This window comes from Sphingobacterium sp. UBA865 (genome assembly GCF_002295765.1).
Lineage (GTDB): Bacteria > Bacteroidota > Bacteroidia > Sphingobacteriales > Sphingobacteriaceae > Sphingobacterium > Sphingobacterium multivorum.
The window spans coordinates 1-57,213 of record NZ_DBGB01000041.1 but is presented as its reverse complement, the minus strand read 5'-3'; the positions used below and the strand labels follow the sequence as shown (position 1 = coordinate 57,213).

58 protein-coding genes (1 of these 58 only partly in view) are annotated in these 57,213 nt (G+C 39.2%); 24 read left to right on the top strand and 34 right to left on the bottom strand.

Going from position 1 to position 57,213, the window contains the following annotated elements; all coding sequences use genetic code 11:
* From B2O97_RS22245 to B2O97_RS22195, 11 genes are all read right to left on the bottom strand, one after another.
* Positions 1-73, bottom strand: partial view of a hypothetical protein gene (locus B2O97_RS22245; protein WP_286768161.1) — the beginning only. The gene continues 170 nt to the left of window position 1, outside the view; only the first 73 of its 243 coding nucleotides appear in the window; its start codon is at positions 71-73; the stop codon falls past the left edge of the window.
* A gap of 1 nt (position 74) precedes the next feature.
* A complete protein-coding gene (locus tag B2O97_RS22240) occupies positions 75-299 on the bottom strand; it encodes a hypothetical protein (protein WP_286768160.1) in 225 nt (74 codons plus the stop codon).
* Positions 299-949: a DUF3164 family protein gene (locus B2O97_RS22235; protein ID WP_286768159.1), complete on the bottom strand. Its 651-nt coding sequence runs from the start codon at positions 947-949 to the stop codon at positions 299-301. The genes B2O97_RS22240 and B2O97_RS22235 overlap by 1 nt, the downstream gene beginning before the upstream one ends.
* 205 nt (positions 950-1,154) lie before the next feature.
* On the bottom strand, positions 1,155-1,439 hold the full coding sequence (locus B2O97_RS22230; protein ID WP_286768157.1) for a hypothetical protein: 285 nt from the start codon (positions 1,437-1,439) through the stop codon (positions 1,155-1,157).
* A gap of 1 nt (position 1,440) precedes the next feature.
* Positions 1,441-1,764, bottom strand: coding sequence for a hypothetical protein (locus B2O97_RS22225; RefSeq protein ID WP_286768156.1), 324 nt, complete (start codon positions 1,762-1,764; stop codon positions 1,441-1,443).
* Positions 1,739-1,900 carry a hypothetical protein gene (locus tag B2O97_RS22220; RefSeq protein ID WP_286768155.1) on the bottom strand — a complete coding sequence of 54 codons (162 nt, stop codon included), beginning with the start codon at positions 1,898-1,900 and terminating at the stop codon, positions 1,739-1,741. Before B2O97_RS22220 ends, B2O97_RS22225 begins: the two co-directional genes overlap by 26 nt.
* Positions 1,897-2,373: a hypothetical protein gene (locus B2O97_RS22215; RefSeq protein ID WP_286768153.1), complete on the bottom strand. Its 477-nt coding sequence runs from the start codon at positions 2,371-2,373 to the stop codon at positions 1,897-1,899. Before B2O97_RS22215 ends, B2O97_RS22220 begins: the two co-directional genes overlap by 4 nt.
* Positions 2,374-2,385: 12 nt before the next feature.
* On the bottom strand, positions 2,386-3,063 hold the full coding sequence (locus B2O97_RS22210; protein ID WP_286768152.1) for a hypothetical protein: 678 nt from the start codon (positions 3,061-3,063) through the stop codon (positions 2,386-2,388).
* A complete protein-coding gene (locus B2O97_RS22205; protein WP_286768151.1) occupies positions 3,056-3,958 on the bottom strand; it encodes an AAA family ATPase in 903 nt (300 codons plus the stop codon). Before B2O97_RS22205 ends, B2O97_RS22210 begins: the two co-directional genes overlap by 8 nt.
* A 1-nt stretch (position 3,959) precedes the next feature.
* The gene (locus tag B2O97_RS22200) at positions 3,960-5,993 is read right to left on the bottom strand and encodes a hypothetical protein (RefSeq protein ID WP_286768150.1); all 2,034 of its coding nucleotides are present in this window, start codon (positions 5,991-5,993) and stop codon (positions 3,960-3,962) included.
* 122 nt (positions 5,994-6,115) lie between these two features.
* Positions 6,116-6,610, bottom strand: coding sequence for a hypothetical protein (locus B2O97_RS22195; RefSeq protein ID WP_286768149.1), 495 nt, complete (start codon positions 6,608-6,610; stop codon positions 6,116-6,118).
* 289 nt (positions 6,611-6,899) lie between these two features.
* Between B2O97_RS22195 and B2O97_RS22190 the strand changes: the two genes are divergently transcribed.
* The 5 genes from B2O97_RS22190 (at position 6,900) to B2O97_RS22170 (ending at position 10,477) form a co-directional block, all read left to right on the top strand.
* Positions 6,900-7,844, top strand: coding sequence for a S24 family peptidase (locus B2O97_RS22190; RefSeq protein ID WP_286768148.1), 945 nt, complete (start codon positions 6,900-6,902; stop codon positions 7,842-7,844).
* A 502-nt stretch (positions 7,845-8,346) separates the two neighbouring features.
* A complete protein-coding gene (locus B2O97_RS22185; protein WP_286768146.1) occupies positions 8,347-8,829 on the top strand; it encodes a Pr6Pr family membrane protein in 483 nt (160 codons plus the stop codon).
* A 71-nt stretch (positions 8,830-8,900) separates the two neighbouring features.
* Entirely contained in the window at positions 8,901-9,422 is a 522-nt protein-coding gene (locus B2O97_RS22180) for a hypothetical protein (protein ID WP_286753346.1), read from the top strand.
* Between the two features lie 128 nt (positions 9,423-9,550).
* Positions 9,551-9,958 carry a VOC family protein gene (locus B2O97_RS22175; protein ID WP_046675059.1) on the top strand — a complete coding sequence of 136 codons (408 nt, stop codon included), beginning with the start codon at positions 9,551-9,553 and terminating at the stop codon, positions 9,956-9,958.
* A gap of 255 nt (positions 9,959-10,213) precedes the next feature.
* Positions 10,214-10,477 carry a hypothetical protein gene (locus tag B2O97_RS22170; RefSeq protein ID WP_112375837.1) on the top strand — a complete coding sequence of 88 codons (264 nt, stop codon included), beginning with the start codon at positions 10,214-10,216 and terminating at the stop codon, positions 10,475-10,477.
* An 81-nt stretch (positions 10,478-10,558) separates the two neighbouring features.
* On the opposite strand, the gene B2O97_RS22165 is transcribed toward B2O97_RS22170, so the two are convergent.
* On the bottom strand, positions 10,559-11,182 hold the full coding sequence (locus tag B2O97_RS22165; RefSeq protein ID WP_046675061.1) for an HPP family protein: 624 nt from the start codon (positions 11,180-11,182) through the stop codon (positions 10,559-10,561).
* 382 nt (positions 11,183-11,564) lie between these two features.
* On the opposite strand from B2O97_RS22165, the gene B2O97_RS22160 reads away from it, so the two are divergent.
* The gene (locus B2O97_RS22160) at positions 11,565-12,023 is read left to right on the top strand and encodes a VOC family protein (protein WP_201638853.1); all 459 of its coding nucleotides are present in this window, start codon (positions 11,565-11,567) and stop codon (positions 12,021-12,023) included.
* Positions 12,024-12,025: 2 nt separating this feature from the next.
* On the opposite strand, the gene B2O97_RS22155 is transcribed toward B2O97_RS22160, so the two are convergent.
* The 4 genes from B2O97_RS22155 to B2O97_RS22140 all read right to left on the bottom strand — a co-directional run bounded on the left by B2O97_RS22155 (position 12,026) and on the right by B2O97_RS22140 (position 14,928).
* Positions 12,026-12,358 (bottom strand): winged helix-turn-helix transcriptional regulator, encoded by a 333-nt coding sequence (locus tag B2O97_RS22155; RefSeq protein ID WP_046675064.1) that lies wholly within the window; start codon positions 12,356-12,358, stop codon positions 12,026-12,028.
* Positions 12,359-12,451: 93 nt separating this feature from the next.
* Complete coding sequence (locus tag B2O97_RS22150; RefSeq protein WP_201638854.1) at positions 12,452-13,615, bottom strand: PepSY-associated TM helix domain-containing protein; 1,164 nt, start codon at positions 13,613-13,615, stop codon at positions 12,452-12,454.
* 85 nt (positions 13,616-13,700) lie between these two features.
* On the bottom strand, positions 13,701-14,180 hold the full coding sequence (locus B2O97_RS22145) for a hypothetical protein (RefSeq protein WP_046675066.1): 480 nt from the start codon (positions 14,178-14,180) through the stop codon (positions 13,701-13,703).
* Between the two features lie 172 nt (positions 14,181-14,352).
* Entirely contained in the window at positions 14,353-14,928 is a 576-nt protein-coding gene (locus B2O97_RS22140) for a GNAT family N-acetyltransferase (RefSeq protein ID WP_204990989.1), read from the bottom strand.
* Positions 14,929-15,294: 366 nt separating this feature from the next.
* Here B2O97_RS22140 and B2O97_RS22135 point away from each other — a divergent pair, with 366 nt between their 5' ends.
* Positions 15,295-16,824, top strand: a complete 1,530-nt coding sequence (locus tag B2O97_RS22135) for a DUF2931 family protein (RefSeq protein WP_286768145.1) — start codon at positions 15,295-15,297, stop codon at positions 16,822-16,824.
* Between the two features lie 15 nt (positions 16,825-16,839).
* On the opposite strand, the gene B2O97_RS22130 is transcribed toward B2O97_RS22135, so the two are convergent.
* Both B2O97_RS22130 and B2O97_RS22125 read right to left on the bottom strand, forming a co-directional pair.
* Entirely contained in the window at positions 16,840-17,121 is a 282-nt protein-coding gene (locus B2O97_RS22130; RefSeq protein ID WP_286768144.1) for a GNAT family N-acetyltransferase, read from the bottom strand.
* A 2-nt stretch (positions 17,122-17,123) separates the two neighbouring features.
* Positions 17,124-17,330 carry a hypothetical protein gene (locus B2O97_RS22125; RefSeq protein ID WP_286768143.1) on the bottom strand — a complete coding sequence of 69 codons (207 nt, stop codon included), beginning with the start codon at positions 17,328-17,330 and terminating at the stop codon, positions 17,124-17,126.
* A gap of 277 nt (positions 17,331-17,607) precedes the next feature.
* On the opposite strand from B2O97_RS22125, the gene B2O97_RS22120 reads away from it, so the two are divergent.
* Positions 17,608-19,335 carry a tetratricopeptide repeat protein gene (locus B2O97_RS22120; RefSeq protein WP_204990991.1) on the top strand — a complete coding sequence of 576 codons (1,728 nt, stop codon included), beginning with the start codon at positions 17,608-17,610 and terminating at the stop codon, positions 19,333-19,335.
* Between the two features lie 134 nt (positions 19,336-19,469).
* Here the strand turns inward: B2O97_RS22120 and B2O97_RS22115 are convergent, their stop codons facing one another.
* Positions 19,470-20,153, bottom strand: a complete 684-nt coding sequence (locus B2O97_RS22115) for a YceI family protein (RefSeq protein WP_070566941.1) — start codon at positions 20,151-20,153, stop codon at positions 19,470-19,472.
* Positions 20,154-20,464: 311 nt separating this feature from the next.
* Between B2O97_RS22115 and B2O97_RS22110 the strand changes: the two genes are divergently transcribed.
* The 3 genes from B2O97_RS22110 to B2O97_RS22100 all read left to right on the top strand — a co-directional run bounded on the left by B2O97_RS22110 (position 20,465) and on the right by B2O97_RS22100 (position 24,220).
* Positions 20,465-20,848 carry a winged helix-turn-helix transcriptional regulator gene (locus B2O97_RS22110; RefSeq protein WP_046675072.1) on the top strand — a complete coding sequence of 128 codons (384 nt, stop codon included), beginning with the start codon at positions 20,465-20,467 and terminating at the stop codon, positions 20,846-20,848.
* 158 nt (positions 20,849-21,006) lie between these two features.
* Positions 21,007-22,353 carry an acid phosphatase gene (gene acpA, locus B2O97_RS22105; RefSeq protein WP_204990992.1) on the top strand — a complete coding sequence of 449 codons (1,347 nt, stop codon included), beginning with the start codon at positions 21,007-21,009 and terminating at the stop codon, positions 22,351-22,353.
* A gap of 34 nt (positions 22,354-22,387) precedes the next feature.
* Positions 22,388-24,220 (top strand): cytochrome-c peroxidase, encoded by a 1,833-nt coding sequence (locus B2O97_RS22100; protein WP_286768142.1) that lies wholly within the window; start codon positions 22,388-22,390, stop codon positions 24,218-24,220.
* A gap of 105 nt (positions 24,221-24,325) precedes the next feature.
* Here B2O97_RS22100 and B2O97_RS22095 read toward each other — a convergent pair whose 3' ends face one another.
* Together B2O97_RS22095 and B2O97_RS22090 are read right to left on the bottom strand one after the other, a co-directional pair.
* Positions 24,326-24,838 (bottom strand): GNAT family N-acetyltransferase, encoded by a 513-nt coding sequence (locus tag B2O97_RS22095; protein WP_286768141.1) that lies wholly within the window; start codon positions 24,836-24,838, stop codon positions 24,326-24,328.
* 306 nt (positions 24,839-25,144) lie between these two features.
* Positions 25,145-25,504 carry a response regulator gene (locus B2O97_RS22090; protein WP_046675074.1) on the bottom strand — a complete coding sequence of 120 codons (360 nt, stop codon included), beginning with the start codon at positions 25,502-25,504 and terminating at the stop codon, positions 25,145-25,147.
* 210 nt (positions 25,505-25,714) lie between these two features.
* Here B2O97_RS22090 and B2O97_RS22085 point away from each other — a divergent pair, with 210 nt between their 5' ends.
* Complete coding sequence (locus tag B2O97_RS22085) at positions 25,715-26,506, top strand: NIPSNAP family protein (RefSeq protein ID WP_286768140.1); 792 nt, start codon at positions 25,715-25,717, stop codon at positions 26,504-26,506.
* A 13-nt stretch (positions 26,507-26,519) separates the two neighbouring features.
* On the opposite strand, the gene B2O97_RS22080 is transcribed toward B2O97_RS22085, so the two are convergent.
* The 4 genes from B2O97_RS22080 to B2O97_RS22065 all read right to left on the bottom strand — a co-directional run bounded on the left by B2O97_RS22080 (position 26,520) and on the right by B2O97_RS22065 (position 30,252).
* The gene (locus B2O97_RS22080) at positions 26,520-26,921 is read right to left on the bottom strand and encodes a hypothetical protein (protein ID WP_286768139.1); all 402 of its coding nucleotides are present in this window, start codon (positions 26,919-26,921) and stop codon (positions 26,520-26,522) included.
* A gap of 190 nt (positions 26,922-27,111) precedes the next feature.
* Positions 27,112-27,978: an AraC family transcriptional regulator gene (locus B2O97_RS22075; protein WP_236560262.1), complete on the bottom strand. Its 867-nt coding sequence runs from the start codon at positions 27,976-27,978 to the stop codon at positions 27,112-27,114.
* Positions 27,979-27,986: 8 nt separating this feature from the next.
* Positions 27,987-28,544 (bottom strand): hypothetical protein, encoded by a 558-nt coding sequence (locus B2O97_RS22070; RefSeq protein WP_046675076.1) that lies wholly within the window; start codon positions 28,542-28,544, stop codon positions 27,987-27,989.
* A 169-nt stretch (positions 28,545-28,713) separates the two neighbouring features.
* Positions 28,714-30,252, bottom strand: coding sequence for an ArnT family glycosyltransferase (locus B2O97_RS22065; protein ID WP_286768138.1), 1,539 nt, complete (start codon positions 30,250-30,252; stop codon positions 28,714-28,716).
* A gap of 232 nt (positions 30,253-30,484) precedes the next feature.
* Between B2O97_RS22065 and B2O97_RS22060 the strand changes: the two genes are divergently transcribed.
* From B2O97_RS22060 to B2O97_RS22050, 3 genes are all read left to right on the top strand, one after another.
* Positions 30,485-31,411, top strand: coding sequence for a 2-hydroxyacid dehydrogenase (locus B2O97_RS22060; RefSeq protein ID WP_286768137.1), 927 nt, complete (start codon positions 30,485-30,487; stop codon positions 31,409-31,411).
* A gap of 151 nt (positions 31,412-31,562) precedes the next feature.
* A complete protein-coding gene (locus B2O97_RS22055; RefSeq protein ID WP_286768136.1) occupies positions 31,563-33,632 on the top strand; it encodes a M48 family metallopeptidase in 2,070 nt (689 codons plus the stop codon).
* Between the two features lie 118 nt (positions 33,633-33,750).
* A complete protein-coding gene (locus tag B2O97_RS22050; protein WP_046675080.1) occupies positions 33,751-34,341 on the top strand; it encodes a dihydrofolate reductase family protein in 591 nt (196 codons plus the stop codon).
* A 51-nt stretch (positions 34,342-34,392) separates the two neighbouring features.
* On the opposite strand, the gene B2O97_RS22045 is transcribed toward B2O97_RS22050, so the two are convergent.
* On the bottom strand, positions 34,393-34,890 hold the full coding sequence (locus B2O97_RS22045) for a DinB family protein (protein WP_286768135.1): 498 nt from the start codon (positions 34,888-34,890) through the stop codon (positions 34,393-34,395).
* Positions 34,891-35,254: 364 nt separating this feature from the next.
* On the opposite strand from B2O97_RS22045, the gene B2O97_RS22040 reads away from it, so the two are divergent.
* Positions 35,255-35,827 carry a hypothetical protein gene (locus tag B2O97_RS22040; RefSeq protein ID WP_112375851.1) on the top strand — a complete coding sequence of 191 codons (573 nt, stop codon included), beginning with the start codon at positions 35,255-35,257 and terminating at the stop codon, positions 35,825-35,827.
* Between the two features lie 136 nt (positions 35,828-35,963).
* Positions 35,964-41,963: an alpha-2-macroglobulin family protein gene (locus B2O97_RS22035; RefSeq protein ID WP_286768134.1), complete on the top strand. Its 6,000-nt coding sequence runs from the start codon at positions 35,964-35,966 to the stop codon at positions 41,961-41,963.
* Positions 41,964-42,040: 77 nt separating this feature from the next.
* Here the strand turns inward: B2O97_RS22035 and B2O97_RS22030 are convergent, their stop codons facing one another.
* From B2O97_RS22030 to B2O97_RS22010, 5 genes are all read right to left on the bottom strand, one after another.
* Positions 42,041-43,477 (bottom strand): TolC family protein, encoded by a 1,437-nt coding sequence (locus tag B2O97_RS22030; protein WP_286768133.1) that lies wholly within the window; start codon positions 43,475-43,477, stop codon positions 42,041-42,043.
* Positions 43,470-46,631, bottom strand: a complete 3,162-nt coding sequence (locus B2O97_RS22025) for an efflux RND transporter permease subunit (protein WP_286768132.1) — start codon at positions 46,629-46,631, stop codon at positions 43,470-43,472. Before B2O97_RS22025 ends, B2O97_RS22030 begins: the two co-directional genes overlap by 8 nt.
* Before the next feature lie 16 nt (positions 46,632-46,647).
* Positions 46,648-47,733: an efflux RND transporter periplasmic adaptor subunit gene (locus B2O97_RS22020; protein ID WP_046675087.1), complete on the bottom strand. Its 1,086-nt coding sequence runs from the start codon at positions 47,731-47,733 to the stop codon at positions 46,648-46,650.
* A gap of 105 nt (positions 47,734-47,838) precedes the next feature.
* Complete coding sequence (locus tag B2O97_RS22015) at positions 47,839-48,261, bottom strand: hypothetical protein (protein ID WP_046675088.1); 423 nt, start codon at positions 48,259-48,261, stop codon at positions 47,839-47,841.
* A gap of 209 nt (positions 48,262-48,470) precedes the next feature.
* On the bottom strand, positions 48,471-48,695 hold the full coding sequence (locus B2O97_RS22010; protein WP_112375855.1) for a YdeI/OmpD-associated family protein: 225 nt from the start codon (positions 48,693-48,695) through the stop codon (positions 48,471-48,473).
* Between the two features lie 218 nt (positions 48,696-48,913).
* Between B2O97_RS22010 and B2O97_RS22005 the strand changes: the two genes are divergently transcribed.
* From B2O97_RS22005 to B2O97_RS21975, 7 genes are all read left to right on the top strand, one after another.
* A complete protein-coding gene (locus B2O97_RS22005; RefSeq protein ID WP_070566904.1) occupies positions 48,914-49,939 on the top strand; it encodes an NAD(P)-dependent alcohol dehydrogenase in 1,026 nt (341 codons plus the stop codon).
* A gap of 226 nt (positions 49,940-50,165) precedes the next feature.
* On the top strand, positions 50,166-51,017 hold the full coding sequence (locus tag B2O97_RS22000) for a universal stress protein (RefSeq protein ID WP_070566902.1): 852 nt from the start codon (positions 50,166-50,168) through the stop codon (positions 51,015-51,017).
* Positions 51,018-51,214: 197 nt separating this feature from the next.
* Entirely contained in the window at positions 51,215-52,027 is an 813-nt protein-coding gene (locus B2O97_RS21995) for a glycoside hydrolase family 16 protein (protein ID WP_112375860.1), read from the top strand.
* Between the two features lie 49 nt (positions 52,028-52,076).
* Positions 52,077-52,811: a YoaK family protein gene (locus B2O97_RS21990; protein WP_070566898.1), complete on the top strand. Its 735-nt coding sequence runs from the start codon at positions 52,077-52,079 to the stop codon at positions 52,809-52,811.
* Between the two features lie 32 nt (positions 52,812-52,843).
* Positions 52,844-53,683, top strand: a complete 840-nt coding sequence (locus B2O97_RS21985; protein WP_286768131.1) for a helix-turn-helix domain-containing protein — start codon at positions 52,844-52,846, stop codon at positions 53,681-53,683.
* 67 nt (positions 53,684-53,750) lie between these two features.
* Positions 53,751-54,365, top strand: a complete 615-nt coding sequence (locus B2O97_RS21980) for a DUF417 family protein (protein ID WP_046675093.1) — start codon at positions 53,751-53,753, stop codon at positions 54,363-54,365.
* Positions 54,366-54,531: 166 nt separating this feature from the next.
* Positions 54,532-54,939: a hypothetical protein gene (locus tag B2O97_RS21975; protein ID WP_139145018.1), complete on the top strand. Its 408-nt coding sequence runs from the start codon at positions 54,532-54,534 to the stop codon at positions 54,937-54,939.
* Positions 54,940-54,997: 58 nt separating this feature from the next.
* Here B2O97_RS21975 and B2O97_RS21970 read toward each other — a convergent pair whose 3' ends face one another.
* The 3 genes from B2O97_RS21970 to B2O97_RS21960 form a co-directional block, all read right to left on the bottom strand.
* Positions 54,998-55,174 (bottom strand): DUF6496 domain-containing protein, encoded by a 177-nt coding sequence (locus B2O97_RS21970; protein ID WP_167450483.1) that lies wholly within the window; start codon positions 55,172-55,174, stop codon positions 54,998-55,000.
* Between the two features lie 110 nt (positions 55,175-55,284).
* Positions 55,285-55,470, bottom strand: a complete 186-nt coding sequence (locus B2O97_RS21965) for a hypothetical protein (RefSeq protein ID WP_286768130.1) — start codon at positions 55,468-55,470, stop codon at positions 55,285-55,287.
* Positions 55,471-55,499: 29 nt separating this feature from the next.
* The gene (locus tag B2O97_RS21960; protein WP_286768129.1) at positions 55,500-57,092 is read right to left on the bottom strand and encodes a glycoside hydrolase family 2 protein; all 1,593 of its coding nucleotides are present in this window, start codon (positions 57,090-57,092) and stop codon (positions 55,500-55,502) included.
* Between the last annotated feature and the right edge of the window lie 121 nt (positions 57,093-57,213).

Sequence of the window (57,213 nt, the reverse complement as noted above, 5' to 3'; positions counted from 1 at the left end):
CGACGGAAGGGATGGACACCTTAGTGTCCTTATTCCATCCGATTCTGTGTGATATATCGCTATAAATGCTCATTTTACTGATTTTCTACTATTAATATTTTGTGAATTAATGTCAATTTTTTACCCTGATTACTGATAAAGTACACTGGGCCACCAACTCTCAGGCGTAGATGGTTGATGACCGTACTACCGACCCAAACTTTATGTTGAAAAGGTCCACAGCCAACCACCACGCCATCTGGGTCAATTTCCCACCATAAGAAATCCTGGCCGTTGTCTTCGAAATGGATTTTTTTCATCACAGACTACTAAAATTCATCTCGAGGCGAACCCATTTACCGGCTTTGTTCTTCTCCTTGAACTCGTAACCAAACTTCTTGAAGGTGATGCTATAGCCCTCCTTAATCAGTTCTAGACCTTTCACCCAGCGGGGATCCTGAAAGGTGTCCTCGTGTTGCAAAAGTTCCATAACCTTGGCATATTCTAGATCACCATCCTGATTTCGCTCTATGAAACCCATCAGAATTCCATGTATACGCCCGGCTGTTTTTTTGATACCTTCAGACAGTAAAAACTCTTTAATAAGTTCTACAGCCTTATTGGCACGTTCATCCCACGATGGATCAGTATCCCGTCGTCTAGTGACTCTAAGGTCATTCCGGGAATTAGTCATTGTAAACCCTCCCTGACTATTCGATCGGATACCGCCATATTGGTTCAGTGACTCACGATGCCCCTCCATTACGGTATGCAACTTTGTTTTGAAGCGAGCAACAGCGAGAGAGACCTCTCTCGCTTCGTCCATCAGTTCCTCTATTGATGCATCTTTTTTGGCTTCGTACTTCTTTTTCTCTTTTGCACGCTTCACTTTCTCGGCCTTTTCTTCCTTGGCCAGCTCAGCCATTAGCGCCTTGCGCTCATCTGCTGAAAGTTTTGAAATATCTGTCATCTCAGTCTGTTTATTCGATTTTGTCTGATTATCTCTTCAATTATGGCTATCAGGATAGCAAAGGCTATGGATATCCATATCGGGGCTAGCACCCACCACCAGGACCAGTCTATTTTACCGATGAGTTTGAGCACTATGAACACCAAAGTGAGAAGTGCAGGGAAGCCTATTTTGCCTCCATTTGAATTGTTGTTTGTTGACATATTTAATTTGAGTTTTGGATTAAACAATTCCTCATAATAGCCAAATCGGCTTCCGTTGGCTGTGGACCATTACTATAGCCATCAGCAGCAACCTTAATAACCATAGCCAATGCATCGTTTTGGTGCATCTCCATAATGAGCTTTGATATCAAATTCATGGGATCATTAAATGCTAAAGTGGCCGAACATTTATGGCCTTGTGTAGCAATTACGAGCATATCGACACTTTCATCCATTGCAGTTACTAGCTGATGAAATTGCTCGATTGTATTTTTTTCTTTGTTCATTTTACTTTGTTTTATGATCTATAATTCCAATTATTTTGTTGATTGCAAGATTAGTTTCAGATGGCCATGCAATAGCTTTGAGCTTGTCGATATGGATCAGAAATGCCAGCCCCTGTTCCGTTGGTATATCGATCTTGTTGACCTGCTCCACAGTGGCCCATTTGACCCGGAGCGTTTCATTTAACTTTGATAATAGCAAGCCGGTGATCCTTTCGTGTGGTCCCTGCTTTCTATAATGCAGGGGATTGAAGGTTTTTTCCATGATGCCGCCCCATTCCTTGAGTTCGTCCCAGCTCAGTTTAAACTTGATTTTCCTTGGTTCCATGTTCGTCTGTTGTTTCCTTGTTATCGTGTTTTATTTCAAACTGCAGTTCGATCGGGGCGCCGATCAGGTTCTCGACCATCTTTTGAGCCTCGACTAGGATCAATGCGGCCTTGGTAAATTTGTTGATGCTTCTCATTGCTTATAGATTAAGTTTAGAACGTGTCCAAATTTGACCATCATATCGGCATCAGCATAAAGCCGTTTGCCATTATGAAGTGTATAATATTCCTCTGAAGTGCAAATCAGGGTTTCTTCATCTGGAGCCACTGAGCATAGTATTCCTTTTTCGTTTACTTCCATACCCTCAAACATATTATAGCGTGCCAACGGAATAAAGCTATCCTCATTTCTTCTCATCCATTCATTGATCCAAAGGCCACGCATGAGGGGTGAAAACCTGATCTTATTGAATACATTTATATGTGCACCGAACAATGCCCGCTTTAGAAAAATTTCATATTGTTCAAATTGATGATCACAATATTCTTGCTCAGTCCAGTTCATAAGACCGCATATTTCTTGGATTTGCTCCTGACAGAGGATCCTGGTCTGTTCGACTAGGCTAGGCACTTTTTTCTTCTTTTCTCCTGTTAATACTGATGTTTTCATAACCGTTATTTGTTAGGATGCTTTTTCATTTGCTTGTTCTATTGCTTTGTGTCCGAAGTAGAGCTCTGCGCCATCTTGATCAAGATCAAACTCCCCACCGGGGACACGGCCACCTACTTCTACACGCAGGCCCTTTACAATAAAAAAGACCTTGCATAATTTTTTGAGCAATTTGGCCGTTGCTCCGGCTGGTTCACCTTTTTCTTCATGGATAAGTACTACCCAAAGAATATCAGGATACAGCTTCATTAGGCGTCGTACCCCACCATTCTTTAATTCGTCACGATAAATCAGCTCGTTATCCAAAAACACTACTTTAAATCGGTTTTTGTTCCTGCTGACATAATGTTCAATTTCTTCTATTGGCATGTATTCGTCATAGAAGAGTTTTCTATTTGTTGGACTCGCTCCAACACGCCTTAAAGTGTCCTGAAACCATTTACTGATACCTTCCTCAGCCGAGATGTACAAAGTGCGCACAAACATGGAGAAGTAAACCGCTAGCATTACCGCTGCCCATGTTTTACCATTCTTTTCCATTCCCTGGATCACCCAAAAACCGCCGATTTCAGGTTCTCCGAGTCTTTCCTTCAGAACACCGGTGAAATGGGTGTACTCCCGAAATTCCTTCTCATAGACATTCCTGGTATTCTTCAGCCTTCGACGCGGTGCTTTTTTTTTCTCAGCCATTTCGGTGCAGGATTAATAGCTGTTCCAGTCGTCTAAGTCCGCCTATCTTGTTATTATCGTCCTTTATAAGACACTTTTTCATAATTGCACCAGCATCATTACGGTCAGGATCATTCGCCTGAAGCACCTCAGAAACCAGCTTCTGATAAAAGCCTATCTTTTGATTTATCTCCACTGGCACTACAGATGAGAACTTACTACTGAATCGGGAAAACAGTTCCCTGAAGCCTACTTTTTTGCTCCGCATGCCTTTGATCATTTTTTCTTTACCACCTTCAGCCGCGACCAGGTACCAGCCGCAGCCATTTTCCGTTCCGTTCCAGTATTCTTTTAGGTCCATCATGGTCGGAACTTCCAGATCGCCGAACTCATCTATCATTACTATAGGCGGTGGCATCAGGGTATTGAGACAATACTTAATATTTTCCTTCAGATCAGCATATCTACTGGAAGAGTCAAGGCCGATTGTTTTTGCCAGTGTACGCGTAAATAATTGGCGGGTTTTACATTGACTAGCATCCACATAAAAGCAATTTTGACGTTTTTGAGAAAGGTATTTTAGCGCCCGGGTCTTTCCGATTTCCGGTTCGTCGATGAACATCATTGACTTGCTGTACGCCTGACAGAATTCTACTTCTTCCTGTATCTGAAGAAAAACCTCTGTAACAGTAAATTTTAGATTTTCTTTGTGCGTGACAACTCCAAGGTCTCTTCCGATGATCATCCATTGGGCGTCACGGAGAACATTATCGCGCTCGCCATTTTTGATCCGGGAATAGACAGCTCCATTAATACCCCATTTTTTTGCAAAGGCAGCATCTGAACCGCTAAAAGTGTGTCGTACGCTTATAAGTGCCTCAGCTACCTGATTTCTAAATTGTGGTGATATATTCATCTTATATTCTGTCTTTAAGTGATTTTCTGTTTGATACATATTCCATGATTTCTTCTTCAGGTTCCTCATTGCTGAAATCCCCGAAATCGACAGGTTTTCGCCTTGTCAGCTGCTCAATTTTGAATTTGCGTTCAGGTTTTGGCGTGTTGTCGATAATCGTCAATGAGTCCAAAGAGCTCATCACACGTTTTGCATAGCTTTCTACAGTGTTCGTATACGCTGCCAGTTCCTGATCCGCAAGCTTGTCTTTATCCGTGCGTTCGATCCGTGCTCTATTGGGACGGGGCTTTTGAACAAGCTCGCAGGCATATTCACCGTTTACATAGGCGATAGCCTTAAATACCTTACCCTCGTTATCATCCAACCAATAGACTTCCAGATCCTTGCCTTCGATCAAATTCATGTACCTGATCAGGGTTTCGCCTTTGGCGACTTTACCATTGTCAGCAATCAGGAACAGTCCGTAGTTCAACTGAATATTTCCGACGTTACAGCTGGTCTCGGTCCGTTTTCCGATAAATTTCATGAATGCCAGATAATTGGTCGGTAGTACATCCGGGTGCTGATTGAGTTGGAAATATTCCCATCTGCTCAGGCTTTCCTCCTCTGGATGCCCTTCGTTGTTCCATTCCTCTATATCATAAAGACATTGCTCAATGATGGTGCTATAGGGCAGTTTTTTAATCTTTTCCGTTTCGATTCCGGGTTGATTGGACTCTTTATTCGCTTTAGGCCGTGCGATCCAGCCTTCATGCTTCTTTTCCTTGCTGTATCGAAGTTCTTTATTGATACGTTCAATATATTTTCCACGCGGGTTATTTGCTTCCATTTTCACATACTGGAACATGGCCCCCTCTTTCAGAAATGTTTCAGTAAAACTACTGTTAAGGGACATTTCACATTCCAGTTCAGCAGGGATATTGATGCCCCAACTGTGATAGTTACGTACCAATTGACGATAGAATTCGAGGATTATTCCTTCTTTGGTTTCGCCATATACCTGACAGATAATGGCCCTGCTCGCAATATCAACACCAAGATAGAACCACACCCGTTTGCCATCCTCCAAAGTTTTAAACGGTGGCTGACGGTCATCAATGGAGATAATGGATCCCGAATATTTTGGCATATCAAAACTCCAGTAAGGTTTGAACTTGCCCATTTTCAGTTCACGGTTCGATGATCTTCGCTGCATTGTACCGACTGCGCTCTTCCATTCGTTCAGGTAATTGTTGACTGTAGCGAAACTTAATGCCTTATAACCGGATGGATCGTAGACTTCCCCAGTACTGTTATTGATCACCTCGATATAGCCGGACAGAAAGCCTTCGTACATCTTATGTACTTCGGTGGCTGTGGGTTTCCTCTGCCTATCGGCAAACATATCGTTCAACAGCTTCAGTGTATGGTCGAAAACCTTCCGTGAATTGCTATTTTTATGCTTGCCGCTGATCACCGAAGCATAATTTAACTTGCCATCCACCAGTTTTTCAAAAGCGTTTAAAGCATCTTTAAAATGTCTTGCTGAAACAGGGAGCGTATGCTCCATGTGGTGCTTGATCAGCATAAATTTTTTGTATGAATGCGCATCGGACAGAAGGGTTGGAAAGATATTCTTTGGTTTTCCGTTTTTGCGCAGGATCTCGGAAATACGAGCTTCACGCAGACGCAACACAGCTTTTAATGTCGAAGCATTAACCGTGTATTTTTGCTGGTGCTCTTCGGACAGATAGGTGCCGTCCTGAAACTGGTACATACTGTAAAAGCGAACAGCATCGCTGTCGATTTCAAAGAACGGTGCCAAAGGATGACCGTTTTTCCTAGGATCTTCAATCTTTTCCTGAGCGGTTTTAGGTAAAGTATCATAATCAATCAAAAGAAATCTGCCGTTCCCACCTTTCATAAAGCGTTTGGGGCCAAACTTCTTATCCTTGTACCGGCTCAGTGCTTTTTTTAGGCTGTCGTAAGTAGGATAACAGGATGGGACAAGCTCTTCCTTGGTCACGACCACAGTATTATCTATTAGATATGCCATTTTTATTTATAATTTTGTGTGTATTAACTAATCGTTGGTTATGAAGAAAACTTCAAAGACATTCAGGGTAAACTTTATAGTCTCCTATATGCTGGCTGACGAAGCAGACGAAATAAGGATACCTATTCAGCATATTTTAAGGTCTTTAGCGTATTTACATGCTTTGGAATATTGGATTGATGAAAGCACCAGAATATTCGATCATTTACCAACAGAAACCGAATCTGATTCAGATATAATTTATTTTCGCTCGACAGAGAACACTCGGATAACTGAGAAACGATTAGTGAAGGTACTTGAAGATATATTCTCATTTTCGAATCTCTCATCAAGTGGAGTGGACTGCTTTTGTCAAACAGCTGAGGGGCTACAGCTATACCCGTTCCCAGATCAATACTTAAAGCATATTTCTCCTGTTTACATTGAATACCACCATAAGGACGGACGGGTTCAAAAACTATCGGCCGCACAAGATCAAATGCCGATATCTCCCGGAATCGTGGGACTGAATTGATCGAATCCAATGTGGCTACATTTTGAGGCTTCCAGTTCGGATGCCTATGAAATCCATTATCAGCACCCTTACCGGTGCTTTTTTTCTGATACATATTAGACATAGCTCAACTTGTTATTGTAGTACAGACTGGACGGCTGCTACTTGTGCGTAATAGTCTTTCTTAATTGTGTCGCAAGAAATTCCCTTCTTGGTTCCATCGATACATTGTCTGATATATGACTTAGAAAAGCCATACTTTTTAACCAGGTGATCTATGACCACGGGGTTGTAGCTGTTCCTTTTTTTGTTATTTTTGTCCATTGTCATTTTGGTTGCGTTTTTGAAAACTGTTTTGCGTTTTGTTTTCGATAACACAAATATATAGACAAAATTTCAACATAAACAATAAAATGGACGAAATTTCAACATCAATCAAAGATAGGATACTTCAAATAGCTGATATAAAAGGAATTAGCAAGGAAAAATTTATTGAGAATTTGAATCAAAAATATTCCAATTATCGAGGTGTTTCGAAAAAATCGGCTCCTTCAGCGGAAGTTATAGCCGAAATTTCAACCAAATACCCTGATGTAAGTATCGAATGGGTGTTGACTGGTCGAGGCCAAAAATTACGGACAACTATGCAAGATAATCACTCTTTAGAGCCGAAAAATTGGATAGTTGAGAATGAAAAATCGGAACATGACAGCCCAAAGCATTCTAAAGAGTCATTGGAGCGCGTAGGACTGCGTATAGATGAAATAGCGCGACTTTTAAAGATGGATCCGCAGGATATAGCTGATGCAATAGGCTTTGACCGAATTGACTTTATGCAAATAATAACAGGTATGAAGCCTGCACCATCAAAATTGCTAGACGATATCGCAGAGTATTTCCCAGAAATTGACAAAACTTGGTTATATACCGGCCACGGCCAACCAATCAATGAAAACCGTTCAATACCTCTGATACCGGTTGATGCAATGGCTGGTTTTGGTTCCGGCGTAGCCACCCAGGTAATGACCTATGACATGGAAAGGTACATTATCCCGGAATTCACCGAACTGGGTGTCGAGTTCCTGATCCGGGTCAAGGGAAATTCGATGCAACCCAAATACAATTCGGGCGATGTCCTGGGTTGCAGACGTCTTACAATGGATACATTCTTCCAATGGGGGAAAGTCTATGTCCTGGACACAACGCAAGGCGGCCTGGTGAAACGTGTGTTTAAAAGCGAGACACCAGGATATATCAAATGTGTTTCAGACAATGAATCTTATCCGCCATTTGATCTGGAATTTGATAAACATATCAATGCGATTGGTTTGGTATGTGGTGTCATAAGATTGGAGTAATACACAACTTTTATTTTGCCTACTCCTTAAAACACACTTAATAATACTGATAAACAGCTTGTTATATATCGAAAATAAAATATATTGGAAGGCATTAAAGGGGGCCAATAATGCAAAAAGTACGCCTTTAGCGCATATTTTGAGCACTTAAAGGGGTGTAATACCGCACATTTGAAACGGGGTGAGTTCCCCCCAACTGTCCCCCCAACTGTCCCCGCAAAGATTTTTGATCAATTTCATAAAGCAGACATAAGCCAATAAAAAAGGCCAGAAATCGTTTTGGATCACTGGCCAATATTGTTTAGAAAACAGGCTTTTTGAGGTATTTAAGGCATTTTAGCTACTCATCACTACATTCCAGGGCGTTAATATCCAGCCCTGTTTATATATTGGGAAATTAAAGGGTATTTAAAGGGTAATTAAGGGAAGTATTTTACCTTTCGTTTATTCAGCCTTTGGCTGGTGTTTTTTAGGAAAAACACCGTTTTTTGTATCATTAACAATGATTTTAGCCGTTTTTGCCGTTTTCTATTTTGTTACTTTTCGATTTATGCCCTATACTAGACCTGAAACAATTACTGCCGTAACATTATATATTCTTATTGTCGGAATTATCTATAATACCATACTTCGCTTTCTGTCGCATCCGCAGGGTTTATCAATGGTGGTTGACGAATTATTGCATGTACTCGCTCCTTCGAGTTTTTTCCTTTTTTGGTGGCGTTTTTTGGACAAGGGAACAATCCGGTGGAGTCATATTTTTTATTGGTTGATCTTCCCATTAGTCTATCTTTTTTATACGTTGTGGCATGGTTCGTTTTCTGGATTTTATCCCTATCCTTTTGTCAATGTTTCCGAATTGGGGATGGACAGGGTTATTTTGAACAGCTTTGGAGTAACGTTGGTTTTCATCGTCATTGGTGTATTGCTCATTGTATTGGGAAGGTGGCAAAACAAACAGCGTTCTCAACGGATTAAAAAATAAGAAAACTCAAAGCTCTTCGATATTGTTATATCACAAAACAGCGTTTATTTTTTACTTTAATTGAATTGAAAATGGTTATACGATTTTTTATCTGTGTCTCTTTGGTATTATGTGGGATTTGTTGTTTTGGTCAAGTGGATGTTGATAAAATGAGAGCCGAGTACGCGACTGCTGTTCAAAACAAAAAGCTCTGTGAAACGAATCTGAAACTATTGGAAAAAGCTGCCAATTCCGCCACAGAAAAGGGTTATCTCGCGGCTTATGAGATATTATGGGCAAAACATATGGGCAACCCGTTTACAAAATTGGGGCAATTCAAGAAAGGAAAAAAGCTCCTCGAAGAAATGATCATGAAATACCCTGACAATATCGATTTACGTTTTATACGTTGGAGCGTGCAGACGCATGCACCATCTTTTTTAAGCTATGGTAAAGATAGATTGCGTGATAAAGATTTCTTGGTCAAAAATTTACATAAATTGCCCAATCCAAAGGGCCGAGATGTAATATATACCTATCTGAAAGAAGCGAATGGTTATCTAAAAGGCGAGCATGTGTTTTCGCAGGCCGAATTGAATGAGCTCTCCAAGTAAGGAGTTTTCCAAACAAGATTTAGCTATTCCACCAGTTCATTGATGCTGAATAAAAATCTTCGCATAGGCCAAGTTTTTTTTGGATGGAAATTTTCATCTTTGTTAGATCAGTAGCAATTAAACTTTAAATGATGAAACAGATATTTATAAATCTCGCAGTAGCAGATGTGAATAAGTCAATGGATTTTTATACACAATTGGGCTTTACGAACAATCCTCAGTTTTCGGATGAGCAAGGTAAATGTATGGTTTGGAGTGAGCATATTTTTGTTATGCTTTTATCTCCGGATAAGTTTAAAACATTTACGGAAAAACCGCTTGCAGATACAAAAAAACAGATCGCAGGACTATTTTCACTTGCTGTCTCTGGTCTGGATCGTGTGAACGAAATTGTTGATAAAGGACTGAAAGCTGGCGGTATAGAACCCACGCCAATGAAAGACTATGGTTTTATGCAACAGCGAAGTATTGAAGATTTTGATGGGCATACCTGGGAGATATTTTACATGGATATGAGCAAATTTCCAACCGCATAAAAATCACAACGGAATAATCGGTGAAAGCAAGGTCCCTGCAGTAATGTAAGGGACTTTTTCTTTTGATTTTAACGTAGCGAAGCAAGTGTATGCCGACCATTGCCGCGGGCGATTTTTTATAGGAAGTACGAATATTAAATCATGGTAAGCGAATTATAGTTATGGCTTGTCAAAAACGGATGTGCACCCTACATTTGACGAAATGCTCGTTCGTGTTAGATAAGCGGATCAGCATTAGATCATAAAACTTGACATATGTTTAAAAATAGAAAGCTCAGCAAAAATCCGCTTCATTATGTTTATGCGATAATATGGATTCTTTTATTTGGTTCCATCGCTTATTACGTTTATTCAGGTGCCGCATTTAAACCGGAGAATGGTAAAATCCATTTGGTCGCCATACTTATTGCTTGGGTGGTGGAGTATTTGGGGCTTACAATTACAAGTTTACTATTCCTTCTGTATGGAATTTATCGGGCTATAATAACTGTTTTAGATGACGGGAAGAAGCGATCATAAAAGGATAGCGTTTGGGCGTCTACCCAAAACGCTATCCTTTATTAGTTTTAGATCGTGTTATTCAATAGATCATAAAGATTTTTAATCAAGACTCGATGGACTCCTGCTTGTTTCAAAACGGGTTTTTAAATGCTGTCTTCTTGAGCGGCGCAAACGTGATTTTTTTACAGGATAATGTCTCTTTTTCGTGATATTGTTAAAGATCAGAGCCACCAGGAATAAAATTATGCAACCCGATAGTACTGGACTTAATACATACCAATATCCCATCGATGAAATTTTTGTTCCGCTGCTGACGGCAATGAGTGCTGTTGCTCCACCAGGAGGGTGTAGTGTGCGTGTATGCTGCATACAAACAATGGACAAGGCCACGGCGAAGGGAGCGGTCAGCCAGATAATATCGGGAAGGAGCTGTGCAACGGTAACACCGGCGATTGCAGAAACAACATGCCCACCAATTAAGTTGCGGGGTTGGGCAAGTGGACTTTGTATGGCACCATAAACCAAAACCGAGGAAGCTCCGAAGGAGCCTATCAAAAAGATATTTTCCAGCGAAGGTAAATGAAGAGATTGGATATAAGCGATAATAAATATTCCTACAAAGGCGCCAATAAATGACCAAAAATGTTCCCAAGGATCGACTAACGTCTCTCTATAGATTACATATCTATAGATCCGTAATTGTCGGTGAAGATGCTGTTTCATTTTATTTGCAAATATATATAGACTAAGGGCTTTAAACTTTGCGCATTCTATCTCGATTTTTGAAGAATTTATAACATCCGATTTCTTATGTTGGATGTCACGATACTTTGGACAGTAAAGTCCATCGAAATGATGTCTAATGAATACCTCATATTTATAGACTCATGGTCGTTACAAAGCTTTTATTCCTTCTTCAGATCGAGAAATTTAATGGGCAAAAGTACATTAAAATAATAAAATCTATCTGCTATAATTTAAAATCTCCCTCTAATACTGCTAGTTTTAACGTATAATCTTTTATGGCCACCAGCGCAACTTACAATTTTGTAAGTTGTTCCAGTCACCAGAAAAACAAATTAGTTTTGTTCAAAAAATATACTTTATGGAATTGAAAGATAATATTGTGGGTTTTCACCACCTGTCGATTAAGGCTCAGGATTTTGATAAGACAATTGGATTTTATGAAAATCTCGGTTTTATTATTGTGCATGAATGGTCATTACCCGAGTTTAATTTAGAACGTTGTGCTATGCTTTTTAATGCCTCTATTGGCTATTATTTGGAAATTTGTGATAAGAATGCTGCTATTCCAACGCAGGGAAGAAGGCGTATAGAAGGGGAGGAATATGTCGAGAATGCGCTACTTCATCTGTGTTTTACGGTAGAAGACGCCGAAGATGCCCGAATACAGGCTATCGCCCATGGTGCTCAAGATTTGAGTGATGGAGTATTTCAACTCATACTCAGCCAAGGTAAAAAAGATGTTTTTGTGCGAAATAGCCTCGTTTACAGTCCGAATGGGGAAGTGATTGAGTTTTTGGAGCGTGTTGATTTTAGTTAAGGTTAGTCGTTGTTAAACCCAGAAAGCGCCGCCAATAGGGGTTTTAGTTTACGACTTTTATCGGTCAGCGAATAGATTGATGCTGTTTTACTTCGGTCTTTTTGAATGAGTCCGTCCAGCTGTAATTCTTTCAATTGTTTTGCAAGTGTACGATCGCTGACTTGGGGCAGGAGAATTTTGAATTCCGAGTAGTTCGTATCCTGCTCCAGGAGTTTGAATAGAATCGAAAGCTTCCATCGGCCACTGAATAATGCCAGCGTCTTGGAGGCGTTACAGAACTGTTGTAATGCTTTTTCATTGATTGCATTCGTCGAATTTTCTTTGCGGTCTTTCATAGCAGCTAATATCGATCATTTCTTCTATTATTATCTAGTCGTGTGTCTGATATAAGAATTCATTTGAATAAGTTTAAAAATAAGGATAATACGCTATGCTATGGTTTGAAGTTGAATTGCTTTCTTCTTTTGGCTTTTTGACGGTTTCTTCTTTCTTCTTTTGTTCAACCATATCCATATCCCTGTGATGGGGAGAGAAGCGGCTAGTGTAACGGCTAAGAATACAATAATCTTAGAAGGTAATCCAAATATCGACCCCATATGAATAGATTTCATCATACGTTGAGCCTGTTGCGCCAAAGGTAATTTTTCTAAAGGGTTATTTTTAAGTAGTTGTCCGGATTTGCTGTCAAAGAAAGCCTGGTTGATCTGTAAAGTTGCATTTGAAAAATTTTCCTTAGTTAGTGCAAAAGCTAAGTCCTTCTTTTCAGGAAACGTGATAATTATATTTCCAGAGCTGGGATATAGGCTGTTTAGCTGCTGATAGATCGTATCCAGCACGAGGTAATCTGAAAAAGCCTGATTGTTGATGTTGCTGATCTTCTCTTTTGTTGATTTTTGCGTTGAACCCAATACTTTATAGAATTGTTTATTGTACCAATCGAAACTCCAGGTCAATCCCGTCAAGGTAAAAATAATTAAAAACAAAGATGCGTAAAAACCGCCCACTGCGTGAAAATCCCAGATTTTTCTTCTGAGAGAGGCTGCCATTTTTATCGTTACACGTTGTTTGAGCATGGATTTATTTTTTGGCCACCAAAGGTAAATACCACTTAGGGCAAGAAAGAAAGCCGTTAGAGCTGAGATTCCAGTTAGGGTACTTCCGATTTTTTCGACGAGAAGAAAACGATGGATATCCAAAGTCTTTTGAAAAAAACGGTCACTCTGCCGACCTTTGGATAATAGTGCTCCTGTATAAGGATTTATATATGCATACCAGTATCCGGTCTTTTTTTGTCCATACTGAATACGGAAACTACGGGAAGGATCTGCTGGAATTTCGATGCGAAACAACTTCTTGTCCGGAAAGATAGCTTCGGCTTTTTGGGAAATATGTGCAAGGGAAAGACGATTGCTTTGTACAGTTACCTGCTGTTCTTTCGGCCATAAAAGTGGGGTAAGCTCTTTTTCAAAGCTCAATAACATCCCTGTCACGCAAACAGTAAAAAAGATTATACCAAATAATAAGCCCAAATAAAGATGCAATTTTCTAAGTATATTTTTTAGGCTTTTTTGTTTAGCTCTTTTATGTGTCATAGATGCGCTGTCAATCGGATGAACAGCGCAAAAATATAGTATTATCAGTAATTATTCTAAATAAACGTAAAGTTTAATCGTACCGTTAATCGTCCCAATCCTCATTATCGTCGTAATACTCTTCTGGTCTTCTGTCAAGAGGTACATCTTTGACCACACGAATCGCAGCATTTCCTAAGTTGACATTCACTAGAAAAGAAGGGACATTCACAGAAAAGTTCCATCGGCCATTGGTCATATAGACATATCCGCCCCGATAAGGATCATAGAATGTTTTGTAATCGCTAAAGTACACATGATGTCTCATGTCGTAGTGATGTGCGCTAGCCCATCTTGGACGCCCATGATCATGTTCGTATGCATGTTTCCAGTATTTGCGATCTTGCTTATCGCGTTCGCGCACATATTTGTCGTACTCTTTTTCCCGTTTTCGAATGTATTTTTCACGGTCCTTGTTGCCATGCCAGCCATGGTCACCATGTCCTCTGTGTTGTGCTTGTGTTAAAGCTGGCGTCGCCAGAACTAGGCTTAGGCAGCCCACCGCAATTGAAATTAGCTTTTTCATTATTCCCAAATTTTCATAGTTATTTTCTAGAATACAAAATCCTTGCCAATTGATTAGTGGTTATGTCTGATCTAATTGGTGTTGTCTGCCAGAGCTGCTTGGACTTCTTCTCAAAAGATACTGATTAGCGGGATAAGGCCTGAAATGGCGATAAATTAGATAAAAACCGTATCTAATCAAGTTGAATATACATGTGATAATATTCGCCCCCTACTAAAGGAGTTTTTTTGCCGAGTTTGAAACCAATCCTTTCATAGAGTTTTTGTGCATTGGGATTCTCTAGGTCGACGAGCAGGCCAACTTTCTTAAAACCGTTTTGCTTAGCATGTGTAATCGCATAATTTAAAAGTTCTGTTCCGATGCCTTTGCCCCGTGCCATGGGAGCAACCGCAATTGAATCGATATAAAATTCGTCGCCAATTGTTTCGGCTTCTGGAATCAAATTATTATTGTACAGTTCCTTCATATGATCCAAAATAGGCTGTCTTAATTCAATAAACCGATCACCATCGTAGCCGGTTAATGAGCCCAAAATATGTCCATTGTCGTCAGTTGCGACAAAAGTATGCTCATAACTATAGAGATTACCTTTTTGCTTGAAAAGCTGCGTTAAGAAATTTACCGCTTCGTTTCGATCTTCTTTTTTGATAAAGCTAAATATAATGTCTTCCATTGCCTGGAGCATAATTTCAGGGACATGATGTGCGTCACTTTCCTCGGCACTTCTAATTTTATGATGTATATCCATTTTTTTGAAGAATAAAAACGAAGTTAGTAAACTTAAATGGTTTTCGTTAAAGGGCTTTTGATCGGATTTTTTTTCAAAGACATTTTACTATAACGAGCGATATCTCGCTGAAGAGGGGATAAAGCTGGACCTTTATTGACTGTGTTATGAAATGGCTCAGGATATGGATCCTTGCGAAATCCGATAAAAGTTAATTAAATACTTCTTGTGAAAAAAATATATTGTCCACGTTGGATCGAATAGTTGATCAATGTATTTGAATATTGATCGGCTTATATTCATAAGACATTTCTTGTTATTTTTGAATCGTGTTGTTGTCAGTTATACGGCTTTCGGCAGCTTTTTTTGGATTAAAAACAAATTACAATGATTTTAAGAGCGACAGTTTCTGCTTTTTTGGTTGCTATCATCAGCCTAATTGCGACCTTACTTGTACAGAATGCAGATCTAAATATGGTTTATGGCGCATTTTGCTGTTCGCCTTATTTTATTGTTATCGCTTTGGTTTATTTCCATTTTAATTTCTTTCGGAAGAAGTTAAAGGTCTTAGAGAAACCAAAATTCGCTTTTGAACTTGGCTACGGTTTTCTTTTTTATTGCTTATTTTCTTTATTGCTTCCGGTACTTCTTTTTTTATCAACCTTGGGTGATGAATACGAGCATCGGCTTTATGCAGATCTAGGGGGAGTGATTAAGGAAATGTTTCCCTTGATTTTAACACTCAGTATTTTCCTGACATTCTTTAGTAGCGTGATTATCACATGGGCAATAAAATCCTGGAAATATTTGGTTCCGACTTTGCTTGGATATCTTATTTTACTACCGATTATATTCGCGTTCTCAACGACAATACGTGAGTTTAATGACCTCAGGGAAGAACGCCTAACACAAGAAGATAATATCAGAGAAGGGCGCTATAAATGGTTCTGTGCGATGAGTAATCCAGCAGCTTATCCCGTCCAGTTATATAGTGGCCGTTTTATCTTTCCGAAAGATGAAGATTATGAATTTACATTTAGTGAAGGCAATATCGTAAACTATAACGCCGTGTGGGGACAAGCTGGAGGCGGTACATATGAGCAGGTGATGTCATTGCCTAAGGCATTAGACGTTACTTGGTATTCCTTTGCTGAAGATGTTTTTTATCGCATGAACGGTCCGATTGATTATAGTAAATTGCGGAGGTTGTTCAGTACACCATACCAAGAAAAAGGAGCGATCAAAACTAATGATGAACATTATAATAAGATTATTTTGGGTTTTGCTCCTGGCGGTGTACTTGTAGTATGGGCCAGTGGGACAGGACGTCGTCAGGTCGAAATCGGTCGTTATCAAGCCGAAAAAGTAGTGATCCATGCTACGGATACATCCAAAGATAATGGAGCGTACGGTAATGTCTTTAATCAGGAATGGCGCGATCAAGTATTGTCCGATACATCGATTATTCCTTCGGATGTTCAACAAGCCATTGCAAATAAATCTATTCCCTATGGCTACTGGGATAAATTACGGCAACGTTATCCTGTACAGCCTAAATTTGTATTGTCTTCTGACATAAAAGCATTTGATGCGGACTTTGAGTTTTATAATTCCGAACGATTTGTCTTTGATGAGCGTCTTCGGGATATGGACATGGCATCTCGAGGTATTCCCAAAGATGTGTACATCAAATGGTATGATCAACATAATAACCGATGTGCTGCGCGGTTTTTGTTTGATGAAACTGAGACATTTAAGAATTTCGCTTCATTTTTTAATGACAAAAAGGACGTTGGGGCTATGCTGGAGTTCAGTGTTGACACAAAGACTAAAATAGCAACAGCGACATTAAGAACCGATAGTGAAAGTAAGCTGCTTTTGAAAACTGAAGTAATCGACTATGGGGAGCATTTCTAAAATTTGGAAGTGAATCTAAAGATCTTTTTTCATGTTATAATTTGGTATTTCGACTTCAGTTCTTATTTGTATCTGCTCAGCGATAACTTTAAATCCATTTGCCTCAAAAAAGGGTTTCGCGGTTTTACTTATGTCAGCAGTCACGAAAGTTCTTTCTTGTCTTCTTGCTTCATCTTCCAATGTAGTATAAAGTTTTTGAGCAATCCCTTGGCGTTGAAAATCTTTATGGACATACATGACATCGACATAGTTTCCATGATTGAGGGAAGCGAACCCAACCATTTTCTGATTTAGCATAGCTAAATAAAATACTGATCTTCGATTAGCCGATGCCAACGGCCATGATTATTGACGGACAATACCCATGCTGCAATTTGCTCGTTATTATAATTATCTGCGCATACAGTCGCAATAGTTTCAGAAAATAGGATTAACATTTCTTGCAGATCTTGCAATACTCCTTTTCGGAGAGTCAATCCCATTGTTTTTGTTTGAATTTTGGTCATCTTTTGGAAAAAGTGTTAGATAAAAGGCCTGATATGCCAAACCTAATGGGTTGCAGTGGTATCAAAAGAAGGCGAAATTTAATGAAAACGTGTAATTATGTTAAAGTTATAAATATTATATTTATAACCGCAAGTCGGCGATCCGATTTACGAACAATAAGTCAGTATTAACCATTTTCTCGGAGGATTTTGCGTATTAATTTCACAGAATTGTTGAAATTAATTTATCGGTTATGCCAATAGGCAGACAGAGCGTTGAAATTGACCTTTTTCAAGCATGAAGACCATATTTTATTTTTTTGTATTCGTTTCTTTGGTATTGTCAAGCAACTTTAATCATGTATGTGGGCAATCTGTAGTGGAAATAGCTGCAATTAAAAACCCTGTTGTCCAACTGGAGGCTGCTCTTCAGTTGCCTATTAGGTTTGATGGTGATACGATAAAATTGAAAAATGCCTTGGCGCCGTTTTTGGAATTGGCAGACAAAAAAAGAAGTGTTGCTTTAAAATGGGCTTATTATATGCGTATGGCTGACGGTTTCTCAATTGCGTTTGATCGCATAAATTCATCATCTGAGCGCTATTATCGTTTGGCTGAGCAGTTGCTCCGTGTACATCCGGATCCTGAATTAGAAATGTTGGGTTGTGCCCGTGAAGGATATTACAACTTTATCTATAGACGGGTAAAGGAAGCATTTCCGTTCTTTTTACGAGCGAATGATTTAAAATCTAAAGTTACTATCAAAAAAATCCCCATGGTAGTCAAGCATTACCAATTTATGGCGAGTTTCTACAGCTACATTGGTGAACAGGCAAATGCTGTTGCTTATTTAGAGGAAGCGCTACCTTTTACCACGCCGGCTGCACGGGAACGTGTCGATCTGATCAATTCCATTGCTGTATATCTAGCAAAGGACTCGCTCGATCACCAAGCTTTTACCTATTTGAATCGCGCAATGGATGAAGCTAAATTGGCGAAAGATTCGGTTTGGATTGGTATCATTTCGGGTAATTTAGCAGATCATGCATGGCGAAAAGGTGAAAAGGAAAAAGCTATTGGGTTAGTTAAGAAAAATATTGAGCTTTCTATGCGTTATAATGAGCGGAAAGATGCGATGCGTGCAAATCTCAATTTAGCCAATTGGTATATCGAATTGAAAGAATGGAAATTGGCTGAGCAATATGTGATGACCTGTGAAAGTTTGATGGAAGATAAGCCCTATTTTTTAAAATATAAAGTAGAATTAGCAAAATCCAAGTCTAACATCATGCGGGGGTTAGGACGTGGAGGGGAGGAGCTTAAGCAATTGCATTTGTATCTGATGTTGAAAGATTCGTTGGAAAAAAGGATGAATGATAAAGAGATACAGAAAATGCTGTGGCAAAGGGAGTCTGAAAAATACAATCGGACTATACAGGCTACTGAAGAAAAACGGATTCGGACAAAACGCATGTATCAGTTTATAGGCATTGTTCTTCTCTTGATTTTTGCCATAATTGTATTGTTGGTCAATAAGTCGAAAATTAAAATTAAGATGCGGAATACTTTACTAGAAAAAGACCAACTTGCGCTTGCCTATGAAAAACAATTGCTAGATCAGGAGCTAATGATTTTACGAAACTCTTTGACTGAATTTACAGCCACCATTCGGCAGAATGATGTCGTTATCCAGCAACTTAGGCAGGAGGTGGCGACGATTTCCGAATCTGATCCGGCGTACATCACGCAGGTTACGGATAATTTGAATGCGCTTTTGCAGCAACACATTATGACAGATGAGCGGTGGCAAAAATTCAAACATGTTTTTAACAAAGTGTATCCCGCTTATCTGACACAAATGCGGCAAACTTATCCAAAGGTTACCGAGAATGATCTTAAGATATTAGCGCTGCTCAAATTGGATTTAAGTAATGCGAGTATGAGTGAATTGCTGTGTGTTTCGGTGGAAGCCGTTCGTAAGGCAAAACAACGGTTGAAGAAAAAATTAGAGCAAACCGAAAAGTAAGGGAGATTCACATTTGATCCATGTCTTGAATAAAGGTGATCTCGTATTTGGAGGTTATTTAAATCAAATAGATTAATCAAGTAGAGTTTACCCGATTAATCTATTTGCTAAGAGCGACGAAGCGCTATCGAAATCTATTTCGCATTTTTTGCAGTGACATTAAGTTCAATGTCAACGTTTTGTGCGATCATCCAATCTTGAGGGTTACCTTCTGTACCGTATGTAAGACCCCAATCTTGTCTTTGGATCGTAAATTTAGAATAGAATGTTACTTCATCACCATTGAAAGTAATTTTTGCAGGGAAAGTTACATTCACCGTTTTATCTTTGATGGTTAAGTTACCACTAACTGTATTTGTCGCATCAGCAACAACACTTTTTCCTTGCGCTGCATCAAATGGGCCAACTTTGGTGATTTCGAATTTTGCAGTTGGATATTTTGCTACGTCAAAGAAATCAGCACTTTTTAAATGTGCATCCAGATCTGATGATTTTTTGCCACCGGATGTCGCAGGATCTACAGAAGCTGTATCTGTCAGAATAGAATTGACATCGATAGTGAAAGTACCACCAGTAACTGCGTTATTTTCAGCTGAAAGTGTTCCTTCGCTTTTCAAAACACCATATCTTGGGTTTAAACCGCCTTTATGGTAACCAGTCCATTTTAATGAGCTTTTATCTGCTTCAACAGTGTAAGTCTGTCCTTTTTGTTCAGTTACTTCCTGAGCAGTTGTTGTTGTTGCTTTGTCGCCATTTGTATTTTGACAAGAAGCTAACAACAGGATAAGGGCTAAACCCGAGATTAATTGCTTTTTCATTTTTAATCGTTTTATTTTTTATATGTTATTTACACTTTATATTTTGCCGCATCAACTGTGCCAATCTGCAGCTGCTGATGTTGTCGATACAAAGGTAGATGATAGATAGTTTATTTTTGGTATCAGTTTCCTTAAAGAAACTACTTTCCAAAAAGATAGTGGTCTGTAACTTTATAAATGCGTATTTTTGTAAGAATAAAGAAATCTTGTCAGTGGCGCCAAGCTGTGCTTGTGTGTTCATTTATCGTTGATCGTATAGGGGATAAGGAAGTCTGTGAGGGTAGAGCGTACATGAATAAAAAAATAATGTAATGAAAAAGGAAGCAACTTTAACGTCGTCAGGTGCATGCAAAACACGTGTGTTGGCCATTAACGATACCATGGAGATTTTGGCCGGAAAATGGAAATTTCATATTATTGGTACCTTATTGTTGGTTGAGAAATTACGTTTTATGGAACTGCTGCGCGAAGTTGAGGGGATAGGTGCGAAGATGTTGTCTAAAGAACTGCAGGATTTAGAAATGAACCAGCTGATCAGAAGAACAGTATTAAATACCAAACCTCTGACGGTGGAGTATGAATTGACCGAATGCGGAAAAACTTTGGGCCCAATCATCGATGAGATTACGAAATGGGGTATAACTTACCGAAGTAAGCTTTATACCAAGAATGGGGAACTGGAAGCTACGACCTAGTATGTAAACACGCCTTTACTTTTAGTGATAAGAGGGAGGATGCCTGTAAAGAACCTGATACGTTGGTAGCAAATCCCTTTGATTATAGGTTATGAAAACGATAATAATTGTAAGTTTGTTCTAGAAATTACAGTCTAACCTACTAAAAAGAAGACAGGATGCGGTTACAACACTTACTTTATTTGTCTCTTGGAGTTTTGAGTATCAGCAGTTGCGGAGTTACCAAAAACGCCCGACACCAAGAGATTCCCTTTGATGAAGGTATCAAAAAAATTAACCATGTGGTTGTTATTTATATGGAAAACCATAGTTTTGACAATCTTTATGGCGAATTCAAGGGAGCCAATGGCATAGATAATGTCAGAAAGGGTGATTTTTTACAGGTAGACGAGAATGGTGAAGCCTACCAATACCTCCCCGAAATTCCACGTAACAATTCCTTTCCAACCAATCTACCCAATCAATTTTTTAATATAGACCAATATGTACCTTCGGATAAGGCGACGCCCGATGTTACACATCGGTTTTATCATAATCAATTGCAGATCAATGGTGGAAAGATGGATAAATTTGCACTCTATAATGATTCCAAAGGTTTAGCGATGGGCTATTACAATACAGAGAAGCTACCTTTGTATCCGTTTGCCAAAGCCTATACATTATGTGATAATTTCTTTCAGAGTGTATTCGGCGGATCCTATTTAAATCATATTTATATGATTTCTGCGGCTATTCCTGTTTGGCCTGATGCACCAAGCTCATTGGTTGCTAAACTCGATGCAAATGGAAAGATGATTAAAGATGGTGTAGTTACGCCAGATGGTTATGCAATCAATCATGTGCTTTCTCGCAACAAACCTTATCCCGCGAAATCTGATACTTCCAAATTATTACCTTCTCAGACTATGCCGACCATTGGCGATCGCTTGACAGCGAAAAATGTAAGTTGGGCTTGGTATTCAGAAGGCTGGGATGACGCTGTGGCCGAACGTAAAAATAATTTTGCCTACAATCATGAGCCTTTTTTATATTTTGCTAATTATGAGGATGGTAAGGAAGGACGACAACACATGAAGGATCAAAACGATTTTATCAAGGCCGCAAAAGAAGGAACGCTTCCTAGTGTATCTTTTGTTAAACCAGGTGGGGGCAATGATGAGCATCCTGGAAGTTCGGCAGTCTATTCATCAGAACAACTTGCTGTTAATTTGATCAATGCTGTATTGGAGGGACCGAATGCAAAAGATGCGTTGGTGATTTTGACCTACGATGAATTTGGTGGCTTTTTTGACCATGTTAACCCACCCGTCGTTGACCGCTGGGGACCTGGTAGCCGAATCCCGGCAATTGTCATTGGACCATTTGCTAAGCGTGGTGTAGTGGATCATACGCCGTATGAGACAGTGAGCATCCTTTCATTTATAGAAAAACGCTGGGGAATAGAGCCTCTTGCTGAAAGGGATAAAAAAGCAAATCCCTTTAGAAATGCGCTCGTTTTCAAATAGTCGGTTTTTATATCGAGAGATAGGAAATTGAACTATGTGTAAAAAGGTTGTCGTTTGTATCTTATTGGTTGCAATAGTATTTACCCTCGGATTTACTACAGGGCAGCCTGTTTATACTAAACAAAAAGAGGGTAATGCCCGTGAGCATCTGATTCAGAAAGAATTACTGGATCAGATGCTTTCTTTTAAGACATATATCAAGGATACCCTGCAGGCCGAAGTACAGAAAGGTACGGTGGATACGCTACGTCTCAGAAGAGCCTTTTTGACGACAAGGCTACTTTTTAAAAAGTTTGAATGGGCTTCGGAGTATTTTACTGCAGATCTATCCAGAAGGTTAAATGGACCTCCGGTGGAGGAAGTTGAAAATGCGGATTTGTTGGATCCCTCTTTGGCTAGAGGGGTGGAGCCTATTGGATTGCAGGTGATTGAAGAGCTTATCTATCCCACTTACGATAATAGCAATAGGCAAAAGCTAATTCGTGAAATCGAACATTTGATAACCAATACGGATTATTTGATTTCCTATTTTGAAGATCATCAATTGGAGGATTGGCGCATTTTGGATGCTTCGAAACTTGAAGTATTTCGGATTATATCTTTGGGGATTACCGGATTTGATAATGCACTTTCTCGAAATAGTATGATCGAGTCTTCTATGGCGTTAGGCAGCCTACAACAAATTCTTTTGCAATATGAAGGTAGAAAAGAAACGCTAAGATTGATGCTTAAAGGGGCGATCAAATATTTGCAACAACACGCGGAATTTGAATCGTTTGATAGAGCGCAATTCATTACCCAATTTGCCAACAACATCAGTACAGAGATAGCACAGTTGGAACGTAATCTGCCTGGCCCTAAAATCAGATACAATCGAATGCTTCGGCAAGACGTCAATACGATGTTTGATCTGAATGCATTTAATGTAGATGCCTTTAGCCCGGGACCAAAATTTCACTTCAGCAATGAAAAGGCCGTACTGGGAGAAAAATTATTTTATGATGTTGCTTTGTCAGGAACACATACGAGAAGTTGCGCTTCATGCCATCATCCTGACCTTGCATTTACAGATGGGTTGAACTTGCAAGTGGACATTCATGGTTCGGGACGTTTGCTCAAACGTAATACGCCTACTTTGCTCAATGCGGCCTTACAGTCCAACTACTTCTATGATATGCGTTCGTTGACGCTGGAAGATCAGATACACGATGTCATTGGTAATAAGCAGGAAATGGACGGCTCGGTAACTGATATCGTTCAATATGTTTCTTCGGATAAAATCTATCGGTCATTATTTAATAAAGCATTCAATACAGTGGATGGCCCAATCTCAGCAGAGCAGGTAAGCAATGCACTTGCTTCTTACATTCGTGGCCTGACCAAAATCAATAGCCGATTTGATGATTATATGCGTGGGGATAAGAACGCATTGTCCAAATCGGAAGTGAATGGGTTTAATTTATTTATGGGCAAGGGAAAATGTGCGACCTGTCATTTCCTGCCTTTATTCAACGGTGTTACACCGCCCAAATTTATTCAGAGCGAAGTCGAAGTCCTAGGAGTTCCAAAATCCATGAAAGATTCTGTGCTGGATTCGGATTTAGGCTACTATGATATCATTGGTGTTGATTCTTATAAATATGCTTTTAAAATACCTTCTGTCCGGAATGTAAAGAAAACTGCTCCCTATATGCACAATGGGATCTATCGGACGTTGGATGAGGTCATGGAATTTTATAATAATGGGGGTGGGGCAGGACTGGGGATCAAATTATCCAATCAGACATTGTCAGATGAAAATTTGCATCTGAGTGAAAAGGAAATGAAAGATATTATTGCGTTTATGGAAAGTCTCGAAAGCCAATAAAATGACTACGATTCAATATACGCATTCAAGATGGAAAAGCTGTTATTTTTACCCTATCTTGGTTTGCCGGGATTGATCAACAGTCAAGTTAGTTAGCCTTACTGACTATAGGAATAAACTATAATAAATGGAGTAGCCAGTTGTTCCGTCGAGCCATTGCACAAGTTCTTTATGACTATAATGAAAACCGGCTTTTTGGATAGCGGCTTTCGAAATCATATTTATTTCACGATGGCTTATCGTCAGTTTTCTTAATTGATTCTCGGTGGCCCACGCCATTCTTATTTTATACAAAAGACTCGATAGACCTAATTTTCTGTACAGCGGCTGTATGAAGGACTGACCAAAGTAGGCCTCTTCTTTATTCAACAGCAGCATGCTGGTTATCCCAATCATTTTTTCATTTTCGAAAAGACCAAAAACAATGCGTGGGTATCTTATGCGTTCTGCCCAATCCAAGTCAGATAGTTCTATTTCAGGAGGAGTGCTCCGTCTAAAAAGTGTAGGTTCGGTTTGAATTGACTCGATACGCATCGCTTTGTAAAGTGGAGATTCGTTCTCTGCAAGCTGACGGATATGGAATGAACCTGATTGAAATGCTAAAACGGGCTCTGACATAACGTAATTAATGCTGTCTTAATGATTATTTCTAATACTATAACGCGAAAGTATGTATTATTATTTATACTTCAAATGTGGTATAGCATTCCTTCTCAATTGCTGATTCCCGATGATTATGGCGCGACAACTACGACTATATATGCCTGCAATTGAGCAAGCCGCAATTGTATTAAAGCAACACATGATCCTATTCGTTTCAATGTGGCCTTATGCGCAATTAGGACATCAAAATATAAGTTTCAGGAGTAGCATTTCCGTAATGGTGCTAAAATATGTAAAGATGCTGAATTATAAGATTAGGAACTACAGTAGTTCGGCTATTCTATTTTCTAAGTCTTCTAAATCAAAGGGCTTGGCGAGATAGCTGTCTGCTCCGGCTTGCTGAGCTAGTGTTTCGATATCGGTATTAGCGGATAGATAGATGACAGGGATATTGCAATATAAGGGATGATTTTTGAGCAATCGTGTGGCTTCTACACCGCCTATTTTGGGTATCCAGTTGTCCATCAAAATTAAATCAGGATGTACCTCTTCTACTTTTTCGATAATATCATGAGACGTTTCAGAGACCGCCATATTATAGCCATTTGTTTCGAGGATTATAGTACATATTTCAAGGACATGTTTATCATCGTCCAACATAAGTATTGTTTTGTTTGACATGTTGCAGCTTTAAAAAAGGTGGAGCTAAATTAAATAAAAAGCTATTGCGAGAATAAGGTTAAAATACCGATTCTAATAAGTATAAACCCGTATTTTCGATATATAAAGATGAAAAAGGGAGTTAATTTGCTGGGTTAGTCTAATTTTGAACTTTCAAAAATAGTATTATCTTTATTTTTTAATTAATATCCAATGTTGTCCTGAATTCTAATGAAAAAATACATTTTTATTTCCAATTGGCATTTCATATTGCCGCTATTATTTATCATGGCAGGAAATTGCCTGTTCGCTTTTGAGAAATCGAAACAAGCGTATTTTCAATTGAAAGTATATCATTATGAGAACGATGAGCAGGAGAAAGTCATTGATCAGTATCTTGAATCGGCGTATTTGCCGGCATTGCATCAATTGGGATTTAAAGAGGTCGGGGTATTTAAGCCCTTAGAAAATGCTGCTGGTCAAGATAGATTGGTTTATGTGTTCATCAGTGCTGCAGACTTCAGTTTGCTGGTTAATTTGGATCAGCGGCTTGCCAAAGATCAAAAATACCTGGAGGCTGGAAAGGCTTATATTGAGGCAGGTTATAGTAATCCTCCTTTCAAAAGGTTGGAGACAATATGGATGAAAGCATTTGAAGGAATGCCCAAATCGGCGCTTCCTAAATTATCTGCTGAAAAAAATAAACGCATTTATGAACTACGCAGTTATGAAGCCGCAACCGAGCAGCTTTCTGCAAATAAGATAGCGATGTTTAACAATGGAGAGATCGATATTTTCAAAAAACTGAATTTTAATGCTGTTTTTTATGGACAGGTGATTGCTGGTAGCACAATGCCCAACCTGATGTATCTGACGGCATTTGAGAACATGGAAGATCGGAATATACATTGGAAAGATTTTGGACCTTTATACAAACCAATGCAGGATTTACCGCAATATCAGAATAACGTTTCCAAAAGTATAAAAGTACTGTTATATCCCACTGCATATTCTGATATTTAGTGGTTGAACTTGTTTATCTTCTCCTAACAAACAAATTGAATTTTTTGCACCAGTCAAAAAAGCTGGCTAACGCCTGTTTGTCCAATTTTTCAAAACTGTAAATCTTATGGGGATAGGGAAGGGCATTCGTATAAATGCCGGTATTTGCTAATATTAGCATCGGATTGCTGTTATTAATTTTGTCAAAATATTTGCCTAGGATGGTGTAGTGTGTTTTAAATAAGGATTCAACAGTTTCGTTATTAGGGACTAATGAAATGGTGTAATCGTAGTCATCATGTTGCATTTTTTCACAGTCGCATATCCTGTTTTTTCCTAAAGCAACTTCATTTCCACTGTCCCAAAAAAAATTTGCGACTTTAAAAAATAAATCTTTTTTGATATGCCCGACGGGCTCAGCGATAAAATATCTCATTCCTTTTCTCTTTTATTTGTGGTGTTCTTCTTGATATTTAATGGACTACAATCTCCTTTCTGTCGGATTTAGATAATCATTAAAGACGCTGTTCGAGTTGTCGCTAACGACGGGCTGAACCAAGCTTTCTAACACAAAGAAATACCAATTCGCTCTAGTTTAAAAGAGATAAAAAGTGGTAAATATTGGACTATTCAAGGTTCCTATTTCGAAAGGTAAGAGCTGTCATACCGGTTACTTTTGAAAATAGACGTGAAAAATATGGATAGTCGTCATAACCTAGCTCTACTGCAATTTCTTTTACAGATTTATTTGAATGGTAGAGCAAACGTTTTGCTTCTAATACAACGCGTTGCTGAATATGATAAGTAACGGGTTTTCCGGTTGTTTTTTTGAGACATTCATTGAGATAGGCCGTTGATATTTTCATTTTCTCTGCATATGCTCTAGGCTGTTTAATGTCAATAAAATCTTTATCTAACAGTGAACTGAACTGTTTGCTGATCAGTTCGAATCTAGACTGTGCATCACTTTTAGTTGATTGGATTAAATACTGCGAGATAATAAGTGCCGCGATGGTATTGCAGCTATCTTTCATTAGTGCAGTATATAGTTTTTCATGTCTTCTTTCGTTGATTTTTAAACAGGTGTCTACAGTCTGGGATAAGACCGCCATTGTATCCTGATCGATTTCGATGGGAGCAATCGTCGTAATATCCTTTAGCGCGTTTACGTAGTCTGAGTTTAGGTTTTCTACACTGATCATTAAGACACTAAAAGCGCTGTAATCCATAGCTAAACCCCGATGTACTTGGTAAGGCTGGATGATCATTACGGCGGAGGAGCCTAATTGATAGCGCTGAAAATCTACTTCAAATATTCCATTTCCCTCTTCAAGAATAAAAAACAAGTAGAAATCATCACGATGTGCCTGACTTATCTTATCTAACTCTAAATTTCTGACAGCATTCCTTTTTATAGCCATTCCCGAATTAAACTCATTAGGAAATGAATTTAATGGGATGGTATTATTTTTTTTTGAGGCTGACGGATTCACGCTCAAATTTAAACATTTGTCAAGATACTAATGATGTTTTTTCTATATCCGGGGTCTTTTTCTCGAAGTTCGAGAATATTGTGTTTTAAATCGATGTTGACATACCATTCCGCGTAATGATGTTTTTCATTTCCGTCGTCAAAGAAAACTTTAGCTTTAATATATTCTTCATCAAAATATTCCGGGTGCCCACTGACGATAAAGGCGGTCGATCCAATATTATCGTGCATTTTAAAGGATGTACCATCAATTTTAAAGAGGCTATTTAAGGCTTTGGTAAAATTGTCACTTAATTTGCCAATCGAATAGAAATTGATCCCTTCGCGATAAAACCTTTGTTTATCGACTTCGGTATCGACAATGCCCAATTTCATGTCGGGACGAAAGGCGATTGCCAAACCAACTATCTCTCTACCCCAAAGCCCCTTAGCTTGGACAATATGATGTTCGTCGTCATCTTTCCAGTATTTTGTGACGGTCAGCTGTAAATCTACAAAATCATCGTCTTCACTAACGTCAATCTGTCTCAAATTACTTTGTCCTTTCAAGAAATTCAAAAAGCGCATAATTATCCTGTTAATTTGGTGTTAAGCTCCATGGCGTAGTTATGATACCAGAAGATATACGATAAGTATCATTTGCGCTGGAAGCCTTTGGCTATTGAATTAAATATACTATTTTTTTTTAATAAAAAAATAGACTGGAATTAGCTTAATCGCTTAAAAAATGATTTATTTACAAAGGAAGTTTCTTCGCTGTTTTTTCTGATGCGATCTCTTTGGAGATACGTTCATTGATATTGATTTTTGCATGAATAAAAGTGAAGATTACTGTGCCATATTCCCTGGCGTAGCTATTTGTAATGGAGTCGGCCAATATTGATTTGCCGAATAAAGGACTTGTTATTGCTAGTTCTCTTTCTCGTTCCCAGCGATCTTTAATTCGAATAACATTGCGGTATGGTTTATTCAAATCAAACCAATTGATGTAGTCAGCATTGAATGAAACAGCCTTAATTCCGCGTTTGGAATAGTAGTTTATGGCGCCGGCCTGCCCATAATTGTCGCAAAGTACCAGCGTATTTTCCGATCTAGGTATTTGGTCATAGAGACTATCGACTTTGCGTGCAAGTTCTTGCCATCCCAACATATCCGCAAAATCTTGCGGGAGCGGATGCTCTTTACCGTCCTCCCAGGTCAACATACCATACTTTCTGTATTTATCGGGATGGTTCACAAAATATGCCGGATTTCTATTGGGAAATGCAATATTATAGACCGGAAGAAATAGGATCGCAGTTAAAGCGATCAAAATAGGTTTTAAAATCTGACCGGTTTTATTTTCCAAAAGTGATGAAATGTAAACTGCGCCAAAAGCAAAATATATAGGGTAAAGACCTATTGCATAATAATCTTTCGCTCTTAGAAATAAGAAGATTCCAAGGGTGATAAAGAATGAGTAGAAGAACAGACGATATGTTTTAAATGCAGGATGTTTCAGCAGTGCATATAATCCAAAAATGAGGACGGGAAAGGTCCCGAAAAAAAACAAAAATTGAGAACGTATGAAGCTCCATTGGTTAATATGGACAAGTTGCGTATCTTGAAGTTCTTTGAAATGAACAAATACAGGAAAGTTATTTTTGTATTGCCATATTATATTAGGAAGGATAATTAGTATGGCGATGAGTATTCCGTAATATAGCTTTTTTTCTGTAAATATTTTTCGCTCCGGAACCAATGCGACTGCGGGGGTCAAACCCAAGATCAGAAATACGATGTTATATTTATTTAGAAATCCAAGCGCAAAAACAATAGCCATATAAAATAACCACTTGGATTGTCTGTTGTTTAAATATTTTATTATACAGTAATATATGGAGGTCCAACATAAGACATCAAATGAATTAGGTTGATATAAACCATTCAAACGGAATAGTACAGAAAACATAATACAACAGCTTCCAAAGAACTGTGCAAATAGATTTCCTTTCAGCGATTCTATTGTTTTCCAAACGATAAGAATCGTTAAGGCTCCGAAAAGTGCCGGGAAAAACTTGATCCAAAAGACAGAATTGCCAAGTATTTTGATGAGATAGGAAATCCACGATGTTAATGGTGGTACGGAAAGGTAGCCCCAAGCTAAATGGTTTGCTTGATCTATATGTAAGAATTCATCGCGCTGCAATTCGTAGGTTGGGCTAATCAACTGGTATTGCATAATGAATTTAAAAATGATTAGGCTTATTAGGATAATTCGGTTTTTGAGTGCCATCTGAATCTATGTTTATGGATGTCCTCCACCAATTTACGATTAAAATAGATTCTAAACTTTGTTTTTTAATAGAATCGATTGTTTCAGCTAATTTGGGCAGACAGCTAGCCCACTGTTTTGTCTAAATAAAGGAAATCATCACAAAATTTTTTGAAAACGTAAGACTAAGAATCCCCAAGAAAGCAAACGATAGATCGGCATAAAATGTTATTTTCGTGTAAACCAACAAAACATGAGTATAGCATTAATACTGAATAGGGCCAGGGCCGAGGAGTGGAAGGTAGAAATCAATAAATATTTACCTGAAATAAAGGTGGAGATCTTCCCTGAGATTGAAAATTATGATGCGGTCGAATTTGCGCTTTGTTGGAAACCTGAAGCAGATTATTACACTCATTTTCCAAACTTAAAAGTTATCCAGTCTGGGGGCGCCGGAATAGATCACCTTTTTCCCAAAAGTATTTCATCCCATCTCCGCATTTGTAGGATTATCGATCCCATGTTGAAAAGCGATATGTTTGAACATGTTTTGACTTGCTTGATGCATTCGATGAAGAAGTTTTCGGCTTATATAAACGAAAAAGAAAAGAAACATTGGCAGCCCTTGCTATACAAATCAATTGGTGAAACCAGGGTTACTATCTTAGGATTAGGCGAAATTGGTGGTTATGTGGCTGAAAGGTTGGTCCAATTGGGATTCAACGTAAATGGGTGGGCTAATTCACCTAAAAATCTTAAGGGAGTGAATTCGTTTACTGGAATGAAAAGACTTCGTTCTGCCCTTGAAGACACGGATTTTATGGTTAATATCCTACCATTGACCGATGCAACAAAGGGAATTCTAAGTTGTGATTTGTTCAATTTGTGCCCAAAAGAAACTGTACTCGTGAACGTTGGTCGAGGGGAACATCTCGTGGAAAGTGATTTGTTGGATGCAATTGATGGAAAGAAAATTGCCGAAGCATATCTGGATGTATTTCATCAAGAACCATTACCGCAAGATCATCCCTTTTGGGATTGCCCATCCATTGTGATAACCCCGCATGTTGCGAGTAGGACAAATATTGGCTCTTCCGTCTTACAAGTGGTGGATAACTATCAAAGAATGGTTGACGGGCGACCTTTGCTCAATGAGGTTTCTTTACAAAAAGGTTATTAGCAATTTAAGATGTACGTGGGTTTGCGGCATAATGCATTGATTGGTATTTTATCGGATAAGTTTGCAAAGTTGGTTTGCTGTAAACTTATAGGCAAGTGGATTTTATTTTTTAGATTTATATAGTCAATTATCCTTGCTTTATAAACAATTTATGAAGGTACAAGTATCTACAAACTTTAGGAAACACGCGCGTAAAACAATTTTATCTATTGTTGTGTTTGCGATTACTTACGTTATTCTACTGCTCTTGGCAATAGGTATTACTGTTGGTTTTACCATACTTGGAATAATGATTTTCACCGCCAAGCCCATGTTTTACACTGCAATTTTATGTTTGGGCTTACTCGCTACAGGTCTGACTATACTGTTCTTTTTATTAAAATTTGTTTTTGCGTCAACAAAAGTTGATACGGGACATCTTACGCAGATATATGAGCGCGACGAACCACAATTATTCGCACTTATTCATGAGGTCGTAGAAGAAGTTGATACCAGCTTTCCAAAGAAAGTTTTTCTATCGCATGAGGTCAATGCATCTGTATTCTATGACTCTAGTTTTTGGAGTATGTTTTTACCCATTAAGAAAAATCTTCAGATTGGTGTGGGGCTGGTGAATGCAGTTACTCAACAGGAATTAAAGGCTATTCTTGCACACGAGTTTGGACACTTCTCACAAAAGAGCATGAAAGTGGGTAGCTATGTTTACCATGTTAATCAGATTATCTACAATATGCTGTATAAGAATGAATCGCTGGATAATATGTTTGATAAATGGGGCAACATCAGTGGGTACACTGCGATTTTTATTGGCATATCAGTGTTTATTATCCAACAGATTCAGCATATTTTGAAGCATCTTTACGAATATGTAAATCTCAATTATTTGGCATTATCGAGAGAGATGGAATTTCATGCGGATGAGATTGCGGCACATGTTGCCGGTTCCCAGGCTTTGGCTGATTCGCTGCTGCGCTTGAGTTTTGCAAATCATGCACTAAATAATGTGCTTACCTTCTATGATAGCAAATTTTCTGAAAATATCCGCAGTCGCAATATTTATCCCGAGCATCGCTATGTCATGCTCCTGTTTGCGGAACGCAATAGATATCAAGTGCGAAATGGTTTTCCCCAGATCGAATTAGCGACTTTAAAAAAATATGATAAATCGAAATTAAATCTTGAAGATCAATGGTCATCTCATCCGTCGGATGAAGATCGGGTAAAGGCATTACAGCAGCTTAATATTGTGAAGAAAGAAATCAACAACGCACCTGCTATTGAATTGCTAGCTGATCGTGCTGCGGTAACAAACCAGATTTCGGACAAGTTGTTTGCGCAGGTACAGTATCAACATCCTCCTTCGCTGTTAGAAATAGCATCTTTCAGTGCGGATTTTGAAAATCGGATGAACAAGTATGCTGTTGATCAAAGATTCAATGATTTCTATGACTACAATCATCCTGTACGAAAAGGTGAAACGCCAATTTTTCAGGAACAGCCAAAGCCGACTTTTGATGAATTATTTGCCGATAGTAGAGTTGAAGCATTATATGAACTTAATAGCCTGAAAAATGATAAGTATGTCGTTGAAGCAATCGGCAAAGGCGAATTAAAGTTAAAGTCGTTTGACTACGATGGTATAAAATATCGTGCTGCGGATGCCTTCGAATTACTGGGGAAAATTGAAGATAATATTGTAGCTACGGAGCATAAAATTACCCTCTATAACCAACAGATCCACTCTTATTTTGCACGCTTAGCGGATAACCAGGGGATGTGTGAAGAGTTTGAACGGAGATATTATGATTTTGCTTTTTTCGATAAAAATTATGAAGAGGCACAAAAACTTTATGCTGACATGACGGAGAACACCCGGTTTATATTTCAGACTTTGCCTTTCGCAGATATTGAGGCTAGGATGCGAGACGTCAAACCTATGGAAGTGGAGTTAAAAAAGAAACTGGCAACACTTATGGCACTTCCTGGAAGCAAAGACGAATTGGATGATACGTTGCTTACGTCATTGGACACATATATCAATAGGGAATTAATATATTTTAATGTAGATCGTTACAATGAGGATAATCTTCAAATTCTTTTTAATGCCATCTCGGTCTATAAAAAGTTATTGGATGATCAGCATTTCGCGAAGAAAAAGCACTATTTAGATTTTATGCTTACCCTTGAGGAGGGTAAGGGGCAGAAAAAAGGACTGTCGTAATTGCCCTTCTATATTGACGGTTTGTCCCCGCTGTACGTCGAATAAAATGGTTTAATTTTGAGAGACAGTAACCCAATTTTAAATTGGATTTGTTTTATTAAAAACTAAAGTTTTTGTTATGCGGAAATTAATAATGAAAATGTCTATTTCCATCGATGGATTTGTTGCGGGCATCCACGGTGAACTTGATTGGATGTTTAAAAGTGGCGACGATCATTCTAGCGCATGGGTTTTAAATATTTGTGAATCTGCCGGCATTCATCTAATGGGTCGAAAGACCTTTGAAGTAATGGCTTCCTATTGGCCTGCTTCGACAAATCCTTTTGCGGCAGCAATGAATGAAATCCCTAAAGCTGTCTTTACAAAAGAGGGCTATCATCCCAAAACAAAAGATTTCGCAGACAATACAAAGCTTCCTGCGAATTCCTCTTGGATGAATGCCCGGGTTTTTGATGCAGGTCTCATTGAAGGAATTAAAGCACTAAAAGCAGAATCTGGGAAGCCAATATTGGCGCATGGCGGAGCTGAATTTATGCGAAGTTTAATTGAAACCGGATTAATTGACGAGTATCATTTGATCACACATCCAATTGCATTGGGTACTGGGCTGCCCATCTTTGACGGTCTTTCCAAACCCTGTGAACTAAAGCTTATGCACGCGCAGGTTTTTCCAGGTGGTGTTGTCGCACATACCTATTGTCCGGCGTAGAATGAACATACGACATCTAGATGTCGTATGTTCATTCCAGCAGCTAGCTTTTTAGAAATTCAGTGAATCGGCAGAGGGGCCATAACTTGCTGGAAGGGGAATATCATTGAGTCTATAGTAAACACCTAATTGTGCCCTGTGATGTGTAATCTGGTTTAATGAGTGACGAATAGCACCGTATTTGCTCCAGCTTGCCAGTTCATGGCCGTCATTTTTAATGGTCCAGCTTGGAATTAAGTCTTCCTCCTTAGCTGTTTCTAAAGCCTTTTTTCCGGCTTCGTAATCTTCGTCTAATTTTTTTAAGAGATCATCCCGGGTCAATAGACTTGTGGGCACATAAGCACTTTTGGCAAAGTCAAGTTCTGAAGTCTTTAAAATGGTACTTGGCCATTCGAAAACTTCGACTAAGTGGGTTGCCAGACGCATCATTTTCATGCTTTTTTCATGTGGGACATATTCATTCTTGCCTTCAGGAAAAAGTGCGATAAAGTTATTTGTAATTTGATATTCATTCGCTAATTCTTCTTTTAATTGTGGTAATGTTTCCATGTTTTTTACTGTAATAATTTAAAATTCGATTAGTTATCCTACTAATAGCCTTCGCACTGGAATTGTTTTTTCGTTTAATATTTTTCTTTTCCTACTAAGGTTAAACAAAGATATAATCACAGGGTGACAGCTATGTGTCAGTATGAATTATCGATTTATGATAAAAATAAAATAGTGGCAGTTCTTATTATCTCATGTTGTTGAAAACTTGGACTGCAGAGGTTCGAGTATTTGTTTTTTTTATAACGTTTATTTACGCAAGCGCAGCAAATAATAAAGCAGGTCAAGCGAATTGTAAAAAGGGTGAAAATGAGCATATAGACTAAGTATATTTGATTGGTAATTAATTAAATAAAATAGAACTATGGGAAATAAGAAAGCAATATTCACTTTTGTAGGCCTGGTATTGGTTGCAGCAATTGGTATCGGTATATGGGCTTACCGTCTTTTGGGAAATATGGAGGCGGATCAGGAAAAAACAGAACAATTATCTTCCCGAATTTTAGCAGGTTTTGGCGATCATACCGCTATTTATAAATATCCAGTACAATTGTCCACAGTAGACTGGGGCAAGAGCTGTCTAATTCTTGAAAATGGCGGTGCCGGTGATTTGGGAATAACTTATAAGGAAAAATGGAACGAGGCATTGGGAACAATAGATAATTATCCCGGTGATGCTGTCAAAGGCATTGTTATGATAGCGATGGACATGCAGGAAAAAGGTGAGTATGTTAATAAAATCGGCCAAAGAGATAAAGCTTATCAGCGCAATTATATCATTAGCTATGTAGATCTCGACAAGAAGGTAGTCATTGCCCGCGATACTCTATATGGTGAGGAGCCGCCTTTGGTGAATCGTTCCTCCGGTTCGGGAGCTGGTGACTTCCCCTCGGAAACAGAAGTTGTAAATTCGGTCAAAAGTAGGTTGAAGTTATAATTTTTTTTTCTTCGTTTATGGAATTTTGATATTCTTCGCATCCCTGCACGAAAGTTGAAGTGCCGGATGAAAGAATCTAGTACTTGGCTTTAGGTAAATTTATCTATTTTAAAAGAATTTAGCCAGTATCTTAAACATGAAATGGAAATCAATTGTTGTATGCTTTTTAGCTGTTCTGTATTCCGTGGTCCTTTGTGGGCAATCGACCTTATTCAATAGTCCGCGTGGATCTTCTGACTATTATATTTATAAACTGAGCCCAGAAGTTTTAAGAAAAATTCACTTGGGAGAGAAGAAATTCGATGAAACTATGCTCAGCGATTTTTTTCTTAAGTATAAGGCCGGAAGTCCACAGCCGACTTTACCTCCTGGTAATTATGTCCAGGTCCGCGCCAGTGGAGCTGATCTCATCTATCAGGAATTGATTAGTGATAACCTATATGTCAAGATTATCCCAGCAGAAACTTTTGCGATTTGTCTATACGATTCGCTGGGAACGATTATAAAAGATGCACAAGTAAAAGTGAAGGGACGTCGCATGTCATTTGATAAGAAGTTTCATTACTATAAAGTTGCCAATGCAAATAATGACGATATTGTCAGTATTGAACATAAGGGTGTCTATCATTACCTGAGTGTAGAGCGGAGTTGGCCTTACAAAGACAGGGTTCCATTATGGAAAGGGATCAAAAATAGCTTGCTTAGAACAAAGTTTAAGATTAAGAGGTTCTTTCATAAACAGGAAACTGAACAGACAGAAAGCTTTATGGTTTTTAACAAGCCAATGTATAAGCCAAATGAGCAGGTTAAATTTAAAGCTTATCTTGAGGAAGAAAAATGGAAACCTTACCGTGATTCTATTGCCGTACGTCTGACAGGTGGATATGGGTATGCCAAAGATACCGTTTTGATCCGACTTGCTCCCTATCGTCCGGGAATGTACACCTTTGAATTTAATTTGAAGGGGCTTGGCCTTATCCTTGATAAAGATTATGGGATCTCTTTGGAATCTACAAAAACCAAAGCCGTCTTGCATCAACAGTCTTTCCGATATGAAGATTATGAGTTAAAAAGCCTAAGTTTTAATATGACGTCCGAAAAGACGAAATATGCTAAAGGAGACAGTGTGCGACTGAAACTAAAAGCTTTAAATGAAAATGAAATGCCCATATATGATGGGAAAGTAGATTTGCGTGTTGTGACAAGTCCACTTTATACGCTTGATGTAAAAGCCAATAAGGTTAATTTTATTCCAGATACTTTATGGCAAACGAGCGTTTCTCTCGCAGATGTGGCGGAAAAGGAAATTGTATTACCCGATTCAATTTTTCCGGCTGACATTGGTCTTACATTTCGGGCTATTGGCACTTATCTAAGTTCAGATAATGAAAGAATTGAACGAAGTCTCGACCTCAATATACTCAACAGCGAAAAAGAAATTCGTATTGCTGTAAAAGACGGGCATGCAGAGCTGAAGTATTTTGAAAAAGGTGTTGCGATGCCAACAACTGCTCAGCTAATGATATTAGGTGAACATCGCGAAATGCTGAAGACTGAAAATTTGAGTTTACCTAATTTGGTTTCTATACCCTGGCAGGCTGAAGAAATTGTTGTCAAGTCGAATGGATTGAGTAAAAGTGTATATTTAGAGGATCAAGAACAGGCACAACTGAATTATCGGTTTTATCGAACTGCGGATTCGGTGATATTGCATGTCAATAATCCCGCTATGATTCCATTTTGGTATCGTGTCCATCGTGCTGGTCGTACGATTGCTTCGGGTTATCATACCACGTTAAATAGTAAATTTTTAGCCCGTGGAAAAGACGGGTATAGCATGGAAATCACCTATCTTTTTGGAGGAAAATCAAAAGTTATCCAGGAAGAATTACCCTATGTGGAGAAGAATTTAAATTTGGTAGTCAACACGGCGACGACAGTTTATCCGGGGCAAAAGGCTGACGTGGAACTTTCGGTTACGGATAAGAATGGTAAACCTTTGAAGGATGTTGATATTACGGCCTATGGTTTTACCTCAAAATTTAGGTCAGCAACCGCTCCAAATATTACTATGGGTGGTCTGATGCGAAGGGCAAAAGTCTCACAAAATCTTAATTTTAGTTTGGATGATGATGAGAAGGCACATCAGGGAGCTCTTCAAAATTGGGCAAAATGGTCTAAAGACATGCAGTTGGATACGATGGCTTTTTATCGGTTTTTATATCCCAAAGATTATTATCAGGAGTCTCTTCCTTTAGATGCTGTCAAGAGCCAGATTTCCCCTTATGTCGTTGTAAATGGTGTGGTGCAGGGGATACATTTGGTATGGATAGACGGCGTGCTGACTTATGCTAAGCAAGAGCAGCAAAACAACAGCAGTATTTTTGAAGTTGCTCCGGGTCAGCATGATTTTAGATTTAGGACCAAGGATCGCGACATTCGTGTAAGTGGCTTTTATATTGAAAAGGGAAAAAAGATCATTGTTTCCTTTAATGCCTCACAGGATACGATTGGTTTTACCTACCCCGAAAAAGCATTCAGTAAAGGCCAGATTTTGGTTTACCAATTACCTAAAGAACAACGTGGCAAGTTCTACGAAAACGAATTGACTGAATTGAAGCGCCAGTTGATTACAGTAACCAACAATTTTGGAGCCTGGCAATTACCCAATAATAATGTGTTGATTGAGAGGCCAGCATATATCCAGACAGCTGGAGATCTCTATTACCTCAATCCCGTAAGAAAAACCGTTTACGATAGTCGGTTGCGTACACAGGTTCCTGTGCCACTGATGGTAGGACCATTTCCAAGGACAGAAATGTATAATGGTGTGTCCAAAATAGGTACGCTCATGGTTGATACAGCGAAAATTGGACGTTTTGAAATTGAGGGGGGCTATCAATATAGCATCTATAAAAATTATCAAAAGCAAAAAAGCTGGGATGGCAATCCTTTGCGGATTGATCTGTATGATTTCAAGCCAAATTTAGATTTTCAGGAGAAGGTATGGTCATTGGAGGATATCAAGGCAAACGTAGAACGTACTTTCAAAGAGATCATGCAAAATAGCACGGGATTGGCACAATTTGCTACGGTGAAGAAAGGAAAAAATGAGGCTATTTTTAAATTGAATTTAACTTTGGGCAATGATGTTGCACAGAAAGGCATCCGGCCTACATTGATCTTTATTGAACCGACGAATGTCGAGGAGAGAATGTATTTTCGACTGTTTTACGGTGGACATCGAACTTTTGGAGATCTTCCAGTCGGCGATGTTACTTTGCATATTGTAAAGGATGATTCAACTTCTTTTAGTTTGCCAATCAAACTCAAAGCCAATGGGATGAATTATCTCCGGCTGGATTCTATTCAATGGAGCAATGCATCCCAAGCGGCAAGATTGGCTTACAAACTTGTACGTGATGAAATTATTGTGCGTACCGTAGAAAATCCATTGCGGGATTCTATAAGCCATGGGCAAGAGATTGTTCCGCAGCTCTTAAAAATAGACCGGGAAGATTTTAGAACGAAGAGAAAGAATAATAAGGTCGCCAGGGTCTTAGTTTATGATGGGGATACGCCATTAATTGGGGCTAAGGTGAGTGTTCCGGATACCAAAAAACGATATTTCACAAGCTTTGATGGTAGTGTGGAACTTGAGCTCTCCGATGACAAAAATACGGTACTTGAGATTGCTGCTTTAGGGTACAATACCGCTACGGTCAAAGTCTCCAGTGGCAAAGATTATTTCGTGGAATTAAAGCCAAGCGAAAATCAATTGGATGAAGTGGTTGTTGTGGGGTATGGCGTCCAAAAAAGGCAATCATTGACTGCGGCAGTGAAATCGATCAATGCTAGGATGGATGGGGTGACTACAGCTATGCTGCAGGGGGCTGTAGCAGGGATTCGTATTCGTGGCGCTGCTAGTCCGGCCCCCAATGAAAAACCATTGATTTTAGTGGACGGAGTCCCTTTTGAAGGTGATATTTCAAGTCTTGATCCATCGACTATCGCGTCATTGAATGTGATTAAAGATCAATCTATGCTGGGATTGTACGGTGCGCGGGCCGCCAATGGCGTGGTGATGGTTCAGATGAAAGCTGGAGCATCTGCGACATCGACAGGTGCTGTGGATATGCCCTATTTGGAATCTGGAAATACGATGCGCGTGAACTTCCGCGATGATGCATTCTGGCAGCCAAAGCTAACTACCGATGCTCAGGGAAAAGTTAATTTTGAAGCGACCTATCCGGATGATATTACCAATTGGCGAACATTCTTTATCGCTAAAGGAAGTAAAAATTTCGCCGACATAAAAGAGCTAAATGTCAAATCCTTTAAAGCTGTTTCGGCACATTTGGCGACTCCCCGATTTGCCATCAGAAGTGATCAGTTTACAGCCATGGGAAGGGTTGTTAATTATCTTAGCGACAGCTTGCAGCTCTTGCGTACCATCAACAATGGGCTGACAACGCAGGAGGCAACGTTGAAAATTGCGAAGTCCTATCGGGATCCTATATCAGTTATTGCCGCTCAGGGGGACAGCGTCCAACTTGCTTATTCGATCGAATTGTCAAATGGATATTTTGATGGTGAAAAACGTAGCATTCCGATTTTTGAAAAGGGGCTTGAACAACATGAAGGAGATTTTAAAGTACTCAACAGTACCGCAGAATATTTACTAAAAACTTCTCCAGCACTAGGCGAAATCACCTTGCATGCCGAAGCAAATTCGCTGGAATTTTTACAACGGGAAATTGAATCGATCGATCGTTATAAATTTCTATGCAATGAACAGATGGCTTCCAAATTGAGCGCATTACTTTCCAAAAAAGAGCTGACAAAATTGATCGGAAAGCCCTTTACAGAGGATAAGAAAATAAAGGATCTTTTGAAGGAGTTACAGAAAAACAAAAATTCCAATCAGGGCTGGGGTTGGTGGAACAAAAGTGAAACTGTGACCTGGATCAGCAACTATGTGATCGGGGTACTGTTGGATGCCCGAGAAGCCGGCTACCAGGTTGAGATCGATACGGAGATTTATGCAGAACGTGAAAAGACCATGTTGAAAAGCAGCTTGGCTTCGCTGGATGTTCTATTGGATAAAGATAAGCTTCACGGGGCCAAGGAGAATTTGTTTAGCTCCTTGATATATCTACTCCGGTTGGATCCTAAAGCTGATTACAAAGATTATTTCTTCGAAATCGACACAAAACTGAAAAGTAAAACCATCAAGGATAAACTGTTGAAATATCTGTTGATTTCAAAACTGGGTCTTAAGGATTCACATGCTGCAGATACCGTTCTTAAATACGCGTCAAAGGCTGTCTTAGGTGGGCTCTATTGGACTTCTGGAACTACAACAGATCAGAAAGGCGGATTTTTTATGCGCCCAACGGAAACCAATACCGAGAATACATTGTTGGCTTATGGTGTCTTAAAATCAATTGGTGGTCATGATTCAGATTTAGAAAATATCCGTAATTACTTTTTCGCGCAGCGGCAGCAAAACCAATGGTATAATATCTACGAATCTTCCCGTATCATACGAAGTATTCTTCCTGATGTACTGAAAGAGGGTGAATCTTTCCAGGCACCGGTAATGGTCATCAATGGCAAACGCGTCACTGCATTTCCGTATACGCAAAGCTTTAAGTCGGATGAGCAGATTAAAGTGAGGAAAGAAGGGACGGGGCCGGCTTTTGTGACGGCTTATCAAAATTTTTGGAATCCCAATCCAGCTGTAGAAAAAGAAAAGGGCTTTGCCGTGGCAACGCGATTTAAGGACAATGGTGCTACGGTAGCGGCACTCAAGGAAGGGAAGCCTGTAAAACTTGAAGCAAGCGTAACATTAACTGGTGAAGCTGAGTATGTGCAGATTGAAGTTCCGATACCGGCGGGATGTTCTTATGAAACAAAAACCAATGGATACTATAGAATCGAGGCGCACCGAGAGCATTTCAAAGATCGTGTCGTCATTTTTTGCAACAAACTGGGGAAAGGTACACATACCTTTGAGATCGAACTTTTACCTCGTTATACCGGGACTTATACTGTCAACCCCGCGAAGGCTGAATTAATGTATTTCCCGACATATTATGGAAACGAGAAAATGAAAGAAATCGTGGTGGAGTAAGTGTATTGTTAAAATAAAAAGGGACTTATCACATGATAAGTCCCCAACATATAAAAACTAAAATTAAAAGTGCGCTATTAATGATCCCATCCGCCTCCTAGGGATCTGTATATCGCTACGCTTGCTTTGAGTTGGTTGACCTTCTTCTCAACGAGCTCAAATTTAGATTCCAGGGCATCGCGTTGCGTTAGCAGAACTTCCATATAATCTGCGCGAGCGTATTTAAAGAGGTCGTTGGAAATACCGATAGACTCATTTAATGCATCGACTTCCTTGGTCTTAATTTGTAGGCCATTCTCCAGATTTTTAATTTTGGAGAGCTGGTTTGCAACTTCAATATATGCAGCCAATATGGTCTGTTCATAATGGTAAACAGCCTGAACCTGTCGTGCATTGGCATTATAGTAAGCCGCCTTGATCGCTCGTTTGTTAATCAGGGGCGCAGTAAGTTCTCCAACGAGCGAAGCCAGAAATGATTCCGGCTTAACGAGATAAGTTGGATCAAAGGCCTGAAACCCTACACCAGCAGCAATATCCAAGGATGGGTAAAAGCGGGCTTTAGCCGATTTTATATCCAGTTTGGAAGCTGCAAGTTCATACTCCGCCTGCTTAATATCGGGTCTGTTTTCTAATAGCTCCGAAGGAATACCTGTGTAGACGGTTTGCGGAACAAGCTTATCAAATGATTGTTGATCCCTTTGAACCGGCTGCGGGAATCTTCCAACAAGGTAGTTTATTCTATTTTCTGTTTCTGTGATCTTCTGCTTGATATCATATTGCATACCTTGGGTTTTCAATATCTGGGCTTCAAATCTTTTGACGGCAAGTTTATTGGATCGCGCATTTTTCTTCAAGTCATTTACGACGACCAATGCATCGTTTTGAATCTTTACATTCTCATTGATAACCAGAAGTTCGTTGTCCAGTGCCAGGAGTTCATAATAAGAATCTGCAATTTCAGCGATCAGGTGAGTTACCATAAAGTTTTTGCCTTCCACGCTGGCAAAATACCGTTGCAGCTGCGCTTTAGTCGCATTGTGGAGTTTACCCCAGATATCTGTTTCCCATTGTGCCTGTACACCAACTCCAAAATCAAATAGCGGTTCAGGCATTTCGCGTCCGGGTTCGATTTCTGTATTCTTTTCCATCGCTCCAATGTTTGTGTAGCGACTTACTTTGTCGACCCCCGCGCCAACTTTTACGCCTACGGAAGGTAGATATTCACCTTTTCTGGCGCTTACTTCATTTTTTGCTATTTCAATTTCCTGAAGCATAATATGTAGCTCCTGGTTGTTTGCTAGTGCCTGACTGATCAATCCTTGTAGATTGGGATCGCTGAAATAGCTGTTCCATTTGATTTTTCCTGTATTCACGGTGTCGCTGTCAGCATCCCCATATTTTCCGGGAACGGTTTTATTTTCGGCACGTTGTTTTATTTCCAGTGGTTTGCAGGCTGCAAGACTAAGCAAGAAAAGTGCGAAACCTGTATAGTGATATAATCTGTTCTTATTCATAATGTATCATGTCTTCGCTTAATGGTGATTCGTCTTCGGCTTGGATCATTTTTCTTCCGTCAGCCAATTTTGCAAAAATGTAGTAGAGTCCGGGAATGACAATAACGCCAAAGATAGTTCCGACGAGCATACCGCCCAGCGCTGAGGCACCTATGGTATGGTTACCGATAGCTCCGGCACCACTGGCAAAGACAAGTGGTACAAGTCCAGCGATAAATGCAAATGAGGTCATGAGGATTGGTCTGAAACGTGCTCGTGAGCCCTCAATAGCTGCTTCCAATATGCTATCGCCAGCTTGGCGCCTTTTCACGGCAAATTCTACGATAAGCACCGCATTTTTACCCAATAAACCAATAATCATGATCAGCCCGACCTGTGCGTAGATGTCATTTTCAAGACCCATTGCCTTTAATAAAAAGAATGATCCAAATACACCCACGGGTAGCGACAACAATACTGCAAATGGAATAATGAAGCTTTCGTACTGTGCCGCAAGTACAAGATATACGAAGACTAAGACGACTAAAAAGACATAAACGGCTTCGTTTCCGCGTTGAGCCTCATCATAGGACAAGCCCTCCCAGGCAACTTTATAGCCGTGCGGTAATGTTTGAACTGCGGTTTCGTTGATTGCCTGAATGGCGTCGGCTGTTGTATACCCATTTGTCGGAAGTCCACGGATGGCGGCCGAATTGTACATGTTGTAGCGCGTGATTTCATTTGGTCCCTGTGTTTTTTTTAAGGTCATAAAGGCCGAATAAGGAACCATCTGGTCATGATCGTTTTTGACGTAAAGGTTCATGATATCGGAAGGTAGCCTTCTAAATTCTGGTGAAGATTGTACATAGACCTTGAAGAATTGACCGAAACGGATAAAACCCTGCTCATAGGTACTACCGATAAGGATATTGAGGTTGTCCATGGCTTTACCAATGGAAACGCCTTTTTGCATGGCGGCGTTATTGTCAAATACCAATTCGTATTGCGGGTAATTAGCAGCGAAGAAAGTGAATACACCAGTTAACTCTTTGCGCTTTTTGAGATTAGCAATAAAAGCTTTATTGACTTTATCGAAATCTTGGTAATCGGTGGTCCTATTGAGGTCCAGCAGGCGCATGGAGAAACCTCCTGAAGAACCAAAACCCGGAACAGCCGGAGGTTCGAAGAATTCAACTGTTGCACCTAGATTTTTTGATTTTTCTTCAAGTTCTTCCATGATCTCTTTGACGGAGTGTTCACGTTCACCCCAGGTTTTGAGGTTGATAAGACAGGTTCCTGCATTCGATCCACGGCCTTCCGTCATGATTTCATAACCTGCCAGTGATGAGACAGATTCTACGCCATCTACCCCTTGACAGATCTTTTGGAGCTCTCTGGAAAGCTTATTGGTCTGTTCCAATGTTGATCCTGGAGGAGTCTGAATAATGGCATATATTGTGCCTTGGTCCTCGCTCGGTATAAAACCTCCTGGAAGCGTTTTGTTAATGACGAAAATGCCGACACAGAATGCTATTAAGATACCCCATGTAATTACTTTTCGGCTGGCAATTTTACGAAGTAAGGAGGCATACTTGCCCGTTATTTTATCAAAAGTACGGTTAAAAAGGTCGAGCGATTTGGTGAATACGTTTGATTTTTTTGGTTTACCATGGTTATTTTTCAGGAGCATCGCGGCAAGCACAGGAGTAAGGGTTAATGCGACTACTGCAGATATCACGATGGAACTCGCCATGGTAATTGAAAACTGACGGTAAAATGTTCCGACAGGGCCTGTCATAAATGAAATGGGGATAAAAACGGCCACCATAACAGCTGTAATAGCGATAATAGCACCTGCGATTTCGCCCATGACTTCTTTTACAGCGCTGTATGGCGATATGGCACTTTCTTCCATTTTGGCATGTACTGCTTCAATGACCACAATGGCATTGTCTACGACAATCCCGATGGCAAGCACCAATGCAAACAAGGTCACTAAGTTGATCGACATACCGAACCATTGGATGACGAAGAATGTACCTATCAGCGAAACGGGCACGGCGATGATTGGAATCAAAGTCGAACGCCAATCGCCAAGGAAAATAAACACAACAATGGCAACTAAAATAAAAGCATCGCGTAGGGTATGCATCACCTGTTCGATAGAAGCATCCAAGAATTGGGATACGTCATAACTGATTTTATAGTCTATACCTGGAGGAAAGTTACCTTTCATCTCAGCAAGTTTTGCCTTCACATCTTTAATAACGTCATTAGCATTACTGCCATAATTCTGTTTCAACACAATTGAAGCCGAGGGATGCCCGTCTAAATTGGAATAGATGTCAAAGAATTCACTTCCCAGTTCGACTTTAGCCACGTCTTTTAACTTGATGTTTTCACCGTCGCCGTTTGCGCGAACGATAATATTGTCGTATTCTTCAGGTGTATTGTATTGTCCTTTATAAGTTAGGACATATTCGAGGGATTGCGCTGCAATACCCGAGCTTTGTCCCAGTCGACCGGGACGGCCGATGATACTTTGTTCTCCTATCGCTTTCATCACTTCATCAACTGATAAGCTATAGGCACGCATACGATCGGGATTTAACCAGACGCGCATGGCATATCTACGGCTACCTAAGATTTGTGATTTGGCGATACCATGAATACGATTGATTTCAGGAATGATGTTTACCGTTGCATAGTTGTACAAGAACTTTTCATCCATGCTTTTATTTGTACTGTAAAGATTCACGTACATCAGCATACTGGGCTGAATGGGATTGACGACGACTCCTTCCTTTTGAACAAGTTCAGGCAATAGTGGCATGACTTGATCCACCCGGGTTTTGACCAGTACTACGGCATCGTTGGGATCCGTTCCGGGGTCAAATACGACGTTTACGGTCGCTTCACCGGCGCTGGTTGCATCGGTAGCGATATAGCGCATTCCCTGTACACCATTGATTGCATTCTCCAGTGTAATCAGGGAGGATTTTACAAGTACATCGGCACTTGCACCAGGATAGGCAATGGAGACCGCCACTGTAGTCGGTGCGATTTTTGGAAATTGCTCTGTAGGAAGCTGCTTTATGGCCAAACCTCCGATAAATAGGATGACAACCGATATGACAATAGCAAATACCGGTCGATGTATTACTTTTTTAAACATAATGCTGCTTTTTTAATTACTCTGCATATAAATCTAAGTTTGACATGACTTTCTCCGGAGTCTGATATTTGGATTCAATGGTCTGGTTTTCCTGTACCATGCGAAGTCCATTGAGCAGAATCTTTTCATCCTTGCCCAATCCGGAAGAAACAACATAGATATGCGGCAGTTCGGCAGCAACTTTTATTTCTCTTGCTTTTACTTTATTATCTTTTGTAATAACGTAAACATATTTTTTTTCAAGCTCCTCAAATGTTGCTTTCTGCGGTATCATAAGCGCATTGTTATAGGGCGATGTAATGACGATATTGCCTGTCTCACCATAACGCAGTAATCCCTTTGGATTCGGAAAAGTCGCTCTGTAGGCAATATTTCCAGTTTCATTATTGAAGTCTGATTCAATTGTTTCAACAATACCCTCATGACCGAATTCTTTTCCATTGGCCATGTTTAACCGTACATGCAGCGGGCCATTGTCTTGTTTTGCGTCCATTTGATTGAGGTATTCCACTTCGGGTACATTGAAATAAACCCACATTTTACTGTTATCGGACAATTCCGTGATCAACTCGCCTTCGTCGACAAGACTTCCTTTACGGACGTGAAGCTTACCAACGATTCCGGAAAACGGTGCTACGATGTCCGTAAATTTGAGATGAGTATTCATCGCGGCTAGCTCAGCTTTGGCTTTTTCATATTTTGCTTTTGCCATTTCAGTTTCCTGCGGAGCGACAATATCTTTTTCGGACAGATTTTTGGTGTTCTGATATTCGATTTCAGCATATTTTACCTCTGCTTTAGCACGATTAACATCGGACTCATAGAGGTTGGGCATGATTTTAAAGAGTGGTTGTCCTTTTTGTACAAATTGACCTTCATCGACAAATATCGATTGAATGTAGCCTTTTTCCTGCGCGCGCAATTCAATATGGTTGATCGAACGGATTTGGGCGACATAGTCTTTATTGACGATTGTATCCTTGACCAAAGGAGTAGTGACGTTGAAAACTGCAGCTTCTTTTTTGTCTTTTTTTTCTGACTGGCAGCTTGTAGATAGAATAATAAGGCACAGGCTTATATACATAAAGCTTCTCATGACCATGATAATAGTTTTTTAATTATTTCCGAAAAATTGAACAATAGTGTGACCTGCTTCCAAGTGATTTTGAAAGCTATTTTGATGTTTTTTTAAGAAATTATTAAAAAATCACAGCCTGAATACACTGTAATGGATATAGAGAGCGTTTTTTCTAGAAGTAAGCTGGTTGGAATTTGCAAGCGAAACTGCTGTGCGTGTATTTTGAAATTGAGGATGGATATACGATATTATATTCCCAAAATCATCCCCGGTAAGTGCAAATAAGTTAGGGCTATTGGAATCACTTCCCGCGTCATCATTTTCATTGTCATTTTCTGAAAAATATGCCCTTAATTTTTCATGCCGAGGACGTTTAGTTTTGCGAATAACTTTAGTGTCATAATCTTCGCTTTTTACTTGCTTGTTGAAGTGGTTGACAGCGTGAAGATTGCAGGAGGGGATATTATTTGGTGTTGGCACATGATACCAGCCAAAACTGATAAGTATTGCGCAAACTACGCCGAATAGATATTGATGGAATTTTCCTTGCATCCTTGAAAGCAAATGTAATTAAACTTTAAAAATGATACAAGTGATTTGGGTATCGAAATTTTAAAGTTTATCTAGTATTGTTACAATTATTGAAAATTGACATTGCTGAAATGTAAAAAGGTCTGCGATGTTATTCTGAATACCTTTGCCTATCAAATTTATTCTTGCCGTTAATTTATAACTCTTTTTTAGGAGTTAATGCCTCTTTTTTAAACGGTTTTAAGCGTTTTTTGATTATTTCTTAGCATCTGAATTGCTTTTTCTGCCCTTGTTTTTCTAGTTTGTTCCTGTTTAGCTGAGCCTACCCAATCACAATATCCCTGTTTGTATGATTTGGAGAGTGTTTCAAAAAAAACATTGGCTTTTTCGTCCATATCCAACAATTGTTGGAGTTCCATAGGAACGCCTTCAATATGTTCACCTTTTTTTAGCATGTATTTTTATCATTTGATTCCCGATAAAAATACATAAATATCTTCGAGTTGCCGGTCTTTATTGCATGAATACTTTTGACTTGCCGTTAGGTAATACGATCAGGGGATTGCAATACTTTTTCTTGAAATAAGACTTACATGTTGCCGCTGTCTTTATATGTGTTGAAACATATATCGTTCTTATTTGTTCTTCTATTAGTCAACAAAAAAAATTCAATATGAAAGCAGTACGTTTTTTTGGGCATAAAGATGTCCGCGTTGTGAATGATCTTGTGAAGCCCGTTCCTAAGGGCGATGAAGTATTACTAAAAATTGGTGGTGCAGGTGTTTGTCATTCTGATCTCCACATTATAGATGAGGGGACCGTTGTAGGTACGGTATTTACCTTGGGACACGAAAATGCGGGCTGGATTGAAGAAGTTGGATCGGATGTAAAAGACTATAAAAAAGGAGACGCGGTACTGGTCTATGGCCCTTGGGGTTGTGGGCACTGTAAGCCCTGTCAGCAATCAAAGGAAAATTATTGTGATCACCAGTCTGAAATGGCCTATGGTGGTGGGCTAGGCCTTGATGGTGGGATGGCGGAATATATGCTTGTCCCTTCTTCGCGTTTACTGGTCCCAATTTATGACTTAGATCCAGTCATTGCTGCGCCATTAACGGATGCGGCACTTACTCCTTATTCGGCGATAAAACGTTCGATAGGCAAATTGACAGCGGATGAGTATGTGGTTGTGATCGGAGTTGGAGGTTTGGGCCATGTTGCCTTACAAATACTAAATGAAGTAAGCGCGAGTTCAATTATTGCCTGTGATGTCACCGAAGAAAAACTAGCCTTTGCTAAAGAACTGGGCGCAGCCTATGTGGTTAATTCGAAGGATGCAAATGCAGCCGAACAAATCAATAAGATTACGGGCATTAAAAAAGCTAAAGTAGTGATTGACTTTGTAGGCGCGACATCGACTATAGATCTAGGAACAAAGGTTGTTGGTTTGGATGGTGACCTGACAATTGTTGGATTAGGTGGGGGACACTACCAGTACAATATGTCGGGGCTTCCTTTTGGTGTGAGTATGACAAACCCATATTGGGGCTCGCGGGTTGAGCTTATGGAAGTTGTAGGTTTAGCTAGGCAAAGGAAGATTCATATTGAAATTGAGCAGTTTAAGCTTGATCAGGCTAACGAAGTTTATGATCGAATGCGCAATGGTAAGATCAAAGGAAGGGCTGTACTGATTCCTTAATAAAAAAAAGTCTATCTTTTTAGTAGTTTATTTTGGTTTTTATCTTTTTGATGTTTATCTTTGTTGTATCATAATTTAGGTTTATAATTGGTTATTTAAGGTTTTCATTCTCCCCGTTTGAAAACCTTTTTTTTAAAGTCTCTCTTTTGATTGATTATTAAAAACCTTCTGCCTTCTTTACTGTTGTAATACTAATAATCCGCGCTGATTTATCTGCAAAATATTTATGGACAAAACAATTCTCGTACTCACCGATTTTTCTGAAAACTCATGGACTGCTATTCGATATGCGGCGAATCTGGCTAAAAAATTTAATTGGACAGTAGAACTTCTGCATACTTATACCATCCCAATAAAAGACAGTGTCCATGCGAAAATGGAGAATATGTTTTTGAAGCCTCAGAAGGAAGAGGCTGAAAGCATGCTCAAGGACTGGCAGATACGTATCGACGATGAATTTCCTGATCTCCGCTGTAAAACCGTAAGTTTGGCCGGCAACTTGGAAAAAACGGTACTAAACTTACTACAAGAAAAGGAATATCATTTTATCGTCATGGGAGCTAAAGGTAAAGGTATGATACAGAAAGCTGTCTTGGGAAGCAATACCTTCGCCCTGATAAAAAAGAGTCCAATCGGTGTCTTGGCAGTACCCATCACTTTCCAAAAATTTGGGTTGCAAAATATCGCATTACTGAGCAATTTTAAAGCGTCCGAATATGATCTACTCGACAGTTTCACCTTACGTGTACCGGAGAAATTTAATCTCAGCCTGTTGCACGTAACACAAAAGTATATCTCTCCAAAACAAGAAGATATTGAAGACTGGAAACAAAAGCTATCCGCCCAATTTTCGTTTAATAAAATTGATTATGTGGAAAAAAATGCGGTCAATCGTTTAGATTACAATATGCCTATACCACGTTGTATCGACTACATGGTGGAAATCGAAGCTATTGATCTTTTACTTGTGTCGTACAGTCCTAAAAGTTTTTTCAAAAGTATATTTTCCCGAAATCTTACGAAAGCAATTTATCGCAACCTGACTGTACCTACCTTTTTTAAGCGTAATTTATATTAATTGCGGGTAATCTCCTCCTGCTTATCACTTTCCATTGGTTGATAGTACACGTTTTAGTAAAGGGAAAATGATTAAACTAAAGTTAGTAGCCGCGATTTTATAATTACTAACGGAGCTTTAAATTGCGTCTCCGATGTGAGGTAATCTATTCATATTTTTCATTAGCTTTATCAATAATTGTATAAAATATAAACATAATGAGCCTTTGGATACTTCCTTTGATCGCAATACTTTCCGTAAGTCCCGATAGTACACATGTAGGAGAATATAAGTTTGCTGAAATGCCCAGTTGGAGTGATGAGTTCGATTACGATGGTCTTCCGGACGCAAAAAAATGGGGATATGATGTAGGCTCCTTGCATAATGGTTGGGGAAATCATGAACTTCAATACTATACAGATGCAAACAGGAAAAATGCAAGTGTTGCAAATGGTGTTTTACGTATTACTGCAATAAAAGAACAATATGAAGGGTTGAACTATACTTCTGCCAGGCTGGTGAGTAAAAACAAGGGCGATTTTCTATATGGTCGATTTGTAGTCCGAGCCAAGGTGCCGAAAGGGAAAGGTACGTGGGCAGCCGCTTGGATGTTACCGACAGATTGGGTTTACGGAGGATGGCCACATTCGGGAGAAATAGATATCATGGAGCATGTCGGTTATGACGAGAATGCAATACATATTACCGTTCATACAAAGGATTATAATCATTCTATCGGAACTCAAAAAGGAGTGATGAAACGAATTGATCAGGCAACATCGGAGTTTCATAATTATCGGATAGACTGGACCCCCGAGTATATTCGTGGTTTCGTGGATGATGTACAGATCTACAGTTTTCCAAATGAAGGAAAAGGCAATGGCGTGTGGCCATTTGATAAAAGATTTCATTTACTATTGAATCTGGCCGTTGGTGGAGATTGGGGCGGTGTGCAAGGCGTCGATAGCAGCGCATTTCCTGCAGAGATGGAGGTGGATTATGTCAGGGTATATGATTTACTGAAACCTTAAATGAATCTTGTTTTCATCTATTTTCTCTAATTTATAAAGATTAATTCAAATGTTTAGGCATCAAGGGAGAGGAAGGAATTATATTCATAATTTAAAGTTAGCCTCTATTTTATCTTGTGTGGCGGGTTTGGTCAATATTACAGGTGTTCTTGCCGTTAGCACTTTAACAACGAATGTCACAGGTCACTTCGCATTTTTTTCAGAACAGTTGATTTTAATGAATTATAAGATGGCTTTGATTTATCTGTTATACATTGCTTTTTTTTTAATGGGAGCTACCGTTTCAGGTTTTATTGTAGAATTAGCTTCAAAAAAGAAATCACATAACGCTTATATCATTCCAATTTGTATGGAGTCTATTATCTTAATTAATGTAGGACTGCTCCCAGCTTTATTTAAAGCAGGGCCAACGTTACCAACCATAATTTCATTTGCCCTGCTTTTTGCTATGGGACTTCAGAATGCCCTGGTAACGAAGGTGTCACAATCAGTTGTCAGAACGACGCATTTGACGGGATTGTTTACTGATCTTGGTATTGAAATCTCGCAGTTACTTTTTTATAGAGAAATTGCTGAAAAAGTGAAATTACACAAAAGTATTTTTCTTAAGTTGATGATTATTGGAGGCTTTTTTATTGGGGGAGTTGTAGGCGGCTTTATGTTTCAATATTTTAAACTGAAAACATTATTGTTACCGGCTAGTATGCTTTTATTTGCCTTATGGTATGACCATATTCTACTTAAGTTTTATCATTTGAAGCGAAGCTTAAGACCGGATGAATAGGTTCGATTAAATTCATATTTTAGCTTAATAACATGAACTATTCCCATATCCTGTTTGAAAAATTAGTATTATCTGCCGGTAGATTCAACATTAGTGAACCATTGTACTGCATTCTTTTATTTGAGAAAGCGACGAGTTTTTCGGTTGATTTGGTGACATACCATGCGGATCCTAAAAGTGTTTTGTTTTTGTCTCCCTATCAGTTGTTTACGATGGATGTGGTGCAGAAAAGTACCTTTAGTGTGCTAAAATTTCACGGCGATTTCTATTGTATAGAATATCATAAAGATGAAGTTGCCTGTAATGGAATTCTATTCAACAACATCTACCAGCAACCTCATGTGTTGCTCTCAACAGCTATTTATCATGAGATATCAACTATCATGGAAAAAATAGATCAGCTCAAAATGTCGTCGGAATCCTATGATCAGTCATTGAGCAGAACCTATTTACAGCTGATTTTAGCGCTGGCGAGTAGACAAAAGCTACTTTTTAACGACCTACAAAAACCGTATTGGGCTCATAGAGATATTATTGATGACTTTGAGCAGTTTTTGGAAAAGAATTATAAAGCGCATAAAGAAGTTACCTTTTATGCAGCGAACTATGGTTTAAGTCCAGCCGTTTTTACGAAAAAAATAAAATTGAAATGGGGAAAATCCCCTTCAAAGTTGATCCAGGAACGCCTCGTATTGGAAAGTAAAAGACAGCTCCATTTGACGGCCAAAAGTATTAAAGAAATAACAGCCAATTTGCAGTACAAAGACGAGTTTTATTTCAGTAGATTTTTTAAGAAGATGGTAGGCGTATCTCCTAAGGTATTTCGGAAGCGGGTCGGTTTATCAATTGTTGCCGAAAAGTCTATGTTATAGATCTATTTGTCCATGTTGTGGATTTAAGCCATTGTTTAGTTTTGCATGGTATTAAACAAACTACGTTATGGAGAAAATAATAAAGCTATTGGCAAAGTCACAATATATCTTTACAAACTTTGCTAGAATTTCAATTTTTATTGTGATGGCATGGATTGGAGGATTAAAAGCATTTCAATATGAAGCTGATGGTATAGTTCCTTTTGTTATTAATAGTCCGGCAATGCGTTTTTTTTATCATAATACGGAAAAACGGGTGTTGGATAAAAACGGAGAGCTAATACCGGAATACCAGTTGTTTAAAAATCCGGAGGGTCGTGTCGTAAAGAAAAATATTGCATGGCACCAAGAAAATGGAACTTATATTTTTTCTTATATACTTGGCTTTGTAATTGTTTCAATTGGTCTGATGATATTTTTAGGTATCTGGTATCCTAAAATCGGAATTTTTGGGGCATTGTGTACCGTGCTTATGTCATTGGTTACACTTTCTTTCCTGATAACAACTCCAGAGGCGTTTGTGCCAAAGCTAGATGGAGATTTCCCGTCACCTAATTATGGTTTTCCTTATTTATCCGCGGCCGGTAGATTAGTCCTGAAAGATGTAATTATGCTTGCAGCAGCATTGATCATTGCAGCAGAAAGTGCCAGCCGTCTGATAAAAAAAACGAATATAAAATAGAGACAGATAGTTTTTGTATGTGAATTAGCAGCAGGTTGTTTGCTGGAGGCGATCACTACTCGGGGTAAATCCACCAACTTTTGGAAGGTATCTTTCATGCCAGCTGTATTTTGGCAGCATCTTTGTGTCTCGTCGTTAAACTATATTGAGTTATACCACGAACGATATGAAAATAATACGAACGACCCTTCCATTTCTTCTGTTTAGTTTCATCCTTTTAGTTGGATGCAACAATAATCAACAGATCAGGATGATTGATAAAGATGGTAACACACATTTGTTGACAAGAGAAGGTGATCGAAAAGGAGAATTGGGACTGCAGCGTATCATCGCTCGTGGCAATGATACAGTAATAACGATTGATGGTGCAGGTCATAAAATGATATGGACAGCTTCAGATGTGACCAATATTGATACAACAAAGATTCAATATTATCTCAAAAAAAGAAATGGAAGCAGTGTTCATATTTATACACCCGTAGATGTAAATCAAAATTTTATAGATGTCGAGGATAGTCAAAATGTTTTGTCAGATCCTTATGATGGTACAGACAAGAAAAAATCCCTACTGTAGATTGCTGCATGAAAAAGCATAATTTGGGCTAAAGAGAAAATCCTAGCAAGTTTACTTGCTAGGATTTTTTTTTGGGTACTTTGGCACCTTCTTTTTTTGCTTCGGAGAGGCCGATAGCAATCGCCTGTTTTCGTGATGTTACCTTTTTCCCGCTACCAGATTTTAATTTTCCTTCTTTCATTTCGTGCATCGTCTTTTCAACTTTCTCAGATGCTTTTTCTGAATATTTTGCCATAATAGTGTTACCCGTTGATCTGTTATTAAACACTTCTGCAAAAAGAACAGCTGTTTCAGTTGAATCGTTTGAAAATTCTTTGAGAGCGAAATAGCGAACATCTGTATCCGCTAATTCAATTCATTTCCAGCTTTAATCACGGCTTGGTTGACTGCTTTTATTCTTTCAAGATCCATTTTTTGTATTTTACGGTCGTAAGTCAATAGGCCATTGACTTCATGTTCCACATCGGTAGTTTGCGTATAAATAGCAACACTCAATCCTTTGTATCGGAGCAATTGTTCGACATTATCCATTAGGAATATATAACGGTCTGTGAGTGCCTCTATAGTGGGTTCGTAGGCATAGGCATTGTTTTCGACAGGCCCATGTGACCGCGGACAAATAAGCCTACGCCACCAAACTCTCCGAGGGAAGCTGCCCTTTTCGAATCAGGTTCTGAGGCACCCTTTGGGCCAACATAGATATGGGTGTCAACAAAATCTCCATTTCCGGGGTCACCATAAGCTTTTTGGTAAGATGGATTGTTGTTAAATCCCGAATTACCGTTCACTAAACGTGAAGGGTCATATTGTTTGGTCCAGTCGGTAATATTGCGTACATCGAAAGCGCCCCAATTTTCGTTAAAAGGAACCCAGGCGATAATGGATGGCGAGTTGTAGTGGTCGTCAACGATGGCCTTGTATTCATCACGAAATGCTTTTCGATAAATCGTAGTATCTTCTTCGGGATACCAAAGGCAGGGCATATCTTGCCACACAAGCAGTCCCATTTTATCTGCCCAATAATAGAACCGTTGGGGTTCGGTTTTCATATGCTTACGAATAAGGTTATAACCAGCATTTTTGGTAAACTCGATATCATATTTGAGAGCTTCTTCCGTAGGTGCTGTTAGAATACCATCGGGCCAATACCCCTGATCCAGGAGACCGAGCTGCATCACAAATTTGTCATTCAAGAGCGGCCTTACAATTCCGTTTACCTTACCAAGTTTAATATCACGCATACCAAAATAGCTCTTAACCTCGTCAATGATTTCTCCATTCTTCCCATGTATACTTAATTTTAAATCGTATAAAAAGGGGGAGTCAGGAGACCAAAGTTTTGGATTTTCTACCGGGATATTAAATTCCATGCCCGACTGAATTACCGTTTTTGAAATTTCTTTTCCCTCTGAAGAAACGATGGCCGTAACTTTTGCCTTCGCTGTGCTAGTGACCTGTATTTTTAGTTGTTTTTCTGCTACTTGAGGCAACAATTTGATTCCCTGTATATGGTTTTTGCTTACTGGTTCCATCCACACAGTTTGCCATATGCCAGAAGAAAATGTATAGTCGCCTCGAGGTCCATTTTTGCCCGAAGGATACTTACCGTCGTTCTTGTCATGCACTGCGACGACAATGTTATTTGGACCGGCCTTTAAAAACTCAGTGATGTTGATCCAGAAGGAGTCGTAGCCACCTGAATGAGTACCAGCTTTTCTACCATTTACAAATATGGTCGCATCGTGATCCACTGCACCAAAATGGAGTATAATATCTTTCCCTTTCCAATGATTAGGTAGCTCGAAATTTTTACGATACCACAGATTAATTTCTTGTTTGCGTTGTATTCCGGATAAATAGGACTCTGGACAATAGGGGACAAGAATGCTTTCTCGGCTGTGGTCAAAGGAAATGGGGACAGCAGGATTTAGTGCGTTCGGAGCATCCTTTCCACCTATATAATCCCATTTACCGTTGAGACATAGCCATTCATTCCTTTCCATTTGGGGACGTGGATATTCGGAAAGTGGGATTTCTGTTTGCTTGGCTATTGCTGTCCATGGGGTTGAAAGCTGTGGCTGTTGTGCCAAAGCATTAAGCCAACCGAAGAACGATAGTGCCAGCACAAAAATTGAGGTTTTGGTTTTTATCATGGTATACTTCTTGGTTTTTCAGAATATGAATATAAGTATACTAAAATGATTTAGTGAATTATAAACGAAATGTTACTAGTGCGGTTTTCGATATTGGGCTTGGTTGGTTGGTTGGTTGGTT

What these genes read in the sequence shown, in the direction of transcription:
- B2O97_RS22240 (WP_286768160.1), bottom strand. Translation starts at nt 299, where the DNA reads ATGAAAAAAATCCATTTCGAAGACAACGGCCAGGATTTCTTATGGTGG.
- B2O97_RS22235 (WP_286768159.1), bottom strand. Translation starts at nt 949, where the DNA reads ATGACAGATATTTCAAAACTTTCAGCAGATGAGCGCAAGGCGCTAATG.
- B2O97_RS22230 (WP_286768157.1), bottom strand. Translation starts at nt 1,439, where the DNA reads ATGAACAAAGAAAAAAATACAATCGAGCAATTTCATCAGCTAGTAACT.
- B2O97_RS22225 (WP_286768156.1), bottom strand. Translation starts at nt 1,764, where the DNA reads ATGGAACCAAGGAAAATCAAGTTTAAACTGAGCTGGGACGAACTCAAG.
- B2O97_RS22220 (WP_286768155.1), bottom strand. Translation starts at nt 1,900, where the DNA reads ATGAGAAGCATCAACAAATTTACCAAGGCCGCATTGATCCTAGTCGAG.
- B2O97_RS22215 (WP_286768153.1), bottom strand. Translation starts at nt 2,373, where the DNA reads ATGAAAACATCAGTATTAACAGGAGAAAAGAAGAAAAAAGTGCCTAGC.
- B2O97_RS22210 (WP_286768152.1), bottom strand. Translation starts at nt 3,063, where the DNA reads ATGGCTGAGAAAAAAAAAGCACCGCGTCGAAGGCTGAAGAATACCAGG.
- B2O97_RS22205 (WP_286768151.1), bottom strand. Translation starts at nt 3,958, where the DNA reads ATGAATATATCACCACAATTTAGAAATCAGGTAGCTGAGGCACTTATA.
- B2O97_RS22200 (WP_286768150.1), bottom strand. Translation starts at nt 5,993, where the DNA reads ATGGCATATCTAATAGATAATACTGTGGTCGTGACCAAGGAAGAGCTT.
- B2O97_RS22195 (WP_286768149.1), bottom strand. Translation starts at nt 6,610, where the DNA reads ATGTCTAATATGTATCAGAAAAAAAGCACCGGTAAGGGTGCTGATAAT.
- B2O97_RS22190 (WP_286768148.1), top strand. Translation starts at nt 6,900, where the DNA reads ATGGACGAAATTTCAACATCAATCAAAGATAGGATACTTCAAATAGCT.
- B2O97_RS22185 (WP_286768146.1), top strand. Translation starts at nt 8,347, where the DNA reads ATGATTTTAGCCGTTTTTGCCGTTTTCTATTTTGTTACTTTTCGATTT.
- B2O97_RS22180 (WP_286753346.1), top strand. Translation starts at nt 8,901, where the DNA reads ATGGTTATACGATTTTTTATCTGTGTCTCTTTGGTATTATGTGGGATT.
- B2O97_RS22175 (WP_046675059.1), top strand. Translation starts at nt 9,551, where the DNA reads ATGATGAAACAGATATTTATAAATCTCGCAGTAGCAGATGTGAATAAG.
- B2O97_RS22170 (WP_112375837.1), top strand. Translation starts at nt 10,214, where the DNA reads ATGTTTAAAAATAGAAAGCTCAGCAAAAATCCGCTTCATTATGTTTAT.
- B2O97_RS22165 (WP_046675061.1), bottom strand. Translation starts at nt 11,182, where the DNA reads ATGAAACAGCATCTTCACCGACAATTACGGATCTATAGATATGTAATC.
- B2O97_RS22160 (WP_201638853.1), top strand. Translation starts at nt 11,565, where the DNA reads ATGGAATTGAAAGATAATATTGTGGGTTTTCACCACCTGTCGATTAAG.
- B2O97_RS22155 (WP_046675064.1), bottom strand. Translation starts at nt 12,358, where the DNA reads ATGAAAGACCGCAAAGAAAATTCGACGAATGCAATCAATGAAAAAGCA.
- B2O97_RS22150 (WP_201638854.1), bottom strand. Translation starts at nt 13,615, where the DNA reads ATGACACATAAAAGAGCTAAACAAAAAAGCCTAAAAAATATACTTAGA.
- B2O97_RS22145 (WP_046675066.1), bottom strand. Translation starts at nt 14,180, where the DNA reads ATGAAAAAGCTAATTTCAATTGCGGTGGGCTGCCTAAGCCTAGTTCTG.
- B2O97_RS22140 (WP_204990989.1), bottom strand. Translation starts at nt 14,928, where the DNA reads ATGGATATACATCATAAAATTAGAAGTGCCGAGGAAAGTGACGCACAT.
- B2O97_RS22135 (WP_286768145.1), top strand. Translation starts at nt 15,295, where the DNA reads ATGATTTTAAGAGCGACAGTTTCTGCTTTTTTGGTTGCTATCATCAGC.
- B2O97_RS22130 (WP_286768144.1), bottom strand. Translation starts at nt 17,121, where the DNA reads ATGCTAAATCAGAAAATGGTTGGGTTCGCTTCCCTCAATCATGGAAAC.
- B2O97_RS22125 (WP_286768143.1), bottom strand. Translation starts at nt 17,330, where the DNA reads ATGACCAAAATTCAAACAAAAACAATGGGATTGACTCTCCGAAAAGGA.
- B2O97_RS22120 (WP_204990991.1), top strand. Translation starts at nt 17,608, where the DNA reads ATGAAGACCATATTTTATTTTTTTGTATTCGTTTCTTTGGTATTGTCA.
- B2O97_RS22115 (WP_070566941.1), bottom strand. Translation starts at nt 20,153, where the DNA reads ATGAAAAAGCAATTAATCTCGGGTTTAGCCCTTATCCTGTTGTTAGCT.
- B2O97_RS22110 (WP_046675072.1), top strand. Translation starts at nt 20,465, where the DNA reads ATGAAAAAGGAAGCAACTTTAACGTCGTCAGGTGCATGCAAAACACGT.
- acpA (WP_204990992.1), top strand. Translation starts at nt 21,007, where the DNA reads ATGCGGTTACAACACTTACTTTATTTGTCTCTTGGAGTTTTGAGTATC.
- B2O97_RS22100 (WP_286768142.1), top strand. Translation starts at nt 22,388, where the DNA reads ATGTGTAAAAAGGTTGTCGTTTGTATCTTATTGGTTGCAATAGTATTT.
- B2O97_RS22095 (WP_286768141.1), bottom strand. Translation starts at nt 24,838, where the DNA reads ATGTCAGAGCCCGTTTTAGCATTTCAATCAGGTTCATTCCATATCCGT.
- B2O97_RS22090 (WP_046675074.1), bottom strand. Translation starts at nt 25,504, where the DNA reads ATGTCAAACAAAACAATACTTATGTTGGACGATGATAAACATGTCCTT.
- B2O97_RS22085 (WP_286768140.1), top strand. Translation starts at nt 25,715, where the DNA reads ATGAAAAAATACATTTTTATTTCCAATTGGCATTTCATATTGCCGCTA.
- B2O97_RS22080 (WP_286768139.1), bottom strand. Translation starts at nt 26,921, where the DNA reads ATGAGATATTTTATCGCTGAGCCCGTCGGGCATATCAAAAAAGATTTA.
- B2O97_RS22070 (WP_046675076.1), bottom strand. Translation starts at nt 28,544, where the DNA reads ATGCGCTTTTTGAATTTCTTGAAAGGACAAAGTAATTTGAGACAGATT.
- B2O97_RS22065 (WP_286768138.1), bottom strand. Translation starts at nt 30,252, where the DNA reads ATGGCACTCAAAAACCGAATTATCCTAATAAGCCTAATCATTTTTAAA.
- B2O97_RS22060 (WP_286768137.1), top strand. Translation starts at nt 30,485, where the DNA reads ATGAGTATAGCATTAATACTGAATAGGGCCAGGGCCGAGGAGTGGAAG.
- B2O97_RS22055 (WP_286768136.1), top strand. Translation starts at nt 31,563, where the DNA reads ATGAAGGTACAAGTATCTACAAACTTTAGGAAACACGCGCGTAAAACA.
- B2O97_RS22050 (WP_046675080.1), top strand. Translation starts at nt 33,751, where the DNA reads ATGCGGAAATTAATAATGAAAATGTCTATTTCCATCGATGGATTTGTT.
- B2O97_RS22045 (WP_286768135.1), bottom strand. Translation starts at nt 34,890, where the DNA reads ATGGAAACATTACCACAATTAAAAGAAGAATTAGCGAATGAATATCAA.
- B2O97_RS22040 (WP_112375851.1), top strand. Translation starts at nt 35,255, where the DNA reads ATGGGAAATAAGAAAGCAATATTCACTTTTGTAGGCCTGGTATTGGTT.
- B2O97_RS22035 (WP_286768134.1), top strand. Translation starts at nt 35,964, where the DNA reads ATGAAATGGAAATCAATTGTTGTATGCTTTTTAGCTGTTCTGTATTCC.
- B2O97_RS22030 (WP_286768133.1), bottom strand. Translation starts at nt 43,477, where the DNA reads ATGAATAAGAACAGATTATATCACTATACAGGTTTCGCACTTTTCTTG.
- B2O97_RS22025 (WP_286768132.1), bottom strand. Translation starts at nt 46,631, where the DNA reads ATGTTTAAAAAAGTAATACATCGACCGGTATTTGCTATTGTCATATCG.
- B2O97_RS22020 (WP_046675087.1), bottom strand. Translation starts at nt 47,733, where the DNA reads ATGGTCATGAGAAGCTTTATGTATATAAGCCTGTGCCTTATTATTCTA.
- B2O97_RS22015 (WP_046675088.1), bottom strand. Translation starts at nt 48,261, where the DNA reads ATGCAAGGAAAATTCCATCAATATCTATTCGGCGTAGTTTGCGCAATA.
- B2O97_RS22010 (WP_112375855.1), bottom strand. Translation starts at nt 48,695, where the DNA reads ATGCTAAAAAAAGGTGAACATATTGAAGGCGTTCCTATGGAACTCCAA.
- B2O97_RS22005 (WP_070566904.1), top strand. Translation starts at nt 48,914, where the DNA reads ATGAAAGCAGTACGTTTTTTTGGGCATAAAGATGTCCGCGTTGTGAAT.
- B2O97_RS22000 (WP_070566902.1), top strand. Translation starts at nt 50,166, where the DNA reads ATGGACAAAACAATTCTCGTACTCACCGATTTTTCTGAAAACTCATGG.
- B2O97_RS21995 (WP_112375860.1), top strand. Translation starts at nt 51,215, where the DNA reads ATGAGCCTTTGGATACTTCCTTTGATCGCAATACTTTCCGTAAGTCCC.
- B2O97_RS21990 (WP_070566898.1), top strand. Translation starts at nt 52,077, where the DNA reads ATGTTTAGGCATCAAGGGAGAGGAAGGAATTATATTCATAATTTAAAG.
- B2O97_RS21985 (WP_286768131.1), top strand. Translation starts at nt 52,844, where the DNA reads ATGAACTATTCCCATATCCTGTTTGAAAAATTAGTATTATCTGCCGGT.
- B2O97_RS21980 (WP_046675093.1), top strand. Translation starts at nt 53,751, where the DNA reads ATGGAGAAAATAATAAAGCTATTGGCAAAGTCACAATATATCTTTACA.
- B2O97_RS21975 (WP_139145018.1), top strand. Translation starts at nt 54,532, where the DNA reads ATGAAAATAATACGAACGACCCTTCCATTTCTTCTGTTTAGTTTCATC.
- B2O97_RS21970 (WP_167450483.1), bottom strand. Translation starts at nt 55,174, where the DNA reads ATGGCAAAATATTCAGAAAAAGCATCTGAGAAAGTTGAAAAGACGATG.
- B2O97_RS21965 (WP_286768130.1), bottom strand. Translation starts at nt 55,470, where the DNA reads ATGGATAATGTCGAACAATTGCTCCGATACAAAGGATTGAGTGTTGCT.
- B2O97_RS21960 (WP_286768129.1), bottom strand. Translation starts at nt 57,092, where the DNA reads ATGATAAAAACCAAAACCTCAATTTTTGTGCTGGCACTATCGTTCTTC.